At 33.5% G+C, this 57,671-nt stretch carries 55 protein-coding genes and 1 riboswitch (2 of these 56 cut by a window edge); of the genes, 31 read left to right on the top strand and 24 right to left on the bottom strand.

The window, feature by feature from the left end; all coding sequences use genetic code 11:
- The 3 genes in view from AP058_RS08760 to AP058_RS08750 are tightly spaced (at most 39 nt apart) and all read right to left on the bottom strand, a layout consistent with a single transcriptional unit that may run on beyond the window.
- Window positions 1–2,342, bottom strand: the 5' portion of a protein-coding gene (locus AP058_RS08760; protein WP_066309320.1) for an efflux RND transporter permease subunit. It extends 829 nt beyond the left edge of the window; only the first 2,342 of its 3,171 coding nucleotides appear in the window; it begins with the start codon at window positions 2,340–2,342; its stop codon lies off the left edge, out of view.
- A 39-nt stretch (window positions 2,343–2,381) separates the two neighbouring features.
- Window positions 2,382–3,482, bottom strand: a complete 1,101-nt coding sequence (locus tag AP058_RS08755) for an efflux RND transporter periplasmic adaptor subunit (RefSeq protein ID WP_066309318.1) — start codon at window positions 3,480–3,482, stop codon at window positions 2,382–2,384.
- 15 nt (window positions 3,483–3,497) lie between these two features.
- Entirely contained in the window at window positions 3,498–3,983 is a 486-nt protein-coding gene (locus AP058_RS08750; protein ID WP_066309315.1) for a GbsR/MarR family transcriptional regulator, read from the bottom strand.
- Between the two features lie 237 nt (window positions 3,984–4,220).
- Here AP058_RS08750 and AP058_RS08745 point away from each other — a divergent pair, with 237 nt between their 5' ends.
- From AP058_RS08745 to AP058_RS08700, 10 genes are all read left to right on the top strand, one after another.
- On the top strand, window positions 4,221–5,450 hold the full coding sequence (locus AP058_RS08745) for an HD domain-containing protein (RefSeq protein WP_082706620.1): 1,230 nt from the start codon (window positions 4,221–4,223) through the stop codon (window positions 5,448–5,450).
- Between the two features lie 134 nt (window positions 5,451–5,584).
- On the top strand, window positions 5,585–6,628 hold the full coding sequence (gene lpxD / locus AP058_RS08740; RefSeq protein WP_066309311.1) for a UDP-3-O-(3-hydroxymyristoyl)glucosamine N-acyltransferase: 1,044 nt from the start codon (window positions 5,585–5,587) through the stop codon (window positions 6,626–6,628).
- Window positions 6,621–8,009 carry a bifunctional UDP-3-O-[3-hydroxymyristoyl] N-acetylglucosamine deacetylase/3-hydroxyacyl-ACP dehydratase gene (locus tag AP058_RS08735; RefSeq protein ID WP_066309601.1) on the top strand — a complete coding sequence of 463 codons (1,389 nt, stop codon included), beginning with the start codon at window positions 6,621–6,623 and terminating at the stop codon, window positions 8,007–8,009. The genes lpxD and AP058_RS08735 overlap by 8 nt, the downstream gene beginning before the upstream one ends.
- 71 nt (window positions 8,010–8,080) lie before the next feature.
- Complete coding sequence (gene lpxA / locus AP058_RS08730) at window positions 8,081–8,866, top strand: acyl-ACP--UDP-N-acetylglucosamine O-acyltransferase (RefSeq protein WP_066309309.1); 786 nt, start codon at window positions 8,081–8,083, stop codon at window positions 8,864–8,866.
- Between the two features lie 104 nt (window positions 8,867–8,970).
- Window positions 8,971–9,537 (top strand): elongation factor P, encoded by a 567-nt coding sequence (efp, locus tag AP058_RS08725; protein WP_066309306.1) that lies wholly within the window; start codon window positions 8,971–8,973, stop codon window positions 9,535–9,537.
- A gap of 102 nt (window positions 9,538–9,639) precedes the next feature.
- Window positions 9,640–10,569 carry a UDP-3-O-(3-hydroxymyristoyl)glucosamine N-acyltransferase gene (locus AP058_RS08720; protein ID WP_066309298.1) on the top strand — a complete coding sequence of 310 codons (930 nt, stop codon included), beginning with the start codon at window positions 9,640–9,642 and terminating at the stop codon, window positions 10,567–10,569.
- A 2-nt stretch (window positions 10,570–10,571) separates the two neighbouring features.
- The gene (locus tag AP058_RS08715; protein ID WP_066309295.1) at window positions 10,572–10,934 is read left to right on the top strand and encodes a nuclear transport factor 2 family protein; all 363 of its coding nucleotides are present in this window, start codon (window positions 10,572–10,574) and stop codon (window positions 10,932–10,934) included.
- Window positions 10,935–11,021: 87 nt separating this feature from the next.
- The gene (gene sucD, locus AP058_RS08710) at window positions 11,022–11,894 is read left to right on the top strand and encodes a succinate--CoA ligase subunit alpha (RefSeq protein ID WP_066309294.1); all 873 of its coding nucleotides are present in this window, start codon (window positions 11,022–11,024) and stop codon (window positions 11,892–11,894) included.
- Between the two features lie 68 nt (window positions 11,895–11,962).
- Window positions 11,963–12,391, top strand: a complete 429-nt coding sequence (locus AP058_RS08705; protein ID WP_066309598.1) for a hypothetical protein — start codon at window positions 11,963–11,965, stop codon at window positions 12,389–12,391.
- A gap of 112 nt (window positions 12,392–12,503) precedes the next feature.
- Window positions 12,504–12,600, top strand: a riboswitch (SAM-I-IV-variant riboswitch).
- 57 nt (window positions 12,601–12,657) lie between these two features.
- Window positions 12,658–13,974: a Na+/H+ antiporter NhaC family protein gene (locus AP058_RS08700; RefSeq protein ID WP_066309289.1), complete on the top strand. Its 1,317-nt coding sequence runs from the start codon at window positions 12,658–12,660 to the stop codon at window positions 13,972–13,974.
- 92 nt (window positions 13,975–14,066) lie between these two features.
- Here AP058_RS08700 and AP058_RS08695 read toward each other — a convergent pair whose 3' ends face one another.
- Window positions 14,067–14,801, bottom strand: a complete 735-nt coding sequence (locus tag AP058_RS08695) for a diphthine--ammonia ligase (RefSeq protein ID WP_066309287.1) — start codon at window positions 14,799–14,801, stop codon at window positions 14,067–14,069.
- Between the two features lie 93 nt (window positions 14,802–14,894).
- Between AP058_RS08695 and AP058_RS08690 the strand changes: the two genes are divergently transcribed.
- Together AP058_RS08690 and AP058_RS08685 are read left to right on the top strand one after the other, a co-directional pair.
- Window positions 14,895–16,958: a M1 family metallopeptidase gene (locus tag AP058_RS08690; protein WP_066309285.1), complete on the top strand. Its 2,064-nt coding sequence runs from the start codon at window positions 14,895–14,897 to the stop codon at window positions 16,956–16,958.
- Window positions 16,959–17,061: 103 nt separating this feature from the next.
- On the top strand, window positions 17,062–17,967 hold the full coding sequence (locus AP058_RS08685; protein ID WP_066309283.1) for a patatin family protein: 906 nt from the start codon (window positions 17,062–17,064) through the stop codon (window positions 17,965–17,967).
- Between the two features lie 59 nt (window positions 17,968–18,026).
- Here the strand turns inward: AP058_RS08685 and AP058_RS08680 are convergent, their stop codons facing one another.
- Window positions 18,027–18,548, bottom strand: a complete 522-nt coding sequence (locus AP058_RS08680; RefSeq protein ID WP_066309280.1) for a hypothetical protein — start codon at window positions 18,546–18,548, stop codon at window positions 18,027–18,029.
- A 123-nt stretch (window positions 18,549–18,671) separates the two neighbouring features.
- On the opposite strand from AP058_RS08680, the gene AP058_RS08675 reads away from it, so the two are divergent.
- The 3 genes from AP058_RS08675 to AP058_RS08665 all read left to right on the top strand — a co-directional run bounded on the left by AP058_RS08675 (window position 18,672) and on the right by AP058_RS08665 (window position 22,630).
- Window positions 18,672–19,442: a TSUP family transporter gene (locus AP058_RS08675; protein WP_066309278.1), complete on the top strand. Its 771-nt coding sequence runs from the start codon at window positions 18,672–18,674 to the stop codon at window positions 19,440–19,442.
- Between the two features lie 91 nt (window positions 19,443–19,533).
- Window positions 19,534–21,867, top strand: a complete 2,334-nt coding sequence (locus AP058_RS08670) for an ATP-dependent helicase (protein WP_066309273.1) — start codon at window positions 19,534–19,536, stop codon at window positions 21,865–21,867.
- Between the two features lie 142 nt (window positions 21,868–22,009).
- The gene (locus AP058_RS08665) at window positions 22,010–22,630 is read left to right on the top strand and encodes an L-threonylcarbamoyladenylate synthase (protein WP_066309270.1); all 621 of its coding nucleotides are present in this window, start codon (window positions 22,010–22,012) and stop codon (window positions 22,628–22,630) included.
- A gap of 105 nt (window positions 22,631–22,735) precedes the next feature.
- Here the strand turns inward: AP058_RS08665 and AP058_RS08660 are convergent, their stop codons facing one another.
- From AP058_RS08660 to AP058_RS08650, 3 genes are read right to left on the bottom strand one after another with little or no spacing between them, the layout of a single operon-like run.
- Window positions 22,736–23,569 (bottom strand): OmpA family protein, encoded by an 834-nt coding sequence (locus AP058_RS08660; protein WP_066309268.1) that lies wholly within the window; start codon window positions 23,567–23,569, stop codon window positions 22,736–22,738.
- Between the two features lie 38 nt (window positions 23,570–23,607).
- Entirely contained in the window at window positions 23,608–24,627 is a 1,020-nt protein-coding gene (locus AP058_RS08655) for a glycosyltransferase family 2 protein (RefSeq protein WP_066309266.1), read from the bottom strand.
- Between the two features lie 17 nt (window positions 24,628–24,644).
- Window positions 24,645–25,094, bottom strand: a complete 450-nt coding sequence (locus AP058_RS08650; RefSeq protein ID WP_066309262.1) for a type I restriction enzyme HsdR N-terminal domain-containing protein — start codon at window positions 25,092–25,094, stop codon at window positions 24,645–24,647.
- Between the two features lie 94 nt (window positions 25,095–25,188).
- Here AP058_RS08650 and holA point away from each other — a divergent pair, with 94 nt between their 5' ends.
- The 3 genes from holA to ettA are packed head-to-tail and all read left to right on the top strand — an operon-like array spanning window position 25,189 to window position 28,152.
- The gene (gene holA / locus AP058_RS08645; RefSeq protein WP_066309261.1) at window positions 25,189–26,193 is read left to right on the top strand and encodes a DNA polymerase III subunit delta; all 1,005 of its coding nucleotides are present in this window, start codon (window positions 25,189–25,191) and stop codon (window positions 26,191–26,193) included.
- Window positions 26,194–26,238: 45 nt separating this feature from the next.
- Complete coding sequence (locus AP058_RS08640) at window positions 26,239–26,421, top strand: CAL67264 family membrane protein (protein ID WP_066309260.1); 183 nt, start codon at window positions 26,239–26,241, stop codon at window positions 26,419–26,421.
- A gap of 36 nt (window positions 26,422–26,457) precedes the next feature.
- Window positions 26,458–28,152, top strand: coding sequence for an energy-dependent translational throttle protein EttA (gene ettA, locus AP058_RS08635; RefSeq protein WP_066309257.1), 1,695 nt, complete (start codon window positions 26,458–26,460; stop codon window positions 28,150–28,152).
- 252 nt (window positions 28,153–28,404) lie between these two features.
- On the opposite strand, the gene AP058_RS08630 is transcribed toward ettA, so the two are convergent.
- Genes AP058_RS08630 through AP058_RS08620 form a run of 3 tightly spaced genes read right to left on the bottom strand, consistent with a single transcriptional unit; the run spans window position 28,405 to window position 30,236 of the window.
- The gene (locus tag AP058_RS08630; RefSeq protein WP_066309255.1) at window positions 28,405–28,887 is read right to left on the bottom strand and encodes a hypothetical protein; all 483 of its coding nucleotides are present in this window, start codon (window positions 28,885–28,887) and stop codon (window positions 28,405–28,407) included.
- A gap of 4 nt (window positions 28,888–28,891) precedes the next feature.
- Complete coding sequence (locus tag AP058_RS08625; protein ID WP_066309253.1) at window positions 28,892–29,563, bottom strand: peptidoglycan DD-metalloendopeptidase family protein; 672 nt, start codon at window positions 29,561–29,563, stop codon at window positions 28,892–28,894.
- A 7-nt stretch (window positions 29,564–29,570) separates the two neighbouring features.
- On the bottom strand, window positions 29,571–30,236 hold the full coding sequence (locus AP058_RS08620) for a spermidine synthase (RefSeq protein ID WP_066309250.1): 666 nt from the start codon (window positions 30,234–30,236) through the stop codon (window positions 29,571–29,573).
- A gap of 62 nt (window positions 30,237–30,298) precedes the next feature.
- On the opposite strand from AP058_RS08620, the gene AP058_RS08615 reads away from it, so the two are divergent.
- Window positions 30,299–30,850 (top strand): 1-acyl-sn-glycerol-3-phosphate acyltransferase, encoded by a 552-nt coding sequence (locus tag AP058_RS08615; protein WP_066309248.1) that lies wholly within the window; start codon window positions 30,299–30,301, stop codon window positions 30,848–30,850.
- A gap of 85 nt (window positions 30,851–30,935) precedes the next feature.
- On the opposite strand, the gene AP058_RS08610 is transcribed toward AP058_RS08615, so the two are convergent.
- Window positions 30,936–31,406 (bottom strand): helix-turn-helix transcriptional regulator, encoded by a 471-nt coding sequence (locus AP058_RS08610; protein ID WP_066309245.1) that lies wholly within the window; start codon window positions 31,404–31,406, stop codon window positions 30,936–30,938.
- Window positions 31,407–31,717: 311 nt separating this feature from the next.
- Between AP058_RS08610 and AP058_RS08605 the strand changes: the two genes are divergently transcribed.
- From AP058_RS08605 to AP058_RS08590, 4 genes are all read left to right on the top strand, one after another.
- A complete protein-coding gene (locus tag AP058_RS08605) occupies window positions 31,718–32,872 on the top strand; it encodes a M14 metallopeptidase family protein (RefSeq protein ID WP_066309244.1) in 1,155 nt (384 codons plus the stop codon).
- Between the two features lie 77 nt (window positions 32,873–32,949).
- Complete coding sequence (locus tag AP058_RS08600) at window positions 32,950–33,429, top strand: Lrp/AsnC family transcriptional regulator (protein ID WP_007805990.1); 480 nt, start codon at window positions 32,950–32,952, stop codon at window positions 33,427–33,429.
- Between the two features lie 96 nt (window positions 33,430–33,525).
- Window positions 33,526–36,111 carry a phosphoenolpyruvate carboxylase gene (locus AP058_RS08595; RefSeq protein ID WP_066309242.1) on the top strand — a complete coding sequence of 862 codons (2,586 nt, stop codon included), beginning with the start codon at window positions 33,526–33,528 and terminating at the stop codon, window positions 36,109–36,111.
- Window positions 36,112–36,121: 10 nt separating this feature from the next.
- On the top strand, window positions 36,122–36,637 hold the full coding sequence (locus AP058_RS08590; RefSeq protein WP_066309239.1) for a DinB family protein: 516 nt from the start codon (window positions 36,122–36,124) through the stop codon (window positions 36,635–36,637).
- A gap of 50 nt (window positions 36,638–36,687) precedes the next feature.
- Here AP058_RS08590 and recQ read toward each other — a convergent pair whose 3' ends face one another.
- The 10 genes from recQ to AP058_RS08540 form a co-directional block, all read right to left on the bottom strand.
- A complete protein-coding gene (gene recQ / locus AP058_RS08585; RefSeq protein WP_066309237.1) occupies window positions 36,688–38,997 on the bottom strand; it encodes a DNA helicase RecQ in 2,310 nt (769 codons plus the stop codon).
- 95 nt (window positions 38,998–39,092) lie between these two features.
- The gene (locus tag AP058_RS08580) at window positions 39,093–40,025 is read right to left on the bottom strand and encodes a transglutaminase (RefSeq protein ID WP_066309235.1); all 933 of its coding nucleotides are present in this window, start codon (window positions 40,023–40,025) and stop codon (window positions 39,093–39,095) included.
- Between the two features lie 18 nt (window positions 40,026–40,043).
- Complete coding sequence (locus tag AP058_RS08575; RefSeq protein WP_066309234.1) at window positions 40,044–40,895, bottom strand: substrate-binding domain-containing protein; 852 nt, start codon at window positions 40,893–40,895, stop codon at window positions 40,044–40,046.
- Window positions 40,896–40,909: 14 nt separating this feature from the next.
- Window positions 40,910–41,383, bottom strand: a complete 474-nt coding sequence (locus tag AP058_RS08570; RefSeq protein ID WP_066309233.1) for a DUF4265 domain-containing protein — start codon at window positions 41,381–41,383, stop codon at window positions 40,910–40,912.
- Window positions 41,384–41,386: 3 nt separating this feature from the next.
- Window positions 41,387–42,256 carry a nucleoside phosphorylase gene (locus AP058_RS08565; RefSeq protein ID WP_066309231.1) on the bottom strand — a complete coding sequence of 290 codons (870 nt, stop codon included), beginning with the start codon at window positions 42,254–42,256 and terminating at the stop codon, window positions 41,387–41,389.
- Window positions 42,257–42,387: 131 nt separating this feature from the next.
- Window positions 42,388–42,717 (bottom strand): translation initiation factor, encoded by a 330-nt coding sequence (locus AP058_RS08560; protein ID WP_066309228.1) that lies wholly within the window; start codon window positions 42,715–42,717, stop codon window positions 42,388–42,390.
- Window positions 42,718–42,803: 86 nt separating this feature from the next.
- Window positions 42,804–43,754 (bottom strand): isopenicillin N synthase family oxygenase, encoded by a 951-nt coding sequence (locus tag AP058_RS08555; RefSeq protein WP_066309225.1) that lies wholly within the window; start codon window positions 43,752–43,754, stop codon window positions 42,804–42,806.
- Window positions 43,755–43,856: 102 nt separating this feature from the next.
- Window positions 43,857–44,258, bottom strand: coding sequence for a glyoxalase (locus tag AP058_RS08550; protein ID WP_066309222.1), 402 nt, complete (start codon window positions 44,256–44,258; stop codon window positions 43,857–43,859).
- A 183-nt stretch (window positions 44,259–44,441) separates the two neighbouring features.
- Entirely contained in the window at window positions 44,442–45,647 is a 1,206-nt protein-coding gene (locus tag AP058_RS08545) for a mechanosensitive ion channel family protein (protein ID WP_066309592.1), read from the bottom strand.
- A gap of 52 nt (window positions 45,648–45,699) precedes the next feature.
- A complete protein-coding gene (locus AP058_RS08540) occupies window positions 45,700–45,984 on the bottom strand; it encodes a DUF3817 domain-containing protein (protein ID WP_066309220.1) in 285 nt (94 codons plus the stop codon).
- Between the two features lie 101 nt (window positions 45,985–46,085).
- Here AP058_RS08540 and AP058_RS08535 point away from each other — a divergent pair, with 101 nt between their 5' ends.
- From AP058_RS08535 to AP058_RS08520, 4 genes are all read left to right on the top strand, one after another.
- Complete coding sequence (locus tag AP058_RS08535; protein WP_066309216.1) at window positions 46,086–46,610, top strand: DUF6155 family protein; 525 nt, start codon at window positions 46,086–46,088, stop codon at window positions 46,608–46,610.
- 106 nt (window positions 46,611–46,716) lie between these two features.
- Complete coding sequence (locus AP058_RS08530) at window positions 46,717–48,261, top strand: DEAD/DEAH box helicase (RefSeq protein ID WP_066309214.1); 1,545 nt, start codon at window positions 46,717–46,719, stop codon at window positions 48,259–48,261.
- Between the two features lie 207 nt (window positions 48,262–48,468).
- Window positions 48,469–49,806 (top strand): DEAD/DEAH box helicase, encoded by a 1,338-nt coding sequence (locus AP058_RS08525; protein WP_066309213.1) that lies wholly within the window; start codon window positions 48,469–48,471, stop codon window positions 49,804–49,806.
- Between the two features lie 152 nt (window positions 49,807–49,958).
- A complete protein-coding gene (locus AP058_RS08520; protein WP_066309212.1) occupies window positions 49,959–51,227 on the top strand; it encodes an NAD(P)/FAD-dependent oxidoreductase in 1,269 nt (422 codons plus the stop codon).
- 77 nt (window positions 51,228–51,304) lie between these two features.
- Here the strand turns inward: AP058_RS08520 and AP058_RS08515 are convergent, their stop codons facing one another.
- Window positions 51,305–52,498, bottom strand: a complete 1,194-nt coding sequence (locus tag AP058_RS08515; protein WP_066309207.1) for a multidrug effflux MFS transporter — start codon at window positions 52,496–52,498, stop codon at window positions 51,305–51,307.
- Between the two features lie 125 nt (window positions 52,499–52,623).
- Here AP058_RS08515 and AP058_RS08510 point away from each other — a divergent pair, with 125 nt between their 5' ends.
- The 3 genes from AP058_RS08510 to AP058_RS08500 all read left to right on the top strand — a co-directional run bounded on the left by AP058_RS08510 (window position 52,624) and on the right by AP058_RS08500 (window position 55,922).
- Window positions 52,624–53,028: a hypothetical protein gene (locus tag AP058_RS08510; RefSeq protein ID WP_066309205.1), complete on the top strand. Its 405-nt coding sequence runs from the start codon at window positions 52,624–52,626 to the stop codon at window positions 53,026–53,028.
- A 379-nt stretch (window positions 53,029–53,407) separates the two neighbouring features.
- Window positions 53,408–55,324, top strand: a complete 1,917-nt coding sequence (locus tag AP058_RS08505; protein ID WP_066309203.1) for a DUF294 nucleotidyltransferase-like domain-containing protein — start codon at window positions 53,408–53,410, stop codon at window positions 55,322–55,324.
- A gap of 1 nt (window position 55,325) precedes the next feature.
- A complete protein-coding gene (locus tag AP058_RS08500) occupies window positions 55,326–55,922 on the top strand; it encodes a PolC-type DNA polymerase III (RefSeq protein WP_066309201.1) in 597 nt (198 codons plus the stop codon).
- 81 nt (window positions 55,923–56,003) lie between these two features.
- On the opposite strand, the gene AP058_RS08495 is transcribed toward AP058_RS08500, so the two are convergent.
- Entirely contained in the window at window positions 56,004–56,879 is an 876-nt protein-coding gene (locus AP058_RS08495) for a hypothetical protein (RefSeq protein ID WP_066309199.1), read from the bottom strand.
- 94 nt (window positions 56,880–56,973) lie between these two features.
- Here AP058_RS08495 and AP058_RS08490 point away from each other — a divergent pair, with 94 nt between their 5' ends.
- Window positions 56,974–57,671, top strand: the 5' portion of a protein-coding gene (locus AP058_RS08490) for a formimidoylglutamase (RefSeq protein WP_066309197.1). The gene runs 334 nt beyond the window's last position; the window shows 698 of its 1,032 coding nt (coding positions 1–698); its start codon is at window positions 56,974–56,976; the stop codon falls past the right edge of the window.

Here is a 57,671-nt window from a genome sequence, read left to right as displayed (position 1 = left end):
TTTTCTCTATCTGATGGCTTAGCCTGAATCATTACACGGTATTGTTTACCGAATTTGTTGAAATCCGTAGTATATAATCCACCGTAATATCCTTGCATTGTATTGAAGATATCAGTGATAGAAACGCCAGCATTTTTGGCTCTTTCTACTTTAATATCCATTTCATACTGCGGGAAGTTTGGATTAAAGTTAGTAATCGCGTACTGAATTTCAGGTCTTTTCATTAATTCACCTAAAAATTCATTCGACACTTTACTTACCGTTTGCCAGTCATCGTCACCTTTATCTTGAATTTTTAATTCAAAACCATCGGCACTACCAAATCCAGAAACACTTGGAGGCGTAAAGAATAACGCTTTCGCATCTTTAAAGTGTGCTGTTTTCGCAAATAATTGTCCAACAACTGCTTCAACTGATTGATCGTCGCCTTTACGGTCTTTCCAATCTTTTAATCTAATAATGGTAAAGGCATATGAACCACCATTTACACTGTTTAATAAACTAAAACCAACCACACTCATACGTGCTTCTACAATATCCATCGAAGCAATGATTGAATCTAATTCCATTACTGCTTGTTGGGTTTTCTCTAATGTTGTTCCTGGAGGAAGCGTTAAATCTCCCATAATTATTCCTCTATCTTCATTCGGAATAAATCCAGAAGGAGTAGTTTGGAATAATAAAAATGTAATACCAGAGAACACAATTAACGCTACTACTGTTATCCATTTTCTAGCGGCTAAAAAACGCAACGATTGAACGTATTTGTTATTCATGCGGTCAAAACCTGCGTTGAATGCTACGAAGAAGCGATCTTTAAAATTTTTATTGTGATGCTCTGAATCTACATGTGGTTTTAAAAACAACGCACACAATGCTGGACTCAAAGTCAATGCATTTACTGCTGAAATTAGAATAGCAATTGCTAATGTGATCGCAAACTGTTGGTAGAAAACTCCTGATGGTCCACTTAAAAATGAAACCGGAATAAATACTGCCGACATAACCAAGGTAATCGAAATAATAGCACCTGTAATTTCGCTCATCGCAGAAACCGTTGCTTCTTTTCCAGATTTTGCTCCTTGATCTAGTTTGGCGTGCACCGCCTCGACGACGACAATTGCATCATCGACGACAATACCAATGGCCAAAATCATTGCAAATAATGTTAGCATATTAATGGAGAAACCAAGAATCTGCAAGAAGAAAAACGTACCAATAATTGCTACTGGAACTGCAATAGCAGGAATTAATGTCGATCTAAAATCTTGCAAGAAGATATAAACCACAATAAATACTAATATAAAAGCTTCTATTAAGGTATGAATCACATTATCAATAGAGGCATCCAAAAACGTTTTTGTATTAAAAGGAATTACATAATCAACTCCTTTTGGAAAATCAGGTTTAGCATCGTCCAAAATTTGAACAATTTCGGTAATAATATCCTGAGCGTTGGAACCTGAAGTTTGAAAAACTCCAACTGCAACACCTTGTTTACCCATCGCAATATTTTTAGTTCCGTAATTGAAACCTCCTAATTCGACAGTAGCAACATCTTTTAAGTGAAGAAAATTACCGTTACCCGTCGATTTGATTACAATATTTTCGTAATCCTTAATTTCAGATAAACGACCTTTATATTTAATTACATATTCATAAATACCTTCGGCATTTTCACCAAATTTACCAGGAGCTGCTTCTACGTTTTGCTCTTGTAACGCGGCTTGAATCTCTTTTGGACTCACATTGTAAGCAGCCATTTTTTCTGGATCAATCCAGATTCTCATGGAGTAATCTTTTGCTCCAAATACGTTTACTTGTCCAACACCTTTTACACGTTGCAGCTTTGGAACCAAGTTAATTTTTGCATAATTCTGAACATATGTTTCATCAAAATTATCGTTATCAGAGTACAAAGCAAAAAACATCAAAGCACTGGTTTGACTTTTTAAAGTTGTAACTCCCGTTTGCACTACTGCTTGCGGTAATTTACTGGTCGCACGAGCCACACGGTTTTGAACGTTTACGGCGGCGATATCTGGATCTACACCCAATTCAAAATAAACAGATATTTTGGCAGAACCATCATTAGCAGCAGAAGAAGTCATGTAAGTCATTCCTTCTACTCCATTAATTTCTTCTTCCAAAGGAATTACGACACTATTTAGTACAGTTTCGGCATTTGCTCCAGTATAGGTAGCAGTTACCTGGACAGTTGGTGGAGCAATCTCGGGGTATTGCTCGACAGGCAATGACATTAATCCTAATACCCCTAAAATGGTAATTAAGATTGAAATAACGGTCGACAGAACCGGTCTTTCTATAAAAGTTTTTAACATCTTATTATAATTAATTTAGTCCAAAGCAGGACTGTTATTTTATTTTGTTGGAGTTGTAGTAGCAGCTTGACCTTTTGGCTGAGGAACGATTTCTGTGTTCTCTTTCAATTTCGAAGCACCTTCAACAACAATTACTTCGCCAGTTTCTAATCCGTCGGTAACAATAAAATTCAATTCTGATGTACCACTAGTTTGAATAATTCTAGATTCTACTTTATTGTCTTTTTTAACTACGTAGATGGTTTGTTTTCCTTGTACTTCAAAAACAGCATTTTGCGGAACTAAAATCACTTCTTTCTGTTCAATTGGCAAGCGAACAATTGCAGTCCCACCACTTCTTAAAATAGCATTTGGATTTGCAAATTCAGCTCTAAATTGAGTGGTACCAGTTGTTGGATTTACTAATCCGTTCATGGTAGCCAATTTTCCTTTTTCGCTGTATTCTGAGTCGTCAATTAAAACTAGTGAAACCAGTGGAGCGTTTTTAAGTTTTTCGGCAGTAGTTTGTCCTTTAAATGTTTTATTAAAAAACAACAACTGCTTTTCATTCATAGAAAAATAAGCACGCACTATTTTTGTATCAGAAACAGTTGTTAAAGGTGTTTCACTTGTAGAGTTTACTAAACTTCCTTCTCGGTAAGGCAAACTTCCAATTACACCATTTACAGGAGATACAATTGTTCCAAAACCAATACTAGCCGCAATACTTCCATAATTACTTTTTGCTTGTGCTAATTTTGCTTTAGCGGTTTCTAGTTGAACCACACTAATTATATTACGCTCTACTAACGGAACCAAACGATCAGTTTCAACTTGAGCTGCATGCACTGCTGCTTTTGCTGCCGATGCATCTTGATTTAAAGTTTGTGTTTCTAGTTTAAAAAGTAATTGTCCTTTTTTAACTATTTGTCCTTCATCAACGTATATTTTTTGAATGAAACCATTAACTTTCGGTCTGATTTCTACATTTTGCTGCCCTTCAAGATTAGCACTGTAATCTTGATAAGTAACCGCATCTTGTTTTTCTACGGTTTGCACAGGAAAAGGAGCAGGCCCTTGAGCTGGTGCTTGTTGTTCTTTTTTTCCGCAAGAAGCGAAAATAAGGAAAGCAGCGACTATCGATAATTTGATGTTCTTCATTTTTTTTAAGGTTGATTATCTATTATTGTTTTCTAATTCTTTAAATTCTTGTATTGATTCTAAAAGTAACTTTTCCACTTTTTGAACGTAAGCTTGATATGATCTTGAATGTTTTAAACTGTTGCTTTCCTGCTCACACAAAACCGTTTTTTCTCGGTAAGCATGCAGTTTATCGATGATCTTTTTTTCATACTCAATAACTTTTACATAATGTATCAAGCGATCGCTAAAAGGAGCAGCTTTAAAGTGCTTTTTTCGATCTCCCGAAATCGTGTAGTATTGAATTTTATCCATTTTTAAGAGTAAATTCAAATTGGTCGAAACCGAACTCTTACTAGCGTGCATCGTTTCTACAATTGATTCAAACGTCAAACCTTCTTTGCAACCATCCAGAATCAGTAAGGCAAGTATTCTTGCGCCTAACGGAGATAAATGATAGATGGATTCGAAGTGAATACCAAACATTTCAATCAGCTCTTCTTTTTCAGACTGTAAATCCATTTTAGTTTATTTTTATGCAAAATTAATGTTAGTTCGCTAATTACCGAACCAAACGAACTATAATCTTTTGTTAAAAAATTAAACACCCACTTCTACAACTTAAAAACATCGAACTTTTACCTAAAACAAATCCCACTTCTAGCATTGACGATTACTAGTGATAAATATTTAAAAATATTATCCAAAATAAGTAGTAGTTAATTATATATATTTGTCGGGCAAAAAATTGAGTAAATGGTGAACCAAATTAATAAATTAAAAATTTTCAATGATCCAATTTATGGTTTCATTACCATTCCGAGTGCACTCATTTACGATTTAGTTCAGCATCCGTATTTTCAGCGTTTGCGTCGAATCTCACAAATGGGTTTGTCGTATTTAGTTTATCCTGGCGCCAATCATACTCGTTTTCATCATGCTTTAGGATGCATGCATTTGATGCAAAAAGCAATAGAAACCTTGCGTTTTAAAGAAGTTGAAATTTCTGCTGAAGAAGAAAGTGCGCTTTTAGTTGCTATTTTATTGCATGACATTGGTCACGGTCCGTTTTCGCATGCCATGGAAAAAAGCATTGTGGAAGATGTGAATCATGAAGCTATTTCGCTATTATTCATGAATCAGTTAAATGACGAATTTGACGGAAAGTTAAGTTTAGCCATTCAGGTTTTTAAAGGAGAGTACCACAGAAAGTTTATGTTGCAATTGATTTCAAGTCAGTTGGATATGGATCGAATGGATTATTTAAAGCGAGATAGCTTTTACACTGGTGTTGCCGAAGGAAATGTCAATTCTGAGCGTTTAATTCAGATGATGACTGTAGTTGACGACGTTTTAGTTATTGAGGAAAAAGGAATTTACTCGGTCGAAAAATTTTTGCTTTCTAGAAGATTGATGTATTGGCAAGCCTACTTGCATAAAACCAGCTTAGTAGCCGAATTAATTTTAATGAAAGTACTAAAAAGAGCTAAGGAATTGACGTTGAAAGGAGAAATATTACCGTGCAGCGTTCCTTTTCAGTTTTTTTTGCAAAATAAGGTTACTTTTGAATCATTTGATTCTAAAACATTAGATTTGTTTAGTCAAATGGATGATTTTGATATCATTAGCGCATTAAAAGCGTGGCAGACTTATGATGATTTCATCTTGTCTACCTTGAGTAAAATGATAATTAATAGAGATTTATTAAAAATAAAATTAAGCGCCGAAAAAATTTCTGCCGAAGAGGTACAAGCTTTAAAAGAAGAATACGCTGCTTTAAATAACATATCAGTACACGATGCTAGTTACTTTATTTATAGAGGTAAGATAAAAAATCAAGCATACAGTAAAGAAGCAGAACCCATTCGAATATTAAAAAAAGATAGAACAATTGAAGATGTCGTAGAAGCATCTGATCAATTGAATTTGAAATCATTATCTAAATTAGTAACTAAATATTATTGTTGCTTTCCAAAACAACTGATTTAAAATTAACATTTAAAACCTATTTTTTATATTTTTGCCGGAATACAAATGCGTCATGACATTATTTTTGAATAGAAGTAGAGCACTAATACAAGAGTTCCATCTTATTCCTAAATTAAAAATGTAATCAGATTAAGATGAAATTTACAGCAGAACAAATAGCAGGAATTTTAGAAGGTCAAGTTGTCGGCAACCCAAATGCCGAAGTCAGCCGCCTGTCTAAAATTGAAGAAGGAACAGATGGTTCTCTCACCTTTTTAGCAAATCCTAAATACAACAACTTTATATACACAACAAAAGCATCTGTTACCATTGTTAATGAGTCCTTTAATCCAGAATCGGAAGTTAGCACTACTTTAATAAAGGTCGAAGATGCCTACGCGTCTTTTTCTAAATTATTAGAATTTTACAATCAAGTAAAATTAAATAAAAACGGGATAGAAGCAAGCACTCACATTTCAGACAGTGCAAAATATGGAGAAAACTTATATTTAGGAAGCTTTAGTTACATTGGAGATAATGTCGTTTTAGGGAGTAATGTGAAAATTTATCCAAACAGTTTTATCGGCGATAATGTCGTTATTGGTGATAATGTTTATATTTTTGCGGGGTCCAAAATTTATTCGGAAACCGTAATTGGAAACAATTGTACTATTCATTCCGGAACAATAATAGGAGCAGATGGTTTTGGTTTTGCCCCAACCGAAGAAGGCACTTATAATAAAGTACCGCAAATTGGAAATGTTATAATCGAAGATAATGTCGATATTGGCGCAAATACAACGATAGACAGAGCGACTTTAGGATCTACCATTATTAGAAAAGGAGTAAAATTAGACAATCAAATTCAGATTGCGCATAATGTTGAGATTGGTGAAAATACCGTAATTGCAGCGCAAACAGGAGTAGCAGGATCTACCAAAATTGGTAAAAATTGCATGATTGGCGGACAAGTGGGTATTGCAGGTCATTTGGTTATTGGGAATAATGTACGAGTACAAGCCCAATCTGGAATTGGAAGAAATATAAAAGACGATGAAGTTTTACAAGGTAGTCCTACATTTGGATATACTGATTTTAGTAAATCGTATGTTCATTTTAAAAATTTACCCAAAATTGTTGCCGAGTTAGAAGATTTAAAGAAACAAATATTAAACCAAAAAAATGGAAATAATGGTTAAACAGAAGACCATCAAAAATGAAATTTCACTAACTGGTGTAGGATTACATACTGGAAAAGAAGTTACAATGACTTTTAAACCAGCTCCAATTAATAATGGATTTACTTTTGTAAGAGTTGATCTTGAAGGGCAACCTATTATTGAGGCAGATGCTAACTATGTAGTAAATACCCAAAGAGGAACTAATTTAGAAAAATTAGGAGTTAAAATTCAAACTTCAGAGCACGTTTTAGCTGCCTTTGTTGGCTGTGATGTTGATAATGTTATTATCGAACTAAATGCTCCTGAACCGCCAATAATGGACGGGTCTTCAAAATTTTTCGTAGAGGCAATTGAAAAAGCAGGTGTTGAAGAACAAAATGCCGAACGAAAAGTATATGTTGTAAAAGAAGTTATTTCGTTTACAGATGAAGCTTCGGGTAGTGAGATTTTAGTAATGCCGTCAGATGATTACCAAGTTACGGCTATGGTCGATTTTGGCACAAAAGTTTTAGGAACTCAAAACGCAACTTTAAAGAATATTTCTGATTTTAAAAAGGAAATTTCAAATTCTAGAACGTTTAGTTTTCTTCACGAATTAGAGTCATTACTAGAAAATGGATTAATTAAAGGAGGCGATTTAAATAATGCTATTGTGTATGTCGACAAAGAAATTTCGGAAACAACAATGGCGAATTTAAAGAAAGCCTTTGGTAAAGAAGAGATTTCAGTTAAACCAAATGGTATTTTAGACAACCTAACGCTACATTATCCTAACGAAGCGGCACGTCATAAATTACTAGATGTAATAGGAGATTTAGCTCTAATTGGTATTCGTATTCAAGGAAAAGTTATTGCTAACAAACCCGGACATTTTGTAAATACACAATTTGCAAAGAAAATGGCAAAAATCATTAAAATTGAACAGAGAAATCAAGTTCCAGTTTATGATTTGAATCAAGAGCCATTGATGGATATTCATCAAATTATGGCAATGCTGCCACACAGACCTCCATTTTTATTTATCGATAGAATTATAGAAATGTCTGATAGTCATGTAGTTGGTTTGAAAAATGTAACGATGAACGAAAATTTCTTCGTAGGACATTTTCCGGAAGCACCCGTAATGCCTGGAGTTATAATTGTGGAAGCAATGGCGCAAACAGGAGGAATCTTGGTTCTAAGCACCGTTCCAGATCCAGAAAATTACCTAACCTATTTCATGAAAATCGACAATGTAAAATTTAAACAAAAAGTTTTACCTGGAGATACGTTAATTTTCAAATGTGATTTAATCACGCCGATACGCAGAGGTATTTGCCACATGCAAGCCAATGCTTATGCTAACGGTCGATTAGTTGCCCAAGCAGAATTGATGGCGCAAATTGCTAGAAAACCGTAAATAAAAAATCAAGTTTTTAAGAGGTAATTCTTTTAGAAACTTTTTTAAAATATAAATATAAAAAAACACAGATGAATCAACCGTTAGCTTATGTTCATCCTGGCGCTAAAATCGCTAAAAATGTTGTTATTGAACCTTTTACTACCATTCATAATAATGTTATAATTGGTGAAGGAACGTGGATTGGTTCCAACGTGACAATTATGGAAGGAGCTCGTATTGGTAAAAATTGTAATATTTTTCCAGGAGCGGTGATTTCAGCAGTTCCTCAAGATTTAAAATTTGGAGGTGAAGATTCACTGGCAATAATTGGGGACAATTGTACTATTAGAGAATGTGTTACCATTAACAGAGGAACTATTGCTTCTGGTCAGACATTATTAGGTAATAACTGTTTGGTTATGGCTTACGCACACATTGCGCACGATTGTGAAATTGGAAACAATGCGATTATAGTAAATGGAGTTGCTTTGGCAGGTCACGTAATTATTGGTAATTACGCCGTAATTGGTGGTTTGGCTGCAATTCATCAGTTTATTCATGTTGGAGATCATGCCATGGTTTCTGGAGGTTCTTTGGTTCGTAAAGACGTTCCGCCTTACACTAAGGCCGCAAAAGAGCCGTTATCTTATGTAGGAATTAATTCCGTTGGTTTAAGAAGAAGAGGTTTTAGCACCGATAAAATAAGAGAAATTCAAGATATTTATAGAATCTTATATCAAAAAAATTACAATACAACTCAAGCTTTAAGTATTATTGAAGCAGAGATGGAAGCAACTCCAGAGCGCGATGAAATTTTAGATTTTATTCGAAAATCATCAAGAGGAATCATGAAAGGATACTCAGGAAATTATTAAAGGAAAAAACGCTATTGGCTTTTGGCAAGTTGCCTTTAGCCTAAAAAAATAATCAAACATCAATCGCTATCAGCCACAAGTTGCTAGCCAAAAGTAAATTATATATGGCATCTACATCAGATATTAGAAACGGACTTTGTATTAAATACAATCACGACATTTATAAAATCATTGAATTTTTACACGTAAAACCAGGAAAAGGACCTGCCTTTGTAAGAACTAAATTAAAAAGTTTAACATCAGGTAAGGTTTTAGATAACACTTTTTCAGCAGGACATAAAATTGAAGATGTTCGTGTAGAAACGCATACTTATCAGTTTTTATATGCAGAAGGAGATGATTTTCATTTTATGAATACCGAATCATTTGAACAAATTACGTTGCAAAAAAACATTTTGGATAACCCAGATTTGTTAAAAGAAGGAACAAACGTAATGGTTCAAGTAAATACTGAAACTGATTTACCGTTATCGGTTGATATGCCAGCTTCTATTATTTTAGAAGTAACGTATGCAGAACCAGGTATTAAAGGAAACACAGCTACAAACGCAACTAAATCAGCTACGGTTGAAACAGGTGCAACTGTAAATGTTCCGTTGTTTATAAATGAAGGTGATAAAATTAAGATTGACACTGCTTCAGGAAATTACATGGAGCGCGTAAAAGAATAAATAAACTATAAAATGAGAATTTGTCTGAATAGAAACTAGTTTGTTTTTTTACTAGATTATACTCTCATTTTTTTGATTATCTCATGGTCCGAATTATAAAATATGAAATTTCAAAGAGAATATTCTTTACAAGAAATTGCAGACTTGTTAAATTGTGAGTTTGTTGGTAGTGCAGATTTTAAAGTTTTAGGAATGAACGAAATACATGTAGTCGAAAGTGGCGATATCGTATTTGTAGATCATCCAAAGTACTATGATAAAGCATTGCAATCTGCCGCTACAATTGTTTTAATAAATAAAAAAGTAGACTGTCCTGATGGAAAAGCACTTTTAATTTCAGACGATCCTTTTCGAGATTTTAATATTCTGACGCGTCATTTTCGACCCTTTCAATTTGCCAATGTAGCAATTGCCACATCTGCAAAAATTGGAGAAGGAACGGTTATTCAACCAAATTCTTTTATCGGAAATAATGTTGTTATTGGTACAAATTGCTTGATTCATTCCAATGTTTCTATCTATGATAACACTGTAATTGGTAATAATGTCATCATACATGCCGGAAGTGTTTTAGGAGCTGACGCTTTTTATTATAAGAAAAGAGAGGCAGGTTTTTATCAGTTGTTTTCGGGTGGAAGGGTAGTAATTGAAGATAATGTTGGTATTGGTGCGCTTTGTACAATTGACAAAGGAGTCACTGGAGATACTACAATAAAAGAAGGAACAAAATTAGACAATCAAGTGCATGTTGGTCATGATTCGATCATTGGAAGAAAATGTCTGATCGCTTCTCAAACAGGTATCGCAGGTTGTGTAATTATTGAAGATGAAGTAACTATTTGGGGACAAGTAGGCACGACAAGCGGAATTACAATAGGAACCAAAGCGGTGATTATGGGGCAAACGGGTGTAACCAAATCAGTGGAAGGCGGAAAATCTTATTTTGGAACTCCAATAGAAGAATCAAGAGAAAAATTGAAGCAGTTGGCTTATATCAAAAAGATTCCCGAAATTTTAAATAAATTGAAGTAACTATGTCTACTAAAGAACTTGTTGAGAAATTTTATAAATCGGATGCCCTAATTGATAGCGAAGTTTTAAAAGACTTTTTGCATCCAGAAATTGCTTTTGAATGGCAAAGCAGTAATGGTTTGATTCAGATGAATTACGATTCTATGTTGGAGTATGCGAAAGGTCTAAGTAAAGCTTATGTGCGGTCTAAAGTTCGCGTGAGTCACATCATTTCTGATGGCGATACCGTGGCAATACGTCATGCGCACTATGTAAAAACGATTGAAAACCCGAGAGAAGAAATATTATTGGCGCATTTTATGGTAATGTGGCAAATCAAAGACAATAAATTGTATCGTGGATATCAAATGAGTCAATTATCTTAGCAATTTTATCAAGAAAAAGAGCTTAAAATTTACATAAAAAGCGTTACTTTTGCATCAGAATTTATAAAATCACATAAAAAATATATCATGAGTGTTTTAGTTAATAAAGATTCCAAAATAATTGTTCAAGGATTTACAGGTAGCGAAGGTACTTTCCACGCTTCACAAATGATTGAATACGGTACAAATGTTGTAGGTGGTGTAACTCCAGGAAAAGGTGGAACAACTCATTTAGAGCGTCCAGTATTTAACACTGTTAAAGACGCTGTAGAACAAGTAGGTGCTGATACTTCAATTATTTTTGTACCGCCAGCTTTTGCTGCTGATGCAATTATGGAAGCTGCAGATGCTGGAATTAAAGTTATCATTGCAATTACAGAAGGAATTCCAGTTGCAGATATGATTCACGCTAATAAATATGTTAAAGAAAGAAATGCAAGATTAATTGGGCCTAACTGTCCAGGTGTTATTACTCCAGGAGAAGCTAAAGTTGGTATTATGCCAGGTTTTGTTTTCAAAAAAGGAACAGTTGGTATCGTTTCTAAATCAGGAACTTTAACGTACGAAGCTGCTGACCAAGTAGTAAAGCAAGGTTTAGGAATTACAACTGCAATCGGTATTGGTGGAGATCCAATTATTGGAACAACTACAAAAGAAGCAGTTGAATTATTAATGAACGATCCAGAAACGGAATGTATCGTTATGATAGGTGAAATTGGTGGTCAATTAGAAGCGGATGCTGCTAAATGGATTAAAGCTGATGGTAACCGCAAGCCAGTTGTTGGTTTTATTGCAGGAGTTACTGCTCCAGCTGGTAGAACAATGGGTCATGCAGGTGCAATTGTTGGAGGTTCTGACGATACAGCTGAAGCTAAAAAAGAAATCATGAGACAATGTGGAATACATGTTGTTGATTCTCCTGCTGAGATTGGTAAAAAAGTAAAAGAAGTTTTAGGTTAATCTAAAATTTAAAAATAAATTCCAAAATGCCTCACGAATTTGTGAGGCATTTTTTTAATTAAAGGATGATGTATAAAGAGTTAGAAAAATTTGATCAAACTAATAGTTTTAGTTTTTCAATAGAAGATAGTTTAGAAGCGGTGTGTAATGCCCCAGAATCTGGTTCAGGTGTTTTTGTTGTTTATGAAATAGATGGCGAAAACAAAGAGTTAATCATGGTGGGTTCTACTGGAACTGTTCAGAATGACGGAACTTTAAAAATTAAAAATGGTGGTTTGCACGACAAAATCGTAAACGGACATCAATTTGCAAAAACAGGACGTAAATATTCTTGGCCAGCACAAATGAAAATTGAAAACATTTCGCTTCTAGAAGTAGTTTGGTATGAAACATTTAATGAAACTGTAAAAGCAATTCCAACAGCAGTGGAAGGGCAAATTTTGCAAGATTTCTTAGATGAAAAAGGAACTTTACCAAGATGGAATGTAGCTTTTTAATACATTTTATCAAAAAATAAATGAAAGCTTTACTTCGGTAAGGCTTTTTCTGCAAATAGTAGTAGTGAATGGACAATCGTTGACTGTTCTTCAAAATATATAGTTTATTTGCAGTCGTTATCACGAATCTCGCAATGAGATAGCAACCTGCAGCAACAAGCAAGGTGCTAAAACGATAAGCCAAATCCTTTGGAAAAAATGTTGTTTTCACAGCCCTTTTCAGATTTATTTGTCGTTTCAATCGTTTTATATTTAAAATTAAACTTATGACAAATCAATTACGAACAAAAGGAAATCCTTGGGCTTTACTACCTCTATTATTATTTATTTTTACATTTCTTGGAGCTGGAATTTTTTTGGAAGATTTTTATGCTTTGCCTTCACCAGTGGCAGTTTTAGTCGGAATTGTTGCTGCTTTTTTACTACTGCAACAAAATACTGAGCAAAAAATAACGACTTTAATTGCGGGTTGTGGCGAAAGTAAAATCATAACGATGTGCATTATATATTTACTTGCTGGTGCTTTTGCGGTAGTGAGTAAAGCTACGGGTGGAGTCGATGCGGTGGTAAATTTGGGAATCAGTACTATTGATGTAGCGTATTTTCCTTTAGGCATTTTTTTAATCGCAGCCTTTTTATCTACGGCAACTGGAACTTCGGTAGGCGCTATTGTAGCTATTGGGCCAATTGCAGTTACTTTGGCAGAAACAAGTGGTGCTTCGTTGCCGCTTATTGCGGGTGCGTTATTAGGTGGTTCTATGTTGGGCGATAATTTGTCTATGATTTCAGATACAACTATTGCAGCGACACAATCGCTAGGTTGTAAATTAAAAGATAAGTTTAAAATCAACTTATTTATTGCGTTTCCAGCAGCTATAATCACCTTATTTGTTTTGTTTTATTTGGGGTTGAATTCGGAAATTAAAGCAGTTAATATTGCACAACAATCATTTGAATTGTGGGTGATTCTACCTTATCTAGTTGTGATTGCTTTAGCTCTTTTGGGAGTAAATGTGTTTTCAACTTTACTTTTGGGAACAGTGTTAGCCGGAATAATAGGATTTTTAGGGAGTCATTTTACAGTATTAGAATTTGCACAAAAAATATACGAGGGCTTAACTAGCATGACAGACATCTTTTTATTGTCGATGTTAACGGGTGGCCTAGCTGCCATGGTTGATAAAGCAGGTGGAATTGATTACGTATTGTACCATATAAAAAAAGCAATTAAAAGCAAAAAATCTGCTCAAATGGGAGTTGGTACTTTGGTAGGTTTTGCTAATTTGGCGATTGCAAACAATACAGTATCTATTGTAATCACAGGCGGAATTGCAAAAGAAATTAATGATGAATATGGATTGGATGCTAGAAAAACTGCTACGATTTTGGATATTTTCTCTTGTATAATTCAGGGAATTTTGCCGTATGGTGCACAAGTATTATTGATTTTGAGTTTCGCAAACGGCAAATTAAATTTCTTTGATTTACTAGAAAATGCGTGGTATCATTTATTTCTTTTTATTTTCACCATTATCGCAATTTATAGCTCATTTTGGGATAGATGGATTCAAAAATGGATTTAATTTTTTTGGCGTTATAAATTATTTCACGTTTTTCATTTCTAGGAATGAGAGATTTATGCACTTAACTCAAAAGAGATTGAAACAGGTAATAACTACTGTTCAATTAAATCACAATACCAAAATCCATAATCAAAGACGGTATCGTCTTTTGTGTCGCAGACTTCTTCTGAAGAATCTGTTTTTGGTTTTTCATATTTTCGGTATACAATCTCTCCAATTTCAAAAGAAACTGGTTTTGCGAAAATTGGACCATCAAAAGTAAACGTATGAAACTCGCCATTTTCGCCACAAACATCTACGTTTTCAGGTAAATCATCTATAAATTGTTGATCAATTACTCGACCGACAAAACTTTTATTTAGAAATTTTTCGTTGACGCAAACGACAATTGTTTTAAATCCAAGTTGAATAAAATCTTGAATTAATTCCTCGGTCGGAATCTTCCACAAAGGAAAAACGGCTTCAAAACCAACTAAGTGCAATTGATCTTCACGATATTTTCGCAAATCTTCTAAAAAAATATCACCAAAAATAGAATGTGTAACTCCCTCGTCTTTTAGTTTTAAGAGGGTTTTTGTTAATACTTCTTCGTAAACTTCCATAGACGGCATTTCTGGAATACTCATTATTTCAAGAGGTAAACCAATACTTTCTGCTTGTTTTTGTACTAATTCTACACGAATGCCGTGCATAGATACGCGTTGAAACTGTTCACTAATACTTGTAAGCAGGCATTGTACTTCAAATTTATCGTCTTGCATTATTTTGCACAAAGCAAACGCCGAATCCTTTCCGCTACTCCAATTAAAAAGGGCTTTTTTCTTCAATTTTATTGATTTTTAAAATGTAAACTTACAAATTAACTTCGGTTCTTGTCCTAATTCATGTAACTTTGGAACTCTAGTTTTTATTTTTTTGAAATGAAATATATCCTGCTATTTTTTACTTTTTTTAGCTTTGCGCAACAAACTCAATTTGTACATTTTAAGACTGTAGATGCGAGATTGACGATTAATTCTGATCAAAAAATGATTTCAGGAACAGTAGAATATATTTTTGATGTTCTAAAACCGGTGGATACTGTTAAAATTGATGCGCAGCAAATGATTTTTTCTCAGGTTAAACTAAATGGAAACTTAATCCGATTTGATGTTAATGAGAAGCAGCTGCTGCTAATAGCTCCCTTTCAGAAAGGTAAAAATAGTATTGAGTTTTATTACCAAGCACATCCTAAAAAAGCATTGTATTTTGTCGGAAGTAAAGCAGCAAATAACTTGCAAATTTGGACGCAGGGACAAGGAAAATATACTAGCAATTGGTTTCCAAGTTTTGATGATGTAAACGAAAAATTGACCTTTAATTTGGCTATTTCTTTCGATAACAAGTACGACGTTATTTCGAATGGAGTTTTAAAAAGTAAAAGGACTTCAAAAGATCAAATAGTTTGGGAATACCAAATGAAAGAACCAATGAGCTCTTATTTATTGATGTTAGCAATTGGAAATTTTGAAAAAAAGCAATTAGTTTCTAAAAGTAAGATTTCTTTAGAATATTATATTGAACCAAAAGATGCCTCTAAGATTGAACCAACCTATCGGAACTCTAAACTAATTTTTGATTTTTTAGAAAAAGAGATTGGAGTAAAGTATCCATGGGAAATCTACAGGCAAGTTCCCGTTCGTGAGTTTTTATATGCCGGTATGGAAAACACTACCGCTACTTTATTTTCGACAAGCTATGTGGTTGATAGCGTTGGAGTCGTAGATAGACCCTATTCTAACGTGAATGCACATGAATTAGCGCATCAATGGTTTGGTAATATGATTACCGCTACCGAAAGCAAACAGCATTGGTTACAAGAAGGTTTTGCAACCTATTTTGCTTTGTTGGCCGAAAAAGAGATATACGGTGCAGATTACTTTTACTTTAAACTATACGAAACGGCGCAGCAATTAAAATTTGCTTCGCGAACAGATTCTATTCCTGTATTGAATGCTAAAGCAAGTTCCCTTACTTTTTACGAAAAAGGAGCGTGGGCTTTGTTTGTAATACATCAAGAATTAGGAGATAAGAAATTTAAAAAAGTAATAAAAAATTATCTCAAAAAACATGCATTTCAGAGCGTAACGACAACTGATTTTTTTAATGAAATCAAGAAAGTTTCTACTTTTGATACGACAAAATTTAGTAAAGTATGGCTTGAATCAGTAGCTTTTGATACTCACAAAGCCAATGAGTTACTTATAAAAAATATAAATATTAAAAAGTTGCTTGAAGTTGAAAAAATGAAGAGTAAACCACTTTTAGAAAAAGAAGTTCTATTTTCGAAACTGCTACAATCAGACGTCTACTTTAAGTTAAAAGAGTATATCGTAAATCAAGTAAAAAATGAAAAATACGAAGCTAAAAAGCAACTAATAAAGGAAGCTTTGCGTACCAATAATGTTTATGTCAGACAAGTAGTTGCAGCCAGTTTACCGATAATTTCTGAAGATTTTCGACTGGAATATGAGACGCTGTTGAATGACAAATCCTATCAAACACAAGAAATTGCATTATTGTATTTATGGCGAAATTTTCCTAATGAAAGACATCGTTATTTAGATCAATCAAAAACCTGGATTGGTTTTAATGATTTTAATTTGAGAACAATGTGGTTGTCTCTCGCTTTATCAACCGAAGATTATAGTGAAGATTCTTCTGCATTGATTACGGAATTAATTGAATACTCATCCACCAATTATGAAGCTACTACACGACAAAATGCTTTAGAAAAACTTATTGCTTTCGAAATAATTACTGACGAAGTTTTAATAAACTTAGTGAATGCAACCACTCATCACATGTGGCAATTTTCGAAATTCGGTAGAGAGTCTATTCGAAAATTACTAAAAAATAAAGACAAGCGTGTTTCATTTGAACGAATTTTAACTAATTTGAACCCCGAAGAACAGTTTCAATTGGAGCGCCTATTAAAGGAATGATTAGTAAGGTTCGAGCATTCAGTCATAGTTAATGAGTTCGTAATTTTTTAGTATTAATTATAAGTTGAACTCAATCTTTATCCAAAAAAAATAAAATTTATATATGAAGGCATTGGTTATATCTGGCGGTGGTAGTAAAGGTGCTTTTGCAGGCGGTGTTGCACAATATTTAATTCAAGAAAAAAAACACCAATACGATTTGTTTCTAGGTACATCAACGGGAAGTTTATTATTGCCGCATTTGGCTTTGGGTGAAATTTCTAAAATTCAATCTATTTATACCAATGTCAATGCTAAAACCATTTTTAACATTAGTCCATTTATAGTAAAAATTAAAAATAACATTCCCATTGTAACCATCAACCACTTTAATGTATTACGCCAGTTTATCAAAGGGAAACGGACTTTTGGCGAAAGTCATCGCCTTTTTTTATACATACAATCCAATTTTACTATTTCTGAATTTAACACTTTAAAAGCGGCGAAAACGGATGTTGTAATTACTGTGACAAACCTCACAAAGAACGAACCCGAATACAAATCGATCAAGAATTGCAATTATCAAGAATTTTGTGAATGGATATGGATTTCGAGTAACTATATTCCGTTCATGAGTTTGGTGACCAAAGACAAGTGTGAATATGGTGACGGTGGTTTTTCGAGTTTGGTTCCTATTCGGGAAGCCATTAATCGCGGTGCAACTGAAATTGATGTTGTGATTTTAGAAACAGAGGTGAATACAAGCAAAGCCGTTATTGGTAAGAACCCGTTTTCGCTAATGATTGATATGTTTAGAATAGCTTTAGATCAAGTAGAACGTCATGATATTACCATTGGTAAATTGATGGCGAATAACAGAAATGTAAAACTAAATCTATATTACACGCCTACAAAATTGACAGATAATGCACTTATTTTTAATAAAATTGAAATGAAAAAGTGGTGGGACGATGGATTTGAATACGCTCAAAATAAAAGCGAGTTAATGAGTGATCACAGGCAAGTTTAGTAAGTAATCAAAGATTTCCAATGTGATTATTTGAAATTATATTGGAAATCTTATTGAAATTATAAAATCTCTGCAACTTCATTTTTAATATATGCTAATGCAGCGTTACTGGGAGACTGTTTTTCTAGTAAATCATTCAAAATAACTTCTCTTAATTTAGCAGCAGAATCAACTTGGCTACTCATAGCAGTTTTACGAATTATTTGAATTGTTGCATTCTTTGCTGTTGTGATAATGGTCCAACACTCGTCGGTCATATAAATTTGCTGAGTCAGATTGTGTTCAAATTCTTGCTCAATATGATCAATAATGTAATTTTCGTAATCATTTTTATTGGGAGAAATTGGCCCAACTCGAATTAATAGTTTATTTAAATTAATGCGCTCCAAAAATAAAGTCATGCGTTCGTACGCTTGCAAACGAATAGGTAATCCTTGATCTTTGGTCTTATCCAATAGCAACATTCGACTTTTTTTATTTTCATTTTTAACTTGCAATTGAAAAAACGAATAGGCCACAACGCCAGTAACAATAGCAGGGATGGTATAACTTAGAAGCTCAATAATTTTTGGAATGTCCATTGAATGTAAATTTTCAACAAAAATATACTTTTTAATGCGAATGAAGCAAAGATTATTGCATTGTACTCCATGATAAATTACTTTTGTGAGGTAATCGACTTGTGATTTCTTAAATTATTTGCAATGGAAACCTACGTTATTGTTTTACTTTGTTTAGCTGCGTTTGCCGCTGGTTTTATCGATGCAATTGTAGGCGGCGGCGGATTAATTCAAACCCCAATGGGATTAATATTATTGCCAACTCTAGCAGTTTCTACAGTTGTTGGAACGCTTAAAATACCTGCGTTTTCTGGAACTTCCTTTGCTGCTTATCAATATCTCAAAAAAGTAGATATGAATTGGCGTTTACTTTTTATAATGATGGCTTTGGCAATACCTTCTGCTTTTTTAGGGTCTACCTTATTGACTTATGTAAGCAATTCATTTATGAAACCTTTACTTTTGGTTGTTCTGTCCATTTTGGCGGTCTATACGTATGCCAAAAAAAAAATTTTTGGTCAGCACATAGCGAAAACACATTCGGCAAAAGAACAAATGGTATATGCAATTGTAATTAGTGTAGTAGTTGGCTTTTACGATGGTTTTATAGGTCCAGGAACAGGCAGTTTTTTTGTCGTAGCTTTTATTGCGTTATTGGGATTTGATTTTTTACATGCTTCGGCAAATGCAAAAATGGTCAATTTAGCCACTAATTTTGGATCGATTGTTTTGTTTACGCTCAAAGGAAAAATTATCTGGAGTATTGCTTTACCAATGGCTGCTTGCAATGCTTTAGGCGGTTGGCTAGGTGCAAAGTTGGCAATTAATAAAGGAAATAGTTTTATTAGAGTGTTCTTTTTGGTAGTAGTTATAGGCACACTTTTACGATTTGCCTATGATGTTTTTTACGCCTAGACACTACTATTCTTTTAAAAAGCAGCCTCTTTTTTAGTTTCATTTAAAATCAAGTTTTTAATTCTTATTTTTGCATAAATAGAAATTTTTCATGCAAAAATATATAGATCAACTTAACGAAGCACAACGCGAACCTGTTTTACAAAAAGACGGACCAATGATTATTATTGCGGGTGCCGGTTCAGGGAAAACAAGGGTTTTAACCATTCGTATTGCGTATTTAATGAGTTTGGGAGTAGATGCTTTTAGTATCTTATCGCTCACATTTACCAATAAAGCAGCTCGCGAAATGAAGCAGCGTATTTCGAGTATTGTGGGTGCAGCCGAAGCTAAAAACCTTTGGATGGGTACTTTTCACTCTGTTTTTGCTAGAATTTTGCGTTCTGAAGCCGATTTGTTAGGTTATCCTTCCAATTTTACTATTTACGATTCACAAGATTCTGCGCGCTTACTTTCTTCTATAATTAAAGAAATGCAGTTGGATCGAGATGTGTATAAGCCCAAACAAGTTTTGAGCAAAATTTCGAGTTATAAAAACAGTTTAATTACCGTTAAAGCTTATTTTAATAATCCAGAGTTGCAGGAAGCTGATGCCATGGCGAAAAAGCCACGAATGGGTGAAATTTACCAGGAATACGTAAATCGTTGTTTTAAAGCAGGTGCAATGGATTTTGACGATTTACTTTTAAAAACAAATGAATTACTGAATTTGTTTCCTGAAGTTCTGGCCAAATATCAAAATCGTTTTCGCTATATTTTGGTCGATGAGTACCAAGATACCAATCACTCTCAATATTTAATTGTTAGAGCCTTATCGGACAAATTTCAGAACATTTGCGTGGTAGGAGACGATGCACAAAGTATTTATGCATTTCGTGGGGCAAACATTAATAATATTTTAAACTTTCAGAAAGATTATGAAGGTGTAAAAATGTTTCGATTAGAGCAAAATTATCGTTCAACAAAAAATATCGTTGAAGCAGCTAATACAATCATAGAAAAGAATAAAACCAAACTGGATAAAATTGTTTGGACAGCCAATGATTTTGGACCCAAAATTAAAGTGCACCGCAGTTTGACCGATGCCGAAGAAGGTCGTTTTGTGGCAAGTACCATTTTCGAACAAAAAATGCAAAATCAACTGCCTAATGGTGCTTTTGCGATTTTATACCGAACCAATGCACAATCTCGCGCAATGGAAGATGCGCTGCGCAAACGCGATATTCCGTACCGGATTTATGGTGGTTTGTCTTTTTATCAAAGAAAGGAAATCAAAGATGTTTTGTGCTATTTGCGTTTGGTGATTAACCCAAAAGATGAAGAAGCATTAATTCGTGTTATTAATTATCCCGCTCGTGGAATTGGAGATACAACTGTCGAAAAGTTAACAATTGCCGCCAATCATTACAAAAGATCGATTTGGGAAGTAATGCAGAATATTGATAAAATCGATTTAAAATTAAATTCTGGTACCAAAAATAAATTGAATGATTTTGTAACGATGATTCAGAGTTTTCAGGTAATTAACGAAAATCAAGATGCTTTTTATATCACGGATCATGTTGCTAAAAAAACAGGATTAGTTCAAGAATTAAAAAAAGATGCCACGCCTGAAGGAATGGCAAAAATCCAAAATATAGAAGAATTACTAAACGGTATTAAAGATTTTACCGAAGGTCAAAAGGAAATTGATGGTGCGCGTGGTGCGTTGGCCGAATTTATGGAAGATGTAGCCTTAGCAACCGATTTAGACAAAGATACTTCAGATGAAGATCGAGTGGCGCTGATGACCATTCACTTGGCAAAAGGATTAGAATTTCCGCAGGTTTTTGTGGTGGGAATGGAAGAAGATTTGTTCCCGAGTGCAATGAGCATGAGCACCCGAAGCGAATTAGAAGAAGAGCGTCGCTTGTTTTACGTTGCTTTGACCAGGGCAGAATATCAGGCCTATTTAACGTATGCACAATGGCGTTACCGATGGGGAAAATTGACAGACAGTGAACCTTCGCGTTTTATTGAAGAGATTGACGGACAATATTTAGAATATTTAACCCCTTCTGAAAGTAATTATCGCTTTAAACCAATGATCGATAAAGATATTTTTGGTGATGTTGACAAGTCAAAATTTAGATCGATGAAACCTGTTGGAGGCACTCCACCAAAAACGTTTTCCGATAGTGATCCTAAATCAGAAATTAATATTCGCAAATTGAAACCAGTTTCAAGTGGTGCTGCTTCGGCGAACCCCAATTTATTTGACAGTAAATTACTTTCTGGAAATATAGTGATGCACGAACGATTTGGAAAAGGTGAAATTATAAATATTGAAGGAGTGGGAGCAGACAAGAAAGCAGAAATTAAATTTGAAGTAGGAGGAATTAAAAAGCTTCTGCTGCGTTTTGCAAAATTAGATGTAATTGGCTAACAAATAGCTATGTAAAATCATATAAAGTTTCCAATCTTCCAATTATTTTAACAATTGTTGCAATATTCTCTTAAACATGTAAACAGTTTGGATTGAAAAGAGTAACTTTAGTTTAATATTTAATACGTTATATAAAAATACAATGGCAGAATTTATAAAAATATACCCAGACAAACCCAGTGAAGCTGCAATTGAAAAAGTAGTGAAGGTTTTAAAAAACGGAGGTTTGGTAATTTACCCTACAGATACCGTTTACGGTTTGGGTTGTGATATTACAAACTCACGAGCTTTAGAAAAAATTGCTAGAATAAAGGGAGTAAAACTTGATAAGGCTAAGTTTTCATTTATTTGTCACGATTTAAGTAATCTCTCAGATTATGTAAGACAAATTGATACGTCTACTTTTAAAATTCTTAAAAGAGCGTTGCCTGGGCCTTACACGTTTATTTTGCCAGGAAATAATAATTTGCCGAAAGAGTTTAAAAAGAAGACAACCGTTGGTATTCGTGTGCCCGATAACGCAATTGTGTTACAAATCGTAAAATTGTTAGGTAATCCAATTGTTTCCACTTCTATTCGTGATGAAGACGATGTAATCGAATATACCACTGATCCAGAATTAATATTTGAAAAATGGCAAAGTATAGTAGATTTGGTAATCGATGGTGGGTATGGAGATAACGTGGCTTCGACAATTATCGATTTATCAGAAAATGAGCCTGTTATTATAAGGGAAGGTAAAGGGAGTATCGATATCTTATAAAAAAATTAAATCTAATTGATTTGAGTCAACAATTAAAATAATAAGCATAAAAAAAGCAGGTCAATTGACCTGCTTTTTTTCTATAATCCTATAAAAAATAATCTTTTATTTTGATTGGTTTTTCATTTCTTTTTCAATCATTTCGTAGAATTGATCAATTTTAGGCATCACAACAATACGAGTTCTTCTGTTACGCGCTTTATTTTCTGCAGAATCGTTAGCTACCAAAGGAACGTATGAACTTCTTCCTGCAGCAATTAATTTCGCTGGATTAACTCCCAATTCATTCGTTAAAACTCTAACAATAGAGGTAGAACGTTTAACACTTAAATCCCAGTTGTCCAATAAAACTCCGTTACTTCTAAATGGTACGTCATCAGTGTGACCTTCAACCATACATTCAAAATCAGGTTTGTCGTTAACTACTTTTGCTACTTTTGCTAAAACAGATTTTGCTTTATCAGTAACTTCATATTTACCACTTTTAAATAATAATTTATCAGCGATTGAGATGAAAACTACTCCTTTTTCAACATTAATTTCAATATCTGGATCATTGATACCTACTACGCTTTTCAAACTAGTTACTAAAGCCAACGTAACACTGTCTTTTTTAGTTAACGCGTCTTGAAGTCTAGTGATTCTTAAATCTTTTTCTTTTAAACTTTCTAAAGATTTTTCAAGATTTTGAGCTCCTTTCGAGGTTAACATTGTTAAATCTTTTGAGCTGCTGATTAAATCTTTATTTTGATCTTTCAAACTAGCTGCTGTTGCAGCATATGCTGCTCTCTCTTCTAGACAAGTATTTAATTTTACAGTAGCACTGTTTAATAAATCTTGAGTTTCTTTGTTTTTAGATTCTAAATCCGTGTACTTCTTTTTAGAAACACATGAACTCAAAACCATAAGTACCGATAGAGCTGTTATTACTTTTTTCATAAATTTTTCAAATTTTTAATTAAACATAGATTACAAAGTTAGTTTTTAAAATAGGTATTACTGTTAAAGATATCTTTAAATGTGACCATTTTTTTAAAATAATAGAGAAAAACAATGCTCTTTACGGCAAAATAGTCTCCGTTTTGAGTTTGTTCGCGTTTTTTATAATACAAGCCAAAATTACCAAACAACGAGTAATGCGCTCTTACAATTGCCCAAATGTGTTTGAATTTTCCTTGGGTTAAAAAGCGAATTCCTGCTATTCCATCTAAAACCAAACGAGCAAAAAGAATGCCATAAAAGTGTTTCTTTGGCAAGTTTTTAACTAACATGTATAAAGAATTCCTAAAGTTTAAAAACGTTTTGTGTGGATTGCCTTGTTGCAACGTTGCGCCACCAACATGGTAAACTATTGATTTTGAATTGTATTTTATGGTATATCCACGATTCTTAATTCTCCAGCACAAATCAATTTCTTCTTGATGGGCAAAAAAAGTGGCATCAAAACCGCCTAATTTACGGTACACATTTTTTCTTATAAAAAAACATGCACCCGATGCCCAAAAAATTTCAGTAGAATCATTGTACTGGCTCTCATCTTTTTCTATAGTTTCAAAAATGCGGCCACGACAAAATGGATAACCGTATTTATCAATGAAACCTCCCGCAGCTCCTGCATATTCAAAATAACCCCTATTCTTAAAATCTAAAATCTTAGGCTGAATGGCAGCTGTGTTTGGCGCTGTTGCAAATGTTTTTAAGATAGGTCTTAACCAATTTTCGGTTACTTCAATGTCAGAGTTTACCAAAGCATAAAACTCTTCTTCAACACTTTGTAGTGCTTCGTTATAGCCTTTAGCATAGCCATAATTTCCTGTATTTCGAATAATTTTGACCGAGGGAAAACTATCTTTCACGAAAGTGATTGAATCATCTGTCGATGCATTATCTGCGAGATAAATAGTCGCTTCCGGCGAAAACTGAATTATCGAAGGCAAAAATTGCTCTAATAATTTTTTACCATTCCAATTTAAAATGACAACTGCTATTGCTTTCAACTTTGATTTTTTTAAAATTACTGTGGACTGTAAGTTGGAATCTCTTTTAAAAAATGATACTTCTCATTTTCAAAATCCATTTGACAAAAATAGTGACTCAAACCGTTTGTCACGGTCAAAAATCGAGAATTTAACGTCATATTATATTGTGCAATTTGGTCAAAAGTGGCTTGAGAAATCGTGATTTCAGGTGCTTTACATTCAACCAAAATACAAATCGAACCGTCTGAGTTGTAGACAACAATATCATATCTTTTACGCAAACCGTTGACAAATAACACTTTTTCGACATTGATTAATGACTTTGGGTATTTTTTTTCAAGAATCAAAAACTGAATCATGTGCTGTCGAACCCATTCTTCAGGAGTTAAAATGATAAACTTTTTCCTGATTTCATCAAAAATCGCCAATTTATTTTCGCTATTTTTGAATCGAAATGGATACGAAGGAAAATTAAGTGGTTGCATGCCGCAAAATTAATTAAATTGTTTAAAGTTTAAGGTTAAATCAAGTGTATTATACTTTCGTTTTAATTTTAGAATTTAAGCTTGAATAAATAAGATGGACGAAGTTTTAAAAATTGTTAATGATATAAAGGCAGGAAATATAAAGCCTATTTATTTTTTAATGGGCGAGGAGTCCTATTATATAGATAAATTGGCAGAATATATTGAAAAAAATATTTTATCTGAAGAAGAAAAAGGCTTTAATCAAACTGTTTTATACGGAAGAGATGTTTCGATTGAAGATATAATTTCAACTGCAAAACGATATCCAATGATGGCAGAACGCCAAGTGGTCATTGTAAAAGAAGCACAAGAATTATCACGAACTATTGACAAGTTAGAATCCTACGCCGCTAAACCAATGGAAACTACTGTTTTAGTGATTTGTTACAAATATAAAACCTTAGACAAACGTAAAAAAGTAACCAAAGAGCTTGCTAAAAATGGACTAGTTTATGAAAGTAAAAAACTCTATGAAAATCAAGTCGGAGAGTGGATCAAAAGAGTTTTAGCAGGTAAAAAATATAATATAGAACCTAAGGCGAATGCGATGTTAGTCGAATTTTTAGGTACTAATTTAAGTAAGATAAATAATGAGTTAGAAAAACTCCAGATTATTTTGCCGCAAGGAACCATGATCACGCCACATCATATCGAAGAAAATATTGGTTTTAGTAAAGATTACAATGTTTTTGAACTTCGAAAAGCAATTGGAGAACGCAATCAACTTAAAGCGTATAAAATTGCAGATAACTTTGCTCAAAATCCAAAGGAATATCCTCTGGTCATGACTACAGCATTAATTTTTGGTTTCTTTATCCAATTGTTAAAATACCACGGACTGAAAGATAAAAATCCAAAAACCGTAGCAGCTGCAATTGGAGTAAATCCTTATTTTTTGAAAGAATATGATGTGGCGCTCAAAAATTATCCTATGAAAAAAGTGAGCCAAGTCATCGCTGCACTTCGAGACATTGACGTAAAAAGCAAAGGGGTCGGTGCGAATGCTTTGCCGCAATCTGATTTACTAAAAGAAATGCTCTGGAAAATATTTAATTAAGCGGTTAAAATTACCGACCTTTGCAGTTAAATAATTTTTGAATATATGGGAATGAATAAAAATACCATTTTAGGATGGGCAACTTTTATAATGATCTGTATGGGTTTTCTGTTAATTGGACTTGGAGTTTTTAAATACAGTGAAGTCTCAGGCTGGGGATTCGCAGCGGTGGGTGTTGGTTTTTTAGCTAATGCTTGGGTTTTTAATGCCTTAAAAGGTAGAGTTTAAAGTAAAATAGTAAGTAAATAATTTAATTTATAACGAATGTCAGACGATAAAAAAGTAATTTTCTCAATGCAAAAATTGAGTAAAACCTATCAAGGTGCAGATAAACCTGTTCTTAAAAATATTTATTTGAGTTTCTTTTACGGAGCGAAAATTGGTATTCTTGGTTTAAATGGTTCTGGTAAATCTTCTCTTTTAAAGATTATTGCAGGAGTTGATAAAAATTATCAGGGAGATGTAGTTTTTCAACCTGGATATACTGTTGGTTATTTAGAGCAAGAACCGCAATTGGATGAAACCAAAACGGTTCTTGAAATCGTGCAAGAAGGTGTGGCAGAAACCATGGCAGTTCTAGACGAATACAATAAAATAAACGACTTATTTGGTCTTCCAGAAAATTACGAAGACGCAGATAAAATGGATAAATTGATGGATCGTCAAGCGGCATTGCAAGATAAGATTGATGCATTGGGCGCTTGGGAAATCGATACGAAACTAGAAATTGCGATGGATGCTTTGCGTACTCCAGAAGGCGATACACCGATCAAAAATCTTTCGGGTGGTGAGCGCCGTCGTGTAGCTTTATGTCGTTTGTTGTTGCAACAACCTGACGTTTTGCTTCTGGATGAGCCTACCAACCACTTGGATGCAGAAAGCGTACTTTGGTTGGAGCAGCACTTGGCACAATATGCAGGAACTGTAATTGCGGTAACGCACGACAGGTATTTCTTGGATAACGTAGCAGGTTGGATTTTAGAGCTGGATAGAGGAGAAGGTATTCCATGGAAAGGAAATTACTCTTCTTGGTTGGATCAAAAATCGAGTCGCATGGCATTAGAAGAAAAAGTAGCTTCTAAACGTCGTAAAAACTTAGAAAGAGAGTTGGACTGGGTGCGTCAAGGAGCCAAAGGACGCCAAACCAAACAAAAAGCGCGTTTACAGAATTACGATAAATTGCTAAACGAAGATCAAAAACAATTGGATGAGAAATTAGAAATCTACATTCCAAATGGACCGCGTTTAGGAACAAATGTTATTGAAGCAAAAAATGTAGCCAAAGCTTTTGGAGACAAATTATTATACGACAACTTAAATTTCACACTTCCTCAAGCCGGAATTGTTGGTATTATTGGACCCAATGGTGCTGGTAAATCAACTATTTTCAGAATGATTATGGGCGAGCAAGAAACCGATAGCGGAGAATTCTCTGTGGGTGAAACGGTAAAAATCGCTTATGTCGATCAGTCACACTCGAAAATTGATCCTGAAAAATCAATTTGGGAAAATTTTGCCGACGGACAAGAATTAATCATGATGGGCGGACGTCAAGTCAATTCTCGTGCTTATTTGAGTCGTTTTAACTTTGGTGGTGGCGAGCAAAATAAAAAAGTATCAACTCTATCAGGTGGAGAACGCAACCGTTTGCACTTGGCCATGACGTTGAAAGAGGAAGGAAACGTACTGTTATTAGATGAGCCGACCAACGACTTGGACGTGAATACCTTGCGTGCTTTAGAAGAAGGTTTGGATAGTTTTGCCGGTTGTGCGGTTGTAATTTCGCATGACAGATGGTTCTTAGACCGTATTTGTACGCACATTTTAGCATTCGAAGGCGATTCAGAAGTATATTTCTTCGAAGGAAGTTTCTCTGAATATGAAGAAAGCAAAAAGAAACGTTTGGGCGGTGATTTAACACCAAAACGTTTGAAATATAGAAAATTAATTAGAGGATAGTCTTCTATTAAATAGTAAAACAAAAGCCTCAAGTTAATTTTTAACTTGAGGCTTTTGTTTTTTTAGGAGCTATTCCTGCCATCCGCTGTATCTTTTATGCCGAACCCCGGCAAAAAAGGATGGCGCTGCTGTCAGGGCTAGAATTTATATTTTTAAAATCAAATAATTTTGGAAACTAGTTGAATTTATTTCGTCTTTTATTTCGTATAAATTAGCCAAATTAGTGTATGAATTTTAATAAAAAAACAATTTTTATTTATTTAATTTACTTTCAAAAGAATTATCCCAATCTAAAGACTTAATCCCCGAAACTAAATTATTTTCATTTACAGTTACGCGCAATTCTTTATTAGCAACTTTTTTAGTGTATAAAGCACGAAAACGATATACGGTTTCTCCGTTAATTTTGTAAACACCATCAAGTTTTAAATCGATAAAAGTACCGTACCATTGTCTAAATTTACTACAGGTTTTAGAGATGCGCTCAATAGTGGTGTTGTCCATTACTTCTTTTGTAACTTCAGTCGCGTCAAAAGCTTTAAATTTTGAAGTATTACAAGTCAACAAAACGCGACTTCCTAAATCATAGGCTTTATTTTGTTGATTTCTATTGATCTCTGCTGCTGGAATAGCAACAATTTTAGCTACTTCTGGAGCTGCGGGTTCGTTTACTTTTTTTGACTTACAACCTACAAATAATGTAACTGCTAAAAGTATAAATACAATTTTCTTCATGTTTTTAAATGTTTAAAATTAAATTGGGATTTGGACAGTTTTCCATGTAGAAATCTAAATCTTGTTTGCTACAAACGCCAGGATAATCTCCCCAATAGTTTTCGATAGTGTTAATAATTTGAAAATGTAAATGGGGTGCGTAATTCCCATTTACGTCCTTGTTTCCTAATGTTGCCAAGGGTTCGCCCTTTTTAAAAAGCTTGCCAACTTTAAGATCTGCTATGCTTTCTAGCGATAAATGACCGTACAAAGTATAAAATTGAAGATTTTCTATTTGATGTTCTAAAATAATTGTCGGTCCGTAATCACCCAAACCAATATTGTTTTTAAAACTGTGTACTGTTCCTTCAATCGGAGCATTAATCACACTTCCTGCTTTAATCCATAAATCTAAGCCAATGTGCATGTTGCGTTCTGAACTGTTTGAATCATTAAAAATTGAGCTGCGCTTGTATAATTTTCGTTCTTCCAAATAGCCGCCATACGCAACTTTAGCATTGTTGCTTTCCAAAAAATCTTCAACATACGCTTCGAATTCTTCCGCAGCTTCTAATTTATTTTCGGTCAATTCAGTATTAGAGACCGATAAATTAATCTTAGCATATTTGTTATAATCAATAGCGTTTATTATCGGGGCAGGCTCGAAGGAATTGAAAAGCATTTCAAAATTTTTCATATTAGCATTAATTATTTTTCTGAATCAAAATAAGTTCGTTGTGTACTTCGACTCGCTTTAAAGCTTGTACCGAAAATAGAACTTTATCTATTTCTCTAATAAATTTTTTATTTCGATCGGAATGAATTGGTTCAAGCAACATCGTGTTAAATAAAATAAATCCATTGTTTTTTAACATGGTAACAACTCTTTTGCTAAAATAATTTTCGAATAAAAAATTAGGCATCTTCGTATCCTCAAAAATATCAATAATAATCAAATCAAACAAAGTATTCGTTTTTAAAACGTATTCAAAAGCATCATCAATTACTATTTCTAGATTGGGTACTGCTTTCAAATTAAAATAAGTGTTCGCAATGGCAATGATTTCAGGATCGATTTCAACCCCAGTTATTTTTCCTTTGAACTGAATTTCATCGGCTAAAGTTTTAATGACACTTCCGCCAGCAACGCCAAGGACTAATATGCGATCCATTTCACGTATTTTGCTAAAACCAATTTTTAGTAGGCCATAACGCAAAATACGCTGCAAACTTCCGTACGAATAATTGGTATTTTTGGTATCCAATACCATTTCGCCATTCGCCCAAGTAATCTCAATTGTTTTACTTCTTTGCGATTTCGTCTTATAGATGTTGATCGGTATTAAATAACTCAAAAATTTCACAATCATTTACGGTCGTTTTACTCAAATTTACCAATTTTATTATTTATTTTGCCAGTTAAATCAAAATAATGAAGAAACAATTATACAAGTGGATCTTTTTCAGACTGATGGGATGGAAGATAGTGGGAAGTATAAATGCTGACCTAAAAAAATGCGCCATGATGGTATTGCCGCACACAAGTAATCATGATTTTTACTTGGGAGTCTTTACTCGAGGTATTACTGAATTAGAAATGAACTGGGTTGGTAAAAAAGAGCTGTTTCGCTTTCCACTTAATTATTATTTTAAATGGCTTGGCGGAGCTCCTTTAGATCGATCTGGTGGTTTGAACAAAGTAGAGGCTATTGCTAAAATATTTGAAGAGAAAAAAGTGTTTCGGTTGGCGGTTGCTCCCGAAGGAACTCGTAAAAAAGTAAACGAGATAAAAAGCGGTTTTTATTATATAGCACTAAAAGCCGATGTACCCATAGTTCCTGTTGCATTTGATTGGGGTAAAAAAGAAGTTAATTTAGGAAAGCCACTAAAGCCTACAGGAAATTACGAACAAGACTTAGCAATTTTAAAAATGCATTTTAAGGGAGTTTTAGGTAAGATTCCCGAAAATGGACTTCAACTCTAAAAATTCAGTCTCACTTTTAAATTGACGATGAGCACGTAAAACAGAAAATAAGTTTAAATTTTTGAAATACGCAATAAAATAACTTTTATGAATTATAAATCTTGAAGGTTCCATTCTTATAAAAGAATACAATTTTATCAACTTCACCATTATTATTAAAATTTTGAAGTTGCTTGCTAGTATCTGAAGTCTCGATTTTTTTATTTTCAACTGGAGAAGATTCCATTTTTGAAAATAAATCTTCGGGACTATTTTTTTTTTCAAAAACAGTTTCTGTTACTATTTTACTTTCAAGAGGAGCAATTGTTTTTTGTTCCAGTTTTCTATCACCTTTAGGAAAAGTACCTTCGCCATTTAATATCCAATATAAATCTACTTCGGGGAAAACCTCTGAAATTTTGAGGACAAAATCTAAACTTGGTTTATTTCGACCCGAGAGCAGATGAGATAAACTGGATCGTTGTACACCAATTTTATCAGCAAATGAGGAGGCATTTAGATTGTAATAATCTAGTATTTTTTCGAGCCTTTTAATGAATTCTTCGATGTTTACCATTGTAAATTTATTTTCAAATACACTTGTTTACAAATGTAATAAAACATATTGATTTATCCTATTTTACAGTTGTAAATTGTAAATAGAGCGTAATTAACTATGAACTTAAGCTTGATATAAAATGTATTAAATAACTGATAAGCAATAATATAACTATATTTTAAATAGATGATTACATTTGTATCAACTAAAACTAATAATATCCTGTCACCAACTAAAATTCGAGTTTACAATTCTAAATTTCCCAATATTTTATTTGTTTACAAATGTAAATATAAAGATGTTTACTTTTGTAAATTAAAATTTAAGCAATGAATTTAGAGATACTTTTTAAAGAAAATAAAGAAGAATTACTGTTTGGTAGGTATATTACTTTAGAGCAAGTCGAGCCTCTATTATTAAAATTAAACACCAATAATCAGCTAAAAAAAGTTGGCGAATCTGTTCTTGGTAAACCAATATACAGTTATACTATAGGAACGGGTTCCGTTAAAATCTATTTGTGGTCGCAAATGCACGGCAACGAAGGAACCACAACCAAAGCATTATTTGACTTTTTTAATGTACTGCACAGCGGTTCGTCTTATGCAACACAAATGCTTGAGAAATTTACATTTTGTGCTTTGCCATTATTAAACCCTGACGGTGCTGCGGCTTATACGCGTGTAAATGCTAATGAAGTGGACTTGAATAGAGACTCCCAAAATCTTACGCAGCCAGAAAGTAAAATCTTAAGAGCAGTTTTTGAAGAATTTCAGCCAGATTACTGTTTCAATTTACACGATCAACGTACCATATTTGGTGCAGGCACCGACGGAAAGCCGGCTACTGCTTCGTTTTTAGCTCCTGCTTATAATGAAGATCGAGAGATTAATGAATCTCGCCTAAAAGCTATTAATGTGATTGCTGCAATTAATGAAACACTTCAGCATTATATTCCTGGACAAGTGGGGCGTTTTGATGATTCTTTTAATATTAATTGTATCGGCGATATGTTTCAAAATCTTGGAGTACCAACAATTTTATTTGAAGCAGGACATTTTCAAAATGATTATCTGAGAGAGGAAACTAGAAAATTTATATTTTTCGCATTAATTTCAAGTTTTTCGTACTTAAACGAAAACGATATAGTTATCGACAAAACTGATAATTATTTGAATATTTCACAAAATAACACGATTTTTTATGATTTTATATATAAAAATATTAAAATAAATTATGATGGTATAGAAATAATCACGAATTTTGCTGCTCAATACAAAGAGGAATTAATCGACAATCAGATCGTTTTTAAGGCTTATTTTTCAGAAATCAGCAATTTAGAATCAAAATTTGGACATGTCGAGTTTGATGGAAAAGGAGCAGCGTACAGTGATGATTTTGGAAAAACTCCAAGACTAAATGAAATTGCGAATTTTAAATTAGACAATTCTATAGAATTTGTTAATGGTTTGATAAAAATTTAATATAATTATCATTTTATTGCTTTTTTTATATATTTTTATCCTTTGTTGTGACAAATAATAATATTAATAAAGAATTTATGAGTAAGTTTCGTTTAGATGAAGTAGATCACCAGATTTTAGATATGTTGATCGATAATACTAGAGTTCCTTTTACGGACATCGCAAAAAAATTATTGATTTCTGCAGGAACTGTACATGTTCGTGTAAAAAAAATGGAAGATGCTGGAATCATAATGGGTTCTTCATTAGCATTGGACTATGACAAATTAGGCTATTCATTTATTGCTTACGTTGGTGTATTTTTAAACAATACGTCACAAACAAAATTTGTTTTAGAACGTATTAACCAAATTCCTTTTGTAACTGTTGCGTCAGTAACGACAGGAAAATTTAATATTTTTTGCAAAATACGTGCAAAAGACACTAAACATGCCAAGGAGGTTATCTTTATGATTGATGACATTGAGGGTGTTTACAGAACTGAAACTATGATTTCATTAGAAGAAAGCATTAATGATAAGAAACGTTTGATGCATACTATTTTTAAAAATATGTAAGCAATTCATCTTGAACGGAAAATATTAATTACCTCAAGGATCGCTTCTTGAGGTTTTTTTTCAACTATTAATTACCAACACAACCAACTATAATTTATGTATACTTTACCAAAAATCGAACGTTTTAATCAAGATGTTCTTTCAAAATATCATATTTACAACAGTGTTTTTATAACACTCCCTTTTGATTCTATTGACAGTACAGGTGTTCTATTGCCTTTGTTTACAGATGTTTGCGAATCAGGTTTTAAAAAACAAGAGAATCCGAAAGAAATTGTTAACTCGTTTACTGAAAAGTATTTAACTTTAGCTACTGAAGAAGAGAAAATTGATATCATGTTCCGTTTCATTCAGTACATAGAAAGACAAATTGTTCTTTTTGATGCAATTGAGGACGCTGCTTTTCCTGCAATTAACAACATGGAAGGTCGCGGTACACTTCGTGATATAAAAGAGAAGGCGAACGCTAAAGAAAAAGACGAAGAATTAGTTGAATTTTTCGAAAATTTTAATGTCCGTACGGTTCTAACGGCGCATCCAACACAATTTTATCCAGGTGCAGTGCTCGGAATTATTAATGATTTGATCGATGCAATTCGTACAAATGATTTATTAGAAATCAAACGTTTATTGGCGCAACTGGGTAAAACACCTTTTATTCAGGCAGAAAAACCAAATCCTTATGATGAAGCGGTAAGCTTAATATGGTTTTTAGAGAACGTATTTTATGAAACTTCTGGCGAAATTGTTCAGTATTTGCAAAAAAATATCTTCCATAACAATCCAATTCAGAATCAAATTATTAAACTTGGATTTTGGCCAGGCGGGGATCGCGATGGAAATCCATTTGTAACAACAGAAATCACGTTGAAGGTAGCAGAACGTTTACGAACTTCTATTTTAAAATGTTATTACGTTGAAATTAGAAAATTAAAACGAAAACTGACTTTTTCTGGAGTAGATGGTTTAGTTGCTGAGTTAGAACATAAATTATACCGTTCTGTTTTTTATTCAAGAGGCGAAATGTACATCACTTTGGATGAGTTTAAAGAACGCTTAAATGCAATTAGAACAATTATTATAGACAAACATCAGTCTCTTTATCTAGACGAATTGGAATCGTTGCAAGTAAAAGTTAATTTGTTTGGATTTCATTTTGCAACTCTTGATATCAGGCAAAATAGTAGAGTGCATAACGCTGTTTTCAAAGACATTGTCACGTATTACTTAAAGTCAGGGAGCGATATGTTTCCTTCTAATTATTATGATTTATCAGAAGACGAAAAGATTGAAATTGTAGCGAAAGTTACGGGCAATTTAGATTCAGCTGATTTTGAAAATGAAATTACCAAATCAACAATAGAGTCGATACAAATTATTAAAACAATTCAAGAAAATAATGGAGAACAAGGTGCCAATCGTTATATTATCAGTAATAACGAAAGCGCGTTGAATGTAATGGAAACTTTTGCAATGATTCGTTTGAATAATTGGGAAGCACCAACTGTAGATATTATTCCGTTATTTGAATCGATCGAGGATTTACAAAAAGCACATTTGGTTATGGAGCAATTGTATACTAATCCAGAATACGCTATTCATCTGGCTTCACGAGGAAACAAACAAACTATTATGCTTGGTTTTTCTGACGGAACTAAAGATGGTGGTTACTTAATGGCAAATTGGAGTATTTATAAAGCCAAACAAACTTTGACAGAAATGTCAAGAAAGTATGAGGTTGATGTGGTCTTTTTTGATGGACGTGGCGGACCTCCAGCACGTGGGGGTGGTAAAACACATAAATTCTACGCTTCGTTAGGACCAACAATCGAGAATAATGAAATTCAGATCACCGTGCAAGGACAAACTATTAGTTCTAATTTCGGAACATTAGATTCTTGTCGTTACAACCTAGAGAATTTATTGAGTGCAGGAGTGACGAATCAGGTATTTAATAAGTCAAAAAATGAATTATCTCCTGATGAAAAAGATATTCTGGAAGAATTAGCAGAACTTGGGTATTCAAAATATTTAAGTTTTAAAAACCATCCGAAGTTTATACCTTACTTAGAGAAAATGAGTACTTTAAAATACTACTCGAAAACAAATATTGGAAGTCGTCCGACAAAGAGAAGTAAATCAGATCAATTGGATTTTGCTGATTTAAGAGCAATTCCGTTTGTGGGATCATGGAGTCAATTGAAGCAAAACGTACCTGGGTTTTTCGGAGTAGGATCTGCTTTGAAGCATTTCGAAACGACAGGACAATGGGATAAAGTAACCGACTTATATCACAATTCATTGTTTTTTAAAACGCTTTTGGAAAACAGTGCAATGTCCTTGGCTAAATCATTTTTGCCACTAACTGCTTACATGAAGGAGGATCCTGAGTTTGGTGAATTTTGGCAAATTATATCAGATGAATTTTCAGAAACAGAACGCTTACTATTGAAAATTGCAGGGCATACCACTTTGATGGAAAACTATCCTGACGGTAAAGCTTCTATTGATATTAGAGAACGTATCGTATTGCCACTGTTGACGATACAACAATATGCACTGCTTAGAATTAATGAATTAAATAAAGCTGAAGTTGTCGATAGCGAATTGGTGAAAGTATATGAGAAAATTGTAACGCGTTCTCTTTTTGGCAATACTAATGCTAGTAGAAATTCGGCATAAAAGATAAAAAATGAAGGCAGATCAATTATTAGAGAATGAATACGGTAGTGCATTTCATACTTATATTGAACAAGCTGGTGAGGGCGATTTGATTGAAGAACTGGAAATTTCGTTGCATGATTTTATAAAATTCGTTCAAAATATTCCGATGGATAAATTTGATTTTCGTTATGCGGAAGCAAAATGGACGATTAAGGAAATTATACAGCATGTAATTGATACCGAAAGAATTTTTGCTTATCGTGCGTTGCGAATTTCTAGAAACGACAAAACACCATTATCAGGTTTCGATGAGAATGAGTATATAGTTAATACAGATTCCAATCAGAGGAATATTCAAAGTTTGCTTACCGAATTATCAGCAGTGCGGCATTCTAACTTATTTCTTTACAAAAGTTTTTCAGAAGAGCAATTGAAAAGAATTGGAACGGCTTCCAACAATGAAATTTCGGTTCGTGCTTTGGGTTTCGTGACAATTGGTCATCAAAAGCACCACCAACGGATTTTTGAAGAACGTTATTTATAAAATTTTAAAACCATATAAGTTATTCTACCTTGAATACTTATATGGTTTTTTTACTTTAGTTCTAATTTCTTCAATCTAGATACTATAGCACCACTGTTTCTACCCAATATACTGGCAATTTCTGCGTTGGCTTTGCCTTCTTTAAAGAAATTAGTAAGCTGTAAATCTTCTTCAGAATTCCACTTTTTATATGCTTCTGCATGAGAAATTCGAATTTCATCAACAGAATATGCTTTATTATTTAGCGTCTGAGATAATTCTTTCGATTTTTCAATAACCGCTAAGCCTAAGCGAATTTTATCATATGCCATTCTTTCTTCCAAATAATCAAAATATGGTTTTAAAACTGTCGTACTTTTTATTTCCTTGTGTGCTTTCTTTAATTGCTCGACTTCTTCTTGCGTTACAAAATCGCCTAAATCAGTGATGTGATCATCAATATATAATTTCGCAATGTGTGAAATTACAGTAGAAATTCCGAGTTTTCTTTGTTTCGAAATTTCATCAGTAGACATACCTTTTTGATAAAGCTCTAACGTTGTTTTGTACGTGCTACTTTCTTTTTTAGCAGTTGTTTTTTTGTTTTTTTGAAATTCTACAATTGCCGAGATAAACTCCGCACCGTACTTTTCGAGCTTTGCTTTTCCGACACCATCTATAGCGATTAATTCTTCTTCGCTCATTGGTCTAACGCTTTCAAATTGACGAAGAGTAGCGTCGTTAAAGATTACGTAAGCAGGAACTTCTTCTTCCTTTGAAATGTCATAACGCAATTTTCGTAAAATTTCAAAAAGTGAGTTCTTGATTGTTTTTGTTTTGACTTCTTTGGCCTCTTTAGTTTCAGCTACTTTTTTAACTACAGTATTTAATTGGACTTTCTCTCCATCGAATAAAACTTTTCGAGCGAGTGATGTTAATAAGATTCTATTGTTTTGATGAAAAGCAATTTCAAGGTACCCTAGATTAATTAATTGAATTAAATATTGATTCCAATCGTACCAAGAAACATCTGCACCAATTCCGTACGTTTTTAGGTTTTGATATTCTTTTTCGTAAATATGTGCATTTTTAGAACCTCTTAAAAAATCAACTATTACCGCCAAAGTTTCTTTTTCTTGTAAGCGAGTCACGGCCGAAAGTGCTTTTTGTGCTAAAATAGTTCCGTTAAAAAAAACCGGAGGATTTTTACAGATGTCACAATTACCACAATTTTCAGTGACTAATTCCCCAAAATAAGAAAGTAAAATTTTTCTGCGGCAGCTTAAAGCGTCCGCATATTGTTTCATTCGTTCTAATTTAGCCAATTGCAAATCCGCATTCAAACCTTCTGATGCAAATTTTTGTAGCTGAATAACATCTGCATAACTTTCAAATAGAACTGTTTCTGAAGGCAATCCGTCACGACCAGCACGGCCAATTTCTTGGTAATAACCTTCGATATTTTTAGGTAAATTATAATGAATTACCCAGCGCACATTTGATTTGTCAATTCCCATTCCAAAGGCAATAGTTGCACAGACAATTTGACAATCGTCATTTATAAAATCATCTTGTGTTTTTGCTCTTAATTTTGCTTCTAAACCCGCATGATATGCTTTGGCATTAATTCCTTTTTGCTGCAATTTTTTCGCTAATTCTTCGGTAGTTTTTCGGCTTAAACAATAAACAATTCCAGATTCATTGGGTTTGGTCGCAATAAAATCTATTATTTGTTTCACACGGTCTAAAGCGGGTCGCACTTCTAAACTTAAATTTTTGCGATCAAAAGAAGAAACAAATATGGCAGGATTTCTAAGGTTTAATTGTTGTGCAATATCGGTTCGCGTAGCTTTATCGGCAGTTGCTGTTAAGGCCAAAATTGGAGTAGAAGGGAAGCGGTTTTTAAGGTAACCTAAATTAGTGTAGGCAGGTCTAAAATCATGTCCCCAGGCAGAAATACAATGTGCTTCGTCGATGGCAATCAAGCTGACTTCTAGAGAATTAAAAACATTTTCTAAATAAGACAAACTTTCGGGAGCGACGTATACTAATTTGATGATATTGTTGCGCAATGAATCCAAATAAAATTGCTGCTCTTGGTCAGATTGTGTACTATTGATAAAGCAAGCCGCAATTCCGTTAGCTTTTAAACTGTCTACTTGATCTTTCATCAAAGCAATAAGCGGAGAAACTACTACTGTAATTCCAGAAAAAAGTAGCGCTGGTAATTGAAAACAGATTGATTTTCCGCCACCTGTTGGCATGATAGCTAAGGCATCTTTTTTAGAAAGAATAGTTTCAATAATTATTTCTTGATTGGGTCTGAATTTTTCAAAACCAAAATGTTCTTTTAATTTGGCGTGTAATATCTCGGAATTCATTTGGCGTGTATTTTTTTTACAGTGAAAGTGTTGTTTGTTCCGCGAAAAAATAAAAAACCATTTCCCGCAGAATGAAGTATTACTAGTATAGGAATTTAGTTTAGAGTAAGCGCTCCTAAAATTTCTTCAGACATAAAAGGTCCTCCTGGATATTTAGCGGTATAGTCTAAGTTCAACCATATTTGATCTCTTTCATCAATGTGATAATGCAAAGATTTTCCATAGCTTTCTTTCTCAAAAAGAATGTTTTTTATTAAATAATTCACTGCTTCTAAGTCACTTCTGTTCCCAATTAAGATTTCAGGGTAAATATGTCCTTTGGTGTGAATTAATCGTGGTGTTCCCCCAATAGAACGGACAGCCGCAGCCATCAGTATAGAGTGATCGTCGCAGTCACCAGAAAAGTACTCCAAAGATTCGCTTGCTGTTGCAATATAATCGCCATCCTTCGGATCATTAACGTAATTCCAGCGGGCATTAATTTCTTTGAAAGCAGCAAAACATTGAATTAAAGTGCGGTACTCTGAATAACCTTTTACATTTCTAAAATGTTTGGTCGTGGCCATCACCGCAAAATTTCTAACCTTTGGATTCTGATATTCTATAGCCTTTAAAATCAATGATTTATTTGGAAAAGGTAGAAGTTTGGATACAATTAAATCTTGGGGATACGGATTGTATGTCATGGTATAGATCATGGAATCGTAATCTTCGTAGATCTGATTGAAACCATAATTTCCAATTACGGTTCCGTAAAACAAAACCAATAAATAGAGCGCGACGCAAATAATTATTATGGTCCGTAGTTGAAATAAAATTAAATAAACACCCCCTAATACGCCGATAAACAGCAAAATACGGTCAAGATTAAAACTCCAATTAAGCTCAATAAGGTTTTGATGTAAAATAATGAAGAGCGGAATTGTGATAAAAATACTCAAAAACAAAATAATGACCCTGTCCCAAGGTTTTTTAACCCGCAACTTGGCTTTTATTTTTTGTATGTCAATTTTTGTTATTTCGATCATAGGAGTTATAAAGCAAATTTACAGTGCTTTAATAATTTCAGCAAAAGTACTTTTTTTATTAATAATACGCAGTTCTAGTAGTTGGTTTTGAAGTGTGTTAAATTTGGTTTCACTAAAATTTTCTTGCGACCATTCTGTTAGTTTCAGCCAAGCTTGAATATCTTCTAATTTTTGACCAAATGTTTCAGCTAAGGTTCTGTCGATACTCGGAATCGATTTAAAATCTTCTGTGGTTGTGTTAATGATTTCTAATATTGTAGCGACTGCTTCTGCGTTTTCTTCTAAAAATTCCTCTCTAACAGCAATTACAAAACTAGGCCATGGCGTAGGACAATCTCCAATTCGTCTAAAAATTCCTTGGTCAACTAGTGGTTTTGTCATAAAACGCTCCCACATAAAATAGTCTGCAGTTTCATTGGTCAATGCTTCGACGGCACCGTCGATAGTATTTATAATTTCGAATTTCAAATTGTCGCTGTTCCAATTTTGATTGGCAGCATTTACATAGGCCATTAATTGTGAACCAGATCCAATTCTAGAAATAGCAATCGTACTATCTTTTACATCTTCAATGGTTTGATATTTTGATTTTGATGCAACATGAATTCCCCAAATTAAAGGTGACTTTACATAAATCTGAACAATTTTGCTCGGATTACCAGCTGCAATATCTTTTATAATCCCTTCGGTTAATATTACGGCAATATCAGTGGAACCGTCTCGCAGCATTTGGCATAATTTCCCCGTTCCTTCAGGAACATCAGTCCATTCTAAATCAATATTTTCGGCTTCAAATTCGCCATTATCAATACATAATTGCCAAGGTAAATTAAAATGTTCTGGAACTCCTGCTATTTTTATAGTTGTCATAATTGTTTTAAATTTTAATTTTTCAATAAATCAGTTCTGTGCTTTTCTGAAAGACAAGGTTCTGCAAATTGCAGTATAGAAAGTGTTTCAAATTCTGTTAAGATAGTTTTCACGATAGAATAATCTACATCTTTAGTGATTTCTACAGCAAAGAAGATTTCATTTAAAACTTCTGAAACACATTGAACTACTTGAAGTTTTTCTCTAATAACTTCTGTATCAAAATCTTTTTCTAAAATTATGACTTGCACAATTGAATTTCCAGAATTTTGGATCGTCTTTTTGTACACAAAGCGATCGTCATCTGCTTCTTTCTCTGCATAAAATAAATCTCCTGTCGCAATGAGCGGGCCAAAAAACGGAATATTATCTAATTTAAAATGTCCTTTTTCTAAATCTATTATTTCTGCCCACATGGTTTCTGTAATAGTATCTTGTAAGTAATCGCTGTAATATTTAAATATAATTTTTTTATGTGTAGCTGTCATTTTTTAACTATTTGCCAGTTTATCTAAAGTATATGCTATTAGCTCATCGACTGCCTTATACGGATCTTCGCTAAAATCGCCTGTAGCTCTGTTGGCAATTATTGCATTTAGCGATAAAGCGTGATGTCCTAATAAAGCCGAAAGCCCATAAATTGCAGCAGTTTCCATTTCTAAATTGGTAATTCTATTTTCATTAAAGTCAAAACTATCCATCTTATTATTCAACTTCTCATCTTGGATATTTAGTCGTAAAACTCTTCCTTGTGGACCGTAAAATCCGCCAGCGGTAGCTGTAATTCCTTTAAAGATTTGATCACTTTCTATTATTTTTTCCAATTTATTAGAACAAGCAATTACATATGGTTTTCCTTTTCGGATGTCCCAATTAGTATGAATAAAAAAAGCTTCTTCGAGTGCCGCATTTGAAACTTCATCGATTAAATAGGAGCGAAGCATATTGTCTAACCCTAGTCCGAAAGTAGACATTACAAAACTATCTACTGGGATATCTGCATGTAGTGAGCCCGAAGTTCCTACTCGAATAATATTTAAAGAACTAATTTCTTTTTTTATTTTTCTCGTTTTTAAATCAATATTTACTAAAGCATCCAGTTCGTTGATTACGATGTCAATATTATCAGGACCGATTCCGGTTGAAATGACCGTAATTCGTTTGCCTTTGTACATTCCGGTTTGAGTCTTAAATTCTCTTTTTTGAGTTGAGAATTCAATGGAATCAAAATGTTGCGTAATTTTTTCTACGCGATTTTGATCGCCTACAAAAATAATATCGTGTGCTATATTTTCAGGAAGTAAATTTAAGTGATAGACACTTCCGTCTGGATTTAAAATCAATTCTGAAGATTTAATCATGTTTTAGTTTTTAAGGTACTACGTTGCTGCGAAGCAAAATTCAAATTTTTTTAAAGAGAAGAAGGTTTAAAACTTAAAAGATCTTTTTTCTATTAAAAACATTTACTTATTAATTTGTATTCTAACGCATTTTATCCGCCAACACGTTTAACTTTAAATCCTTTCTTTTTTAAAATTGCCATAATTTTATCACGGTAATCACCTTGAATGATAATGGATTCGTCTTTGTAACTTCCACCAACACTTAACTTAGTTTTAATTTCTTTAGCTAATATTTTAAAGTCTTCTTGATCGCCGGTGTAGCCTTCAATTATAGTTGTTGGTTTTCCTTTTCTCTTTTCAAATTTGCAAATCATTGGCTCGTCCTGAATCCACAATTCTTTTACTTCAGCAATAATTTCTTCTTCTGGAGCTGCTTGGTGATCGGGAAATAAATTTTTTAATTGGTCTTGTAAATCCATTGTATCTGAAATTTTGAAAAATTAAATTCCAAATTCCAAAGTAATACAACCTTGGAATTTGGAATTTATAACTTGATTTTAATTTATTATTTTTTTATCAATCCTAAATCAACCAAACGTTCGTGCAAATAGTCTCCTGCAGTAATATCATCGAATTTTTTCGGATTTTCACTATTTATACAATTCGCTAAACAATCTAGTTTCATATCACTAACAGGGTGCATAAAAAACGGAATAGAATAACGAGAAGTTCCCCATAATTCTCTCGGCGGATTTACTACTTGATGAATGGTAGATTTTAGTTTATTATTGGTGTGTCGTGACAACATATCACCCACATTAATAACTAATTCATCCTCTGCAGCAATTGCATCAAGCCATTCTCCGTTGTGGTTTTGCACTTGCAATCCTTTTCCTTGAGCCCCCATCAACAATGTAATTAGATTGATATCACCATGTGCTGCTGCTCGAATCGCATTTTCTGGCTCAGATGTAATAGGAGGATAGTGAATTGGTCTCAAAATTGAATTTCCTTCGTGCGCATATTGGTCAAAATAAAATTCATCTAAACCTAAATGCAACGCTAAAGCGCGCAACACATAAACGCCCGTTTTTTCGAGCATTTGATACGCTTGTTTACCCACTACATTAAAACGAGGCAACTCACTTACTTGTACATTATCTGGGTATTCTGCAGCATACTTTGAACTTGAATCTACATATTGTCCAAAATGCCAAAACTCTTTTAAATCGCCTTCTTTTCTGCCTTTAGCATGTTCTTTTCCAAAAGACACGTACCCCCTTTGACCGCCAATTTCGGGAATTTCGTAGCCGTGCTTAGTCGCTAGTGGTAAGGCAAAAAACTTTCTAATTTCACCATACAGCTCGTTTACCAATTGGTCTTCTAAAAAATGACCTTTTAAGGCAACGAAGCCTATGTTTTCAAATGCATTTCCGATTTCATTTACAAATTTTTGTTTACGTTCCGGGTCGTCCGAAAGGAAATCACGTAAGTCTACACTAGGAATGTTTTGCATACTTTACATATTAATTTAAAAAAGTTGAAAAGCATAAGAAATGCTGATCACAAACAAAGATAAATATAATTTGGTAGTCGTTTGGGTCTTTAAGAAAACTTTTTAATTCGGTTGAATTTCTAGCAATTGTACTTGACTTCGCAATCTCTCAATAATTAATGTCATCATTCGTTTATTTAAACTAGACGAATTTTGAATGTAGTTTTGGTATTCTTCTAATGAAAAAAGTCCGATTACTATTCCTTTTAAAGTGTTTCGAAATTTAATATCCTTCTGAATGGAATTTTCAATCGCATGTAACTTTTTATCTACCGAAAAAGTAAAGAAATCAACTTTGTTTTTTTGTACATAATATACAAAAACTGAAATAAGTAAATCGTTCTGAAGTTTTAGAATCGGCCGAAGTACTTGGTTTTGAAAAACTTCATCTGGAGATGACTGTGAACTAGTCGTTCCTAAAACTTCTCCTCTAAATTCTTTTAAAAATGAATCTCTATTGGCCATTGTTTTTCTTTAAAATTAAAAAAAATTAACGACAGTAGCAGTCTATTTTAAAAAATAAACCCTCAGTTTTACATAAACATTCAACTTGCTTTACTTGTAAAATTAGTATTCATAAAAAAATCCACAAACTAACACGTTGCAATTGCTATTAATTTGTGGAAATTTTATTTATTTAAAAGTTTATTACCTGTTATTATCGGTAATTTGTAATTTAGATGGCATTTCGAAAATCTCTAAATCAAATAACGGAACTGCCGCAAATATATGATCAAAAAGATCAGACATAATATACTCGTAGTTTGCCCAACGTTTGTCTTTAGAAAAAGCGTAAATCTCCAACGGAACACCAAATTCTGTCGATTGCAACTGACGGCACATCATAACCATATTCTCGTTTAAACCGCTTTGGTTGGCCATATACACAGAGATGTACTTGCGAAACAATCCTAAATTGGTCATGTTACGGCCATTAACATGCAGTTCTTTATTTATGTTATGATTGGTATTGTATTTTTCAATCTCCACTTGTCTCGAATCGATATAAGCGGTAATCAACTCGACAGAACGCAGACGAGCTAAATCGTCATTGTTTAAAAACCGAATCGTACTGCTTTTTATCAACACATGACGCTTAATTCGTCTTCCATCTCCTTTTAACATCCCACGCCAGTTCTGAAAAGACTCAGAACTTAATGCGTAAGTTGGAATAGTAGTAATGGTTTTGTCAAAATTCTGCACTTTTACAGTAGTTAGGTTAATCTCGATCACATCACCATCGGCGCCAAACTTGTCCATAGTAATCCAGTCGCCAATACGAACCATATCATTTATAGAAACTTGCACACTTGACACAAATCCTAAAATCGTGTCTCTAAAAATCAAGATAATAATTGCCGACAAGGTTCCTAGAATAGTAAGCAGTTCAGTTTGTTTGATTCCGAACAACTTGGAAATCATTACTGTAACTCCAAATATCCAAAGCACAATCATAATGACCTGAATAAAGCTATCGATTGGTTTGTCGCTGTATTCTGGTTTGTTTTTTAGGTAATCTTTAAGAGAATTAAAAACGGTACGAATAATCCACAACATTAAGAAAATGATGTAAATACCAAATATTTTCTCAAAGGTTAATTGCCAATAATCATATTTGTCTAAAATTATAGGAACTGCCGCATAAATAAAAAATGCAGGAATAAGATACGCCGTGTATTTTGCTGTTTTGTTTGAAATCAAAAAATCATCGAACTTGGTTTTGGTGCGTTGTGCAAAAACGGCCATTAAAGTCACCAAAAAAAGTCGTGCGATGTAGTAAATACCGAACGCCATTATTATTAAAACCACGATATTTACGACTAAGCTTAAGTACGACGCAGAAATCCTGCTCATGCCTAAATCACGTAAAATAGGGTATAATATATTAAATAATTTTTCTAACAAACTAAGCGTTTTTTAAGTATTTCTGTTCAATATAAAAAGTAGCGAAAGGAAGTAAAGAAGCTAATAAGATAAATCCAAAAACCGGAATACTCCATTTTTGACTTCTTTTAAGTAAAACAGCTAATAATACGTAGGCAATAAATAAAACACCGTGACTCATTCCAATTGGATATAGTAAAGTTTTATACAATTCTAAATTTGTTGGTTTGATAAAAAGCATGTTTGCGAACAAAACTAAATAGGAAATCCCCTCTAAAATCGCGGTAATCTTAAAAATCTTAAGCATTTGAATGTTGTTTAAAAATAAAGCGTAAAATTAGGTATTCTCTTTGGTTTTCTAGGTATCTAAACTCAAACAAATTACTTTTGTACTTTTACCTATTGATTATGAGTAAACGCGATTTAAAAAAATATTTAACCGAGCTTTCGCAAGAGCAATTACAAGATCAAATAATTGAATTGTATGAAAAATTTGCGCCAGTAAAAGTATTTTACGACTTTGTTTTTAATCCAAAAGAGGAAACACTTTTGCACGAAGCAAAAATTAAAATTTCGAACGAATATTTTCCTATAAAAGTAACTCGAAGAGGCAAAGCGAAGATGCGCCGATCTGTGGCTCAAAAAATCGTAAAACATTTTATTGTTTTGGGAGTTGATCCGTTCGTAATTGCAGATGTTATGCTTTATAACATTGAAATCGCACAAACGTATGCAGCTGGAAACTTGATAAAGCAGGAACTTTTTTACAAGAGCATGTTCAATTCTTTCGAACAGGCAGTCACTTTTAGTATTTCAAACGGAATTTTTGAAGAGTTTAATGAGCGAATTACCGCCATTGCTGAGGAAGCAAAGAGAAAAAAATGGAAGAACAGGTCTGATTTTGAAGCTATTTTAGAGAAAATCACTTTATAAAAACGGTAAGATAATTCAATCTTTAGGATTTATTTGATTTAATTTAAGCAAAATCACAAGGAATAACTGTTTTTTAGGTGTATTTTTGCAAAAACCAATAAAAAGCATGTCTCAAAATATTTTAGAAGTAGAAAAGGAAGAACGGAAAGAACTTTATGCCTATCAGCAAAAAGATATTGATGCCATTTTTGAACGATTAGACGGTACTCCAGAGAAATATCACTTGCTGTATCAGTTGCCCACAGGAGGTGGAAAAACAGTAGTTTTTTCTGAAATCGTTCGTCGTTATTTATCGCATAATGACAAAAAAGTAGTAGTGTTAACACACCGTATCGAGCTTTGTAAACAGACTTCAAAAATGCTGAAGGGCTTTGGTGTCAAAAACAAAATTATTAATAGTAAGGTAAAAGAATTGCCAGACCAAAACGATTATTCATGTTTTGTGGCAATGGTCGAAACGCTTAAAAATCGTATCAACGACGAAAAATTACACTTAGACAATATTGGATTAGTAATTATTGATGAGGCGCATTACAATTCCTTCCGAAAATTATTAAATTCTTTTAAAAATGCTTTCATATTAGGCGTTACAGCGACACCACTAAGTTCTAATATCAAGTTACCCATGCACCAAAGTTATGATGAACTAATCGTAGGAGACACGATTGCATCGCTTATTGGTAAAGGATTCTTAGCAAAAGCAACGACCTACAGTTACGATGTTGGTTTGACCTCCTTGAAGGTCGGAATCAACGGTGATTATACGGTAAAATCTTCAGACGATTTATATACCAATTCGGTGATGCAGGAAAAATTATTGCATGCCTATACCGAGAAATCTTTGGGCAAAAAGACTTTGATTTTTAATAATGGTATTCATACTTCCTTATACGTCTACGAAACTTTTCGCGAAGCAGGCTACGAGATTCGTCACTTAGACAACACTTGCGGTACCGAAGAGCGTAAGGATATATTGCAATGGTTCAAAAAAACACCAGATGCCATTTTAACCTCAGTCGGAATTTTAACTACTGGTTTTGATGAGCCAACTGTAGATACAATTATCCTTAATCGTGCTACCAAGTCCTTGACTTTATATTTTCAGATGATTGGTCGTGGTTCTCGAAAATTACCAGGTAAAAGCGATTTTAATGTAATCGATCTAGGTAACAATGCAGCTCGTTTTGGACTGTGGAGTGATGCGGTCAATTGGCAGCATATTTTTAAATCACCAGAGTTTTACTTAGAGAATTTGCGCGATGACACCGAAATTGAATTGTTTTTCAAATATACGATGCCACCAGAATTAAGGGCTAAATTTAGTAAAACAGCCGAAGTTAATTTTGATGTAGATGAAGAGCATAAATTAGCGATAGCGCAAAATGAACGCTCGAAGGTCGTATTAGAAAAATCGCTGGAACAACACGCAGCGATGTGCGTTGATAATACCGAAACATTGCAAGAAGCAAAATCATTAGGTCGCGAATTAGATGACGATATCGACTGCCGCATCAAGCGCTACTCTAAGTGTTTAAGCCAATGCAGTAAAAATTACCGCGAATGGTTGGTCGACGATTATAAACTAAAAATGGTCTTATTAATAGGTAAAAAATACCGTGAAAAAATAATGAATGAGCCTGACGAAGATTAATTTTTGTTAGGAGCTATTCCCGCTGTACACTGTATCTTTTTCGGGCGAACCCCGCCCAAAAAAGGATGCCGCTTCCATCGGGGCTAAAAAATCCAGCATTCATAACACATTTATCTTATGCAAAATCCCACAAGTGCACAGCAAACTTGTGGGATTTTAAGTTTTACAGCGTACCTTTACACTCGAATAAATTCAAAAAAATAAACAATGTCAGAAGATTTTAAAAAATTAGGAATTACAGCACCGATTCTCAAAGCCTTAACAGAATTGGACATTGTTTCTCCAACCGAAATTCAGCAGCAGATAATTCCGTTACTTCTTAAAAATGAAACCGATGTTGTTGGTTTAGCTAAAACAGGAACAGGAAAAACAGCCGCTTTCGCATTGCCCTTGTTGCAACTTGTAAGTACAGAGCAAGAACACGTTCAGGCTGTTGTATTAGTGCCAACGAGAGAATTAGGACAACAGATTTTTGCTAATTTAGAATCTTTTTCGAAATACCAAACTAAAATTTCTATTGCAGCAATCTGTGGTGGAACACCTATAAAACCTCAAATCGAATTGCTCAAAGCACCTACACATATTGTAGTGGCTACCCCAGGCCGTTTAATTGATTTATTGCAGCGCAAAGCAATTGATTTATCACAAACACAATTTTTAGTTTTAGATGAAGCCGACGAAATGGTTTCGATCCTAAAAGAAAGCTTAGACGAGATTATCACCGAATTGCCTAAAACGCATCGCACTTATTTGTTTTCGGCAACACTGCCAGGAACAATCAAACAATTGATTCAGAACTACTTGCATAAAAACGTGATTCAGATCGCTTCTAACATGGAAACAGTTGGTAATCAAGAAATCGAACACCAATATATCGTAGTAGATCCTATTGAAAAGCTAGATGTTCTAATGCATTTCTTGAATTCAAGAGATGGCGAAAGAGGAATTATTTTTTGTAAAACCAAAGCAGCCGTTAATAAATTAGCAAAAAACTTAGCAATAAACCGTTTTTCTTCCGGTGCCTTGCACGGTAGTTTGTCGCAAGGAATTCGCGACCGAATTATGGATCAATTTAGAGAAAGTCACATCAATTTGTTAGTAGCAACCGATTTGGCTGCTCGTGGTATCGATGTCTCTGGACTATCTTTTGTGGTCAATTATCATTTGCCCGATACGTACGAAAACTATGTACATAGAAGTGGTAGAACGGCTAGAGCAGGAGCAAGCGGATTAGCCTTGACCGTTTTACAGCCAGAAGAAGTACCCGAGATTGCTGAGTTTGAGAAAGAGTTGGGCATTAGTTTTTCTGAATTCAAAAAACCTTCAGCGATTAGTTTAGAAGAAAACAACACACTTTTGTGGGCAAAACAAATCTTCAAAACAAAACCAAATCACGAAATTGCTGCAGATCTTAAAAATAAAGTAAAAACTGTTTTTCATCATTTAACCAAAGAAGAATTGATAGAAAAAGTGCTGGCTAATTATGTTCTTCAAAACAAAACAGAGGTGGCAGAAAAGCCAATTAAAAAACTTAAAAAGAAATAGTAAATTTCTATATTGACAATATAATTTGTAAATTTATAATTCATACGAATCAAACATCCAACTTAGAACTAATTCTTATTATGTGCTAAGTTGGATGTTTATATAGGCGCATTACGTTTGATTCGCATAACATAAATTAATATAAAACTTATATGAAAATAGTTATCATAGGAGGAGGATTTGCTGGAATAAATCTAGCGAAAGAACTGCTCAATCAGAAAGATATAGAAGTTATACTGGTAGATAAAAACAATTATAACTTCTTTCCGCCGCTAATTTATCAGGTAGGAACTGCGTTTCTAGAACCTTCAAGTATTAGTTATCCTTTTAGAAAATTTTTTGCAGGAAAGAAAAACTTACAATTTCGATTAGGCGAATTAGTAGAAGTTGTTCCTGCCGAAAATAAAATTATTCTCAACAATGGTGAGTTAAATTATGATAAATTGGTTTTTGCAACTGGAGCAGAAACAAATTATTTCGGAATGGAAAACGTAAAAAAGAACGCTATCCCAATGAAAACGTTGAGCGATGCAATTGTGATGCGTAATACCTTGCTGAAAAATCTGGAAAAAGCTGCTATTTGCAAAGACATTCGTAAAAGAAGAGAATATTTGACAATTGTTGTGGCCGGTGGTGGACCAACAGGAGTTGAAGTTTCTGGAATGTTTGCCGAAATGCGTAAAAGTATTCTAATTAAAGAATATCCAGAATTAGCCACTAGTGCTAGTAATATATATTTGGTTGATGGTGGCGATGCCTTATTATCGCCAATGAGCAAAGCTTCACAAGAAGATACTCTAGAAGCCTTGCAGAAAATGGGAGTTATTGTGAAATTGAATGCACGAGTAACTGATTATATTGACAATACCGTCCATTTTGCTGATGGCGAAACAATTGTAACCAAAAATTTAATATGGGCAGCTGGAGTTTCTGCTAAAGTTTTTGCTGGAATTCCAACCGAAAGTTATGGTCGTGGCCGACGATTAGCAACCGATGCCTATAGTAAGGTTAACGGAATGGAAAATGTTTATGCGATTGGAGATACCGCTATTTTAGAAGGTGATCCAAAATTTCCTGGGGGACATCCGCAAGTTGCTCAAGTCGCGATTCAGCAAGCTTTAAATTTAGCAAAAAACTTTAAAGCAGCTAAACAAAACAAAGAATTACGTCCTTTTGAATATAAAGACAAAGGATCGATGGCTATTATTGGTAAAAACAAAGCTGTAGTTGATTTACCAAAACCAGAATGGCACTTTAAAGGCTTTTTTGCTTGGTTCATCTGGCTATTTGTGCATTTATTCTCTTTGATTACCTATAGAAATCGGTTCCAGACTTTTTACAATTGGACCGTCGCTTATTTTGCTAAAGATCAATCACTTCGAATGATTATTCGTCCAGACAAAAAAAATAATATAACCTAACTTGGTTTAGCATAGCTCAAAACAAAAAAAGCTGATTCTGTTAGGAATCAGCTTTTTTGTTTAAAGTTAAAATCTAATTAGTGAATCTCTATTATATTTTTTCTGCCAATATTTAAAATAAGAAAAGCTAGTAATGTGCTAACAACCATGATTGCAACCATTGGAACAATTGAATTGATCACAAATAGGCCAACAAAAAAAGAGGCTAAAGCTCCTAAGCCTAACTGAATTGCTCCCATTAAAGCTGAGGCACTTCCTGCATTTTTGGTAAATGGAGCCATAGTTAAACCTGCAGTATTGGGATTTGAAATTCCCAAACATGCCAAAAATAGAAATAACATACCTATTGTCTCATACATTCCTAACCAACCATTTAAGGCCACTATCAAAAACACAATACTTACAATTGATTGACAGAATAATGCACCAAAAATCAATTGTTGACTCGAATATTTTCGTAATAATAATGAGTTTAGTTGACTAGAGCCAATGAAACTTAAAGACATAAAGGCAAAGATCCATCCGTACACTTTTGGACCAACTTCAAAAATTTTCATAAAAACAATAGGTGAGGCGGCAACATATGTAAACAGTCCAGAAAAAGCCATAGCACCCGTCAAAGCATAGGTGTAAAATTGAGGTTCTTGAAGTACTTCTTTGAAATTACGAAGAATTGGTTTTGGTTTTAGCGACATTGTAGTGTCTGGAACCGAAGTATTGGGTAAACCAAATTGAGCGGCAAGTAAAATTACAATTCCCATGCACATCAAAATAAAGAATACAGTATGCCAACCGTAATCAGCAGTGATATATCCACCTATAGTTGGCGCTAGCATTGGCGATAAACCAACTACCAACATCAACATAGAAAATACTTTTGGTATGTCCTTTACAGGAAATAAGTCGCGAACCATAGCTACAGATGCAACTGTAGCAGCACAACTACCAATGGCTTGTATAAATCGTAATCCTATAAAAGTATCAATGTTGGTAACGTAAACACAGCCTAACGAAGCTAAAATATAAACCATTAAGCCAATGAACAGTGGCTTTTTTCGCCCGAAGCGATCTAGTAAAGGGCCATATAATAATTGCCCTGCAGAGATACCGATAAAATAACTAGATAAACTCATGGCCACTTTGGCAACAGTTGTATTCAGATCAGTCGCTATTCCTTCGAAACCGGGTAAATACATGTCGATAGAAAACGGACCCAAAGCCGTTAATGAACCCAAAATAAGAATAAGCTTATAATATTTGCTTTTTGTCATTGTAAAATAATGTAATTAATGCGACGCAAAGGTAAATATTTACTACCTTAGAGTATTAGCATTTGATTTTTAAAATAATACAATAACTGTATTTAACACAATCAACATTAATAAAATTAGAAATTATGAAAAAAATTATAGTATTACTCTTAATTACGTCATTTACGTATGCCCAGAAAATTCAGAACAAGATAGAAAATGTGAGTCCACAGCAAGCGGATTTTATACAAAAAGTAAATTCATTTTATCCAGACATCACAGTAAGCAATTCAGTAACTAATTATTATGCAGATGGCAGTGTTATTGATTCAAAGCAAGAGTTTGATTTGAGAGGTACGAAATTTTCAACCTATAAACTCGGTATTGAACCTGGAAGTAAAAAAATGCTTTATGAATATGAGACTGCTGATGCAGGTAAAGTTTGGGGAGATATCAGAATCTTTAATGGTAAATATGTTCGAACTCAATTTTCTGAAAAAACAGATAAAGTAGAACTACTTATAGACGGGAAAGCTGTTTATATGAACTAACAATATAAGCTTTTACTTAAAAACACCTTTTAAAAAAGGTGTTTTTTCGTTTATATAAGATTGAAGTGCTAGAATTTATCAACATATAATTTGAACTATAATTTATATTATGTAAAATAGAATTTTTTGTAATTGTCTTACTCTATTAAAAATAGTAATTATCTTTATTGAGATACACTAACAAAACTTATTCTAATTGTGCTGTTATGTCATGGATAATGATTGCTTTTATGCAACAGAGTAAGACCAGATATTTTAAAAATTATTTTATGTTCTACAGCTATCTTAAAAAAAAAAGTTATTCTACTTATCCACCTAGTTTCTAAGCCTTTTATTTGTTATTTTTACATTCAAAATTTTTATATTCCCGCGACTACAGATGAATACAATTGCAGAGCACATTGCTGACTTTTTAAAGGAACACGCACCATTCGATAATTTAACTTTTCAAGAATTGTCACAGATTGCTTTAAGCATTCGCGTGATGAATTTAGAAAAGAATGCTATGTTATTTAAAAACAATGATGAACTGCATGATTGTTTTTATGTGGTAGCTAGTGGTACCATTAATTTATCGGTCATTGCAGATGCTGAAGAGACATTATTAAATAAGTGTCATGTGGGAGATATTTTTGGTTTACGTCCGTTTTTTGCCAAAAACAATTACACAATGACTGCAAAAGCTCGTGAAGAATCTATTCTGTACGCGATTCCAATTGCGGTTTTTAGGCCGTTTGTTGCTAATAATTCTGACGTATTAAACTTTCTTTTAGAAAATTTCGCAGCCAATACCCGCCATACTAGAGACAATAACTACAAAAATAAAACGACACCAGATAATGCATTCTATACCGATCCTCAGTCAGAAATGCAGTACATACAAAATTTAACGTACAACACAGCGCCAATAACGGCAGCAAGTACGATATCGGTAAAAGATGCTGCTTTCTTAATGGTTGAATCTATTGTGAATAATGTGTTGTTGTGCGATGATGCTGGTTTTCCGATTGGTATTGTTACGGAAGCTGATATGGCTACCAAAATAGCAACGGGTCGCATTCCTATAACTGCAGCTGTTGCAAACATTATGTCTTCGCCGGTTGTAACAGTTATCGAAAATGTTTCGTTAGCAGAAGCACAATTGCTAATGATAAAACATGATGTAACGCATTTGTGTGTAACTAAAGATGGTACAAATAAATCGGTTGTGAAAGGTGTTATTTCAGAACATGATTTAATTGCGGCTCAAGCGAGTAATCCTGGAGTTTTAATTAAAGAAATAAAACGTTCTCAAGTTGCTAAAGATTTAAAACAAATAAGAGATCGATTATCTGATTTAATTCAGAATTCGATTCAAAAGAATATTCCACTTTCGCACATAACTAATATTGCAAACGAAATTAATTTAGCAATAATCAGACGTGCGGTCGAATTGTCAATTTTAGATTTAGGCTCCCCTCCTGCCCGTTTTGCGTGGCTGAGTATTGGAAGTCAAGGACGAAAAGAACAATTATTATTGACCGATCAAGATAGCATACTTATATTTGAAGATGTTGCTGCAGATAAGTACAGAGATGTTAAAGATTACTTTTTAAACCTTGCTAAAAAAACCACAGGGATTTTAGAAAAAGTGGGGTACGAATATTGTCCTAATGGTCATATGGGGAGTAATATGCTATGGTGTAAGTCATTGACAGACTGGACAAAACAATACAACAGTTGGATGAATACTCCAGGTGAAAGTAGTAATGATTTAAGTAGTATTTTCTTTGATTATCAAATTGTTTTTGGAGAACCTAAAATACAAGAAGCACTAGAAAATATTATATATAAAAATGCTTTAAACAATACTTTGTTTTTTGATTTCTTAGGGAATGATGCGTTGAAGAAAAACTCTCCATTGAGCTTTTTTAAGAAATTTATTTTAGAAGAAGAAGGAGAAAATAAAGAGAAATTTGATATTAAAACTAGAGCGCTAATGCCGTTAATCGATGGTGCCCGTCTCTTAATTTTGAGTAATGAAATTAAAGGAATAAACAATACGTATTTGAGATTTAAACAATTGGCAATAACAGATATAAAAAATGCCGATATTTATTTAAATTGTGCAGAAGCTTTCCTAACCCTTTCGAAATATCGAACTTTGGAAGGCATTAAAAATGATGATTCTGGTCAGTTCATTAATATCCAAGAATTATCAAAAATAGACCGAGAAAAACTAAAAAATGCACTCGCTCCCATGCGCGAATTAGAAGAATTAATTAAAAGTAAATTTCAATTGACTCAATTTTCATAATATGTTTGATTGGCTTAAAAATATCAATAAAGAACATCCTGAATTCTGGAAAGAGTACATGTCTAAATTCGAAAATAAATCGGATCGATTTGTTGTGATTTCTACCGAAACTTCTGGCTTAAGTCCGACAAGAGACGTAATTCTCTCTTTAGGCTCTTTTGCCATAGTTAACAATGCTATTATGATTAATGACAGTTTTGAAGCTGTTATTTTACAATATAAATATTTGCATGATAATGGGCTTTCGAATGAGTTTATTGTAGAAAGCAAAATGAAAAAACTGGCAGAGGCCGAAGCGATTCAATTATTGATCGATTATATTGGTAATGGAGTTTTAGTGGGCCATCATGTTAATTTTGATGTGGAAATGATCAATGCTGCATTAGAAAGACAGGAATGCGGTAAACTTAAGAATGAAGCTTTAGATATTGATGTAATGTATCGAAAGTTGAATGACATCAATGACAAACAGTTTTCTTTAAATGAACTGTGCGAAATTTATAAAATTCCTAAAAGCGATCGAAACTCTTCCTCTGAAGATGCTTATAAAATAGCTTTACTTTTCTTAAAGTTAAAATCAAGACTGAATATTCAATAGATAGGGAATTTATAGTAAAAAAAAAAATGAGGCCTTGAAGCCTCATTTTTTAATAGTAATTAGTTTAAAACTAATTCTGAATTATCTCAATGTAAAACTGGTTTTAGAAACTAACTGATCGTTATCAAAAATATTGATAAAGTACGATCCTTTTGCAAAGTCTTTTCCAGGTAGATCTTCAGATACATTTACTGTTTTGTTCTCATATTTTACTTTTGTAGTAAAGCTATAAGTCAAGGTATTTTCTCCAAAAGTTTCTGTTTTTTTGTCTCCTAAAACATTATTTTTGCTGTCGATTACTTGTACGTAATATGTCTTGTCTCCTGATTTTGCTACTTGATTTTCGGCAATTGTAAAGCTTACTTTTAATACGTCTGCTCTACTTGCTTTGTCAGTTTCGATTTGTTTACCAGAACTTCTCATTTTATAAGCAGAAGTTTTAGTGTTTAAAATTGTAAGTTTTGAAGCTTTTTCAACTGTTTTTGATAACTCTTCATTTTGACCAACTAATACTTCATTGTATTTTTTTGATTCGCCTAAAACAGTTACGGTACTATCACGCTGCACAGTTAAGACTCCGTTTTGTTTTTTTAACTCGTCATTTTCTGCAATTAAAGTATTCATTTTAGATTGAAGAGAACTTGCTTGTTTACGGTATTTTGACACATCTCCTTTTGATCTATTCAATTCGTCCATCAAATTTACAACTTTGTCTCTCTCTTGAATTAATTCATCAGACATTGAAGTATTTTCTGCAATTGCTGCATCGTACGTTGTTTTTAATTCTTGCAAATCCTTCATAACAGATTCTTTCTCTGTCATACTTGAAGTTAGTTCTGTTTTAACAACTTCTGTATCAGAGGTCATTTTAAAAATGTAAACTAAAGCGCCTACTAATAATACGGCTAAAACAGCAATAATCGCTTTTAGACTTGAATTTTTTTGTTGATTTTCCATACTGAAATATAATTTTTTAACAAATTTAATAATTAATATGAGGTAATAACGTAAGTTAACACATTTATAGTATTTTTGACTAATACTTTTTTACATGGAAAAACTTATACCTTTTACAATCAGTGATTTAGCTAAAATAACCGACCACAGAAGCGGTGAGATAAAGTTTGGCGAAAAGATGTTAACCGTTCCTAGAGGTGCTGATTTGCTTGATTTTCTTACAAATTGTGAGGCGCAATATATACTTTTTGGTATTCCCGAAGATATTGGTGTTCGCGCAAATTTCGGTCGACCAGGAGCGGCATCAGCTTGGGAAAGTGCCGTAAAAAGTATTGCTAATATTCAGCACAATCGTTTTTGCAAAGGAAATCAAATTGCTGTTTTGGGGCAACTGAACGTTAAAGAAGAAATGCTGGAAGTTCAAAATCTAGATTTCAAAGACATTGATGACCGTTTGAAATTAAGTCAATTGGTCGCAAAAATCGATAAAGACGTTTCTAATATTGTTTTTAATATTGTTAAAGCAGGTAAAACACCAATTGTAATTGGCGGTGGACACAACAATTCGTACGGAAACATAAAGGGATGTGCTTTAGCAAAAGGAAAACCTATTAATGCAATTAATTTTGATGCTCACTCTGATTTCAGAATACTGGAGGGACGTCACAGTGGCAATGGTTTCTCTTATGCATATGAAGAAGGCTTTCTTAAAAAATACTTTATTTTCGGTCTGCACGAAAACTATACTTCTAAAAGCGTGCTTGATATTATAAAAAAGAAAGAAGATCGGGT

The sequence above is a fragment of the Flavobacterium sp. TAB 87 genome, assembly GCF_001529295.1.
GTDB lineage: Bacteria > Bacteroidota > Bacteroidia > Flavobacteriales > Flavobacteriaceae > Flavobacterium.
The sequence above is the reverse complement of the archived record's forward strand: the minus strand, read 5'-3'. Positions and strand labels throughout refer to the sequence as shown.

Coding starts and splice junctions, on each gene's coding strand:
- AP058_RS08535 (WP_066309216.1), top strand. CDS start 46,086: ATGAGTAAACGCGATTTAAAAAAATATTTAACCGAGCTTTCGCAAGAG.
- AP058_RS08670 (WP_066309273.1), top strand. CDS start 19,534: ATGCAAAAATATATAGATCAACTTAACGAAGCACAACGCGAACCTGTT.
- AP058_RS08735 (WP_066309601.1), top strand. CDS start 6,621: ATGGTTAAACAGAAGACCATCAAAAATGAAATTTCACTAACTGGTGTA.
- lpxD (WP_066309311.1), top strand. CDS start 5,585: ATGAAATTTACAGCAGAACAAATAGCAGGAATTTTAGAAGGTCAAGTT.
- AP058_RS08500 (WP_066309201.1), top strand. CDS start 55,326: ATGTTTGATTGGCTTAAAAATATCAATAAAGAACATCCTGAATTCTGG.
- AP058_RS08580 (WP_066309235.1), bottom strand. CDS start 40,025: ATGATCGAAATAACAAAAATTGACATACAAAAAATAAAAGCCAAGTTG.
- AP058_RS08715 (WP_066309295.1), top strand. CDS start 10,572: ATGTCTACTAAAGAACTTGTTGAGAAATTTTATAAATCGGATGCCCTA.
- AP058_RS08570 (WP_066309233.1), bottom strand. CDS start 41,383: ATGACAGCTACACATAAAAAAATTATATTTAAATATTACAGCGATTAC.
- AP058_RS08555 (WP_066309225.1), bottom strand. CDS start 43,754: ATGCAAAACATTCCTAGTGTAGACTTACGTGATTTCCTTTCGGACGAC.
- AP058_RS08665 (WP_066309270.1), top strand. CDS start 22,010: ATGGCAGAATTTATAAAAATATACCCAGACAAACCCAGTGAAGCTGCA.
- AP058_RS08675 (WP_066309278.1), top strand. CDS start 18,672: ATGGAAACCTACGTTATTGTTTTACTTTGTTTAGCTGCGTTTGCCGCT.
- AP058_RS08610 (WP_066309245.1), bottom strand. CDS start 31,406: ATGGTAAACATCGAAGAATTCATTAAAAGGCTCGAAAAAATACTAGAT.
- AP058_RS08495 (WP_066309199.1), bottom strand. CDS start 56,879: ATGGAAAATCAACAAAAAAATTCAAGTCTAAAAGCGATTATTGCTGTT.
- AP058_RS08705 (WP_066309598.1), top strand. CDS start 11,963: ATGTATAAAGAGTTAGAAAAATTTGATCAAACTAATAGTTTTAGTTTT.
- AP058_RS08620 (WP_066309250.1), bottom strand. CDS start 30,236: ATGATTGTGAAATTTTTGAGTTATTTAATACCGATCAACATCTATAAG.
- AP058_RS08590 (WP_066309239.1), top strand. CDS start 36,122: ATGAAGGCAGATCAATTATTAGAGAATGAATACGGTAGTGCATTTCAT.
- AP058_RS08700 (WP_066309289.1), top strand. CDS start 12,658: ATGACAAATCAATTACGAACAAAAGGAAATCCTTGGGCTTTACTACCT.
- AP058_RS08685 (WP_066309283.1), top strand. CDS start 17,062: ATGAAGGCATTGGTTATATCTGGCGGTGGTAGTAAAGGTGCTTTTGCA.
- AP058_RS08540 (WP_066309220.1), bottom strand. CDS start 45,984: ATGCTTAAGATTTTTAAGATTACCGCGATTTTAGAGGGGATTTCCTAT.
- AP058_RS08600 (WP_007805990.1), top strand. CDS start 32,950: ATGAGTAAGTTTCGTTTAGATGAAGTAGATCACCAGATTTTAGATATG.
- AP058_RS08750 (WP_066309315.1), bottom strand. CDS start 3,983: ATGGATTTACAGTCTGAAAAAGAAGAGCTGATTGAAATGTTTGGTATT.
- AP058_RS08720 (WP_066309298.1), top strand. CDS start 9,640: ATGAAATTTCAAAGAGAATATTCTTTACAAGAAATTGCAGACTTGTTA.
- AP058_RS08565 (WP_066309231.1), bottom strand. CDS start 42,256: ATGATTAAATCTTCAGAATTGATTTTAAATCCAGACGGAAGTGTCTAT.
- AP058_RS08545 (WP_066309592.1), bottom strand. CDS start 45,647: ATGAGCAGGATTTCTGCGTCGTACTTAAGCTTAGTCGTAAATATCGTG.
- AP058_RS08630 (WP_066309255.1), bottom strand. CDS start 28,887: ATGAAGAAAATTGTATTTATACTTTTAGCAGTTACATTATTTGTAGGT.
- AP058_RS08515 (WP_066309207.1), bottom strand. CDS start 52,498: ATGACAAAAAGCAAATATTATAAGCTTATTCTTATTTTGGGTTCATTA.
- AP058_RS08640 (WP_066309260.1), top strand. CDS start 26,239: ATGGGAATGAATAAAAATACCATTTTAGGATGGGCAACTTTTATAATG.
- sucD (WP_066309294.1), top strand. CDS start 11,022: ATGAGTGTTTTAGTTAATAAAGATTCCAAAATAATTGTTCAAGGATTT.
- AP058_RS08605 (WP_066309244.1), top strand. CDS start 31,718: ATGAATTTAGAGATACTTTTTAAAGAAAATAAAGAAGAATTACTGTTT.
- recQ (WP_066309237.1), bottom strand. CDS start 38,997: ATGAATTCCGAGATATTACACGCCAAATTAAAAGAACATTTTGGTTTT.
- AP058_RS08525 (WP_066309213.1), top strand. CDS start 48,469: ATGTCAGAAGATTTTAAAAAATTAGGAATTACAGCACCGATTCTCAAA.
- AP058_RS08530 (WP_066309214.1), top strand. CDS start 46,717: ATGTCTCAAAATATTTTAGAAGTAGAAAAGGAAGAACGGAAAGAACTT.
- lpxA (WP_066309309.1), top strand. CDS start 8,081: ATGAATCAACCGTTAGCTTATGTTCATCCTGGCGCTAAAATCGCTAAA.
- AP058_RS08560 (WP_066309228.1), bottom strand. CDS start 42,717: ATGGATTTACAAGACCAATTAAAAAATTTATTTCCCGATCACCAAGCA.
- AP058_RS08550 (WP_066309222.1), bottom strand. CDS start 44,258: ATGGCCAATAGAGATTCATTTTTAAAAGAATTTAGAGGAGAAGTTTTA.
- AP058_RS08615 (WP_066309248.1), top strand. CDS start 30,299: ATGAAGAAACAATTATACAAGTGGATCTTTTTCAGACTGATGGGATGG.
- AP058_RS08660 (WP_066309268.1), bottom strand. CDS start 23,569: ATGAAAAAAGTAATAACAGCTCTATCGGTACTTATGGTTTTGAGTTCA.
- efp (WP_066309306.1), top strand. CDS start 8,971: ATGGCATCTACATCAGATATTAGAAACGGACTTTGTATTAAATACAAT.
- AP058_RS08625 (WP_066309253.1), bottom strand. CDS start 29,563: ATGAAAAATTTTGAAATGCTTTTCAATTCCTTCGAGCCTGCCCCGATA.
- holA (WP_066309261.1), top strand. CDS start 25,189: ATGGACGAAGTTTTAAAAATTGTTAATGATATAAAGGCAGGAAATATA.
- AP058_RS08510 (WP_066309205.1), top strand. CDS start 52,624: ATGAAAAAAATTATAGTATTACTCTTAATTACGTCATTTACGTATGCC.
- AP058_RS08575 (WP_066309234.1), bottom strand. CDS start 40,895: ATGACAACTATAAAAATAGCAGGAGTTCCAGAACATTTTAATTTACCT.
- AP058_RS08650 (WP_066309262.1), bottom strand. CDS start 25,094: ATGCAACCACTTAATTTTCCTTCGTATCCATTTCGATTCAAAAATAGC.
- ettA (WP_066309257.1), top strand. CDS start 26,458: ATGTCAGACGATAAAAAAGTAATTTTCTCAATGCAAAAATTGAGTAAA.
- AP058_RS08690 (WP_066309285.1), top strand. CDS start 14,895: ATGAAATATATCCTGCTATTTTTTACTTTTTTTAGCTTTGCGCAACAA.
- AP058_RS08520 (WP_066309212.1), top strand. CDS start 49,959: ATGAAAATAGTTATCATAGGAGGAGGATTTGCTGGAATAAATCTAGCG.
- AP058_RS08595 (WP_066309242.1), top strand. CDS start 33,526: ATGTATACTTTACCAAAAATCGAACGTTTTAATCAAGATGTTCTTTCA.
- AP058_RS08505 (WP_066309203.1), top strand. CDS start 53,408: ATGAATACAATTGCAGAGCACATTGCTGACTTTTTAAAGGAACACGCA.
- AP058_RS08755 (WP_066309318.1), bottom strand. CDS start 3,482: ATGAAGAACATCAAATTATCGATAGTCGCTGCTTTCCTTATTTTCGCT.
- AP058_RS08680 (WP_066309280.1), bottom strand. CDS start 18,548: ATGGACATTCCAAAAATTATTGAGCTTCTAAGTTATACCATCCCTGCT.